Origin of the sequence: Roseomonas alba (assembly GCF_019430885.1) — a bacterium.
GTDB lineage: Bacteria > Pseudomonadota > Alphaproteobacteria > Acetobacterales > Acetobacteraceae > Neoroseomonas > Neoroseomonas alba.
On sequence record NZ_JAHYBZ010000004.1, the window covers coordinates 1 to 55,594 of the forward strand.

Annotated in this window: 53 protein-coding genes, 1 tRNA gene and 2 riboswitches (1 of these 56 cut by a window edge); of the genes, 35 read left to right on the forward strand and 19 right to left on the reverse strand. The window is 70.3% G+C overall.

Going from position 1 to position 55,594, the window contains the following annotated elements; translation table 11 throughout:
- Positions 1–381: 381 nt before the first annotated feature.
- A complete protein-coding gene (locus KPL78_RS11790; RefSeq protein WP_219763167.1) occupies positions 382–819 on the reverse strand; it encodes a c-type cytochrome in 438 nt (145 codons plus the stop codon).
- Positions 820–985: 166 nt separating this feature from the next.
- On the opposite strand from KPL78_RS11790, the gene KPL78_RS11795 reads away from it, so the two are divergent.
- The 3 genes from KPL78_RS11795 (at position 986) to KPL78_RS11805 (ending at position 2,208) form a co-directional block, all read left to right on the forward strand.
- Positions 986–1,062: transfer RNA gene (locus tag KPL78_RS11795), tRNA-Pro, on the forward strand.
- 177 nt (positions 1,063–1,239) lie between these two features.
- Positions 1,240–1,491, forward strand: a complete 252-nt coding sequence (locus KPL78_RS11800; RefSeq protein WP_219763168.1) for a GlsB/YeaQ/YmgE family stress response membrane protein — start codon at positions 1,240–1,242, stop codon at positions 1,489–1,491.
- Positions 1,492–1,695: 204 nt separating this feature from the next.
- Positions 1,696–2,208, forward strand: a complete 513-nt coding sequence (locus KPL78_RS11805) for a DUF6790 family protein (protein ID WP_219763169.1) — start codon at positions 1,696–1,698, stop codon at positions 2,206–2,208.
- 79 nt (positions 2,209–2,287) lie between these two features.
- On the opposite strand, the gene KPL78_RS11810 is transcribed toward KPL78_RS11805, so the two are convergent.
- Positions 2,288–2,488 carry a DUF2842 domain-containing protein gene (locus tag KPL78_RS11810; protein ID WP_219763170.1) on the reverse strand — a complete coding sequence of 67 codons (201 nt, stop codon included), beginning with the start codon at positions 2,486–2,488 and terminating at the stop codon, positions 2,288–2,290.
- Positions 2,489–2,618: 130 nt separating this feature from the next.
- On the opposite strand from KPL78_RS11810, the gene KPL78_RS11815 reads away from it, so the two are divergent.
- The gene (locus KPL78_RS11815) at positions 2,619–3,134 is read left to right on the forward strand and encodes an adenine phosphoribosyltransferase (protein WP_219763684.1); all 516 of its coding nucleotides are present in this window, start codon (positions 2,619–2,621) and stop codon (positions 3,132–3,134) included.
- A 491-nt stretch (positions 3,135–3,625) separates the two neighbouring features.
- On the opposite strand, the gene KPL78_RS11820 is transcribed toward KPL78_RS11815, so the two are convergent.
- Entirely contained in the window at positions 3,626–6,040 is a 2,415-nt protein-coding gene (locus KPL78_RS11820) for a cellulase family glycosylhydrolase (RefSeq protein ID WP_219763171.1), read from the reverse strand.
- A gap of 80 nt (positions 6,041–6,120) precedes the next feature.
- Positions 6,121–7,167, reverse strand: coding sequence for an AbrB family transcriptional regulator (locus KPL78_RS11825; protein ID WP_219763172.1), 1,047 nt, complete (start codon positions 7,165–7,167; stop codon positions 6,121–6,123).
- 101 nt (positions 7,168–7,268) lie between these two features.
- On the opposite strand from KPL78_RS11825, the gene KPL78_RS11830 reads away from it, so the two are divergent.
- Positions 7,269–7,628: a hypothetical protein gene (locus KPL78_RS11830; RefSeq protein WP_219763173.1), complete on the forward strand. Its 360-nt coding sequence runs from the start codon at positions 7,269–7,271 to the stop codon at positions 7,626–7,628.
- 425 nt (positions 7,629–8,053) lie between these two features.
- On the opposite strand, the gene KPL78_RS11835 is transcribed toward KPL78_RS11830, so the two are convergent.
- The 6 genes from KPL78_RS11835 to flgE form a co-directional block, all read right to left on the reverse strand.
- On the reverse strand, positions 8,054–8,392 hold the full coding sequence (locus KPL78_RS11835) for a flagellar biosynthesis regulator FlaF (protein WP_219763174.1): 339 nt from the start codon (positions 8,390–8,392) through the stop codon (positions 8,054–8,056).
- A gap of 5 nt (positions 8,393–8,397) precedes the next feature.
- On the reverse strand, positions 8,398–8,820 hold the full coding sequence (locus KPL78_RS11840; protein WP_219763175.1) for a flagellar biosynthesis repressor FlbT: 423 nt from the start codon (positions 8,818–8,820) through the stop codon (positions 8,398–8,400).
- Between the two features lie 63 nt (positions 8,821–8,883).
- Entirely contained in the window at positions 8,884–9,714 is an 831-nt protein-coding gene (locus tag KPL78_RS11845) for a flagellin (RefSeq protein WP_219763176.1), read from the reverse strand.
- A 244-nt stretch (positions 9,715–9,958) separates the two neighbouring features.
- Positions 9,959–11,023, reverse strand: coding sequence for a flagellin (locus KPL78_RS11850; RefSeq protein WP_219763177.1), 1,065 nt, complete (start codon positions 11,021–11,023; stop codon positions 9,959–9,961).
- A 3-nt stretch (positions 11,024–11,026) separates the two neighbouring features.
- Positions 11,027–12,556, reverse strand: a complete 1,530-nt coding sequence (locus KPL78_RS11855) for a flagellar hook-associated protein FlgK (RefSeq protein ID WP_219763685.1) — start codon at positions 12,554–12,556, stop codon at positions 11,027–11,029.
- Between the two features lie 24 nt (positions 12,557–12,580).
- The gene (flgE, locus tag KPL78_RS11860; protein ID WP_219763178.1) at positions 12,581–13,876 is read right to left on the reverse strand and encodes a flagellar hook protein FlgE; all 1,296 of its coding nucleotides are present in this window, start codon (positions 13,874–13,876) and stop codon (positions 12,581–12,583) included.
- 211 nt (positions 13,877–14,087) lie between these two features.
- Here flgE and KPL78_RS11865 point away from each other — a divergent pair, with 211 nt between their 5' ends.
- From KPL78_RS11865 to KPL78_RS11925, 13 genes are all read left to right on the forward strand, one after another.
- Complete coding sequence (locus KPL78_RS11865; protein WP_219763179.1) at positions 14,088–15,566, forward strand: flagellar hook-length control protein FliK; 1,479 nt, start codon at positions 14,088–14,090, stop codon at positions 15,564–15,566.
- Between the two features lie 16 nt (positions 15,567–15,582).
- Complete coding sequence (locus tag KPL78_RS11870) at positions 15,583–16,242, forward strand: flagellar hook assembly protein FlgD (RefSeq protein WP_219763180.1); 660 nt, start codon at positions 15,583–15,585, stop codon at positions 16,240–16,242.
- A gap of 102 nt (positions 16,243–16,344) precedes the next feature.
- Positions 16,345–18,060, forward strand: coding sequence for a flagellar basal-body MS-ring/collar protein FliF (gene fliF, locus KPL78_RS11875; RefSeq protein WP_369412739.1), 1,716 nt, complete (start codon positions 16,345–16,347; stop codon positions 18,058–18,060).
- A gap of 1 nt (position 18,061) precedes the next feature.
- On the forward strand, positions 18,062–19,060 hold the full coding sequence (gene fliG / locus KPL78_RS11880) for a flagellar motor switch protein FliG (protein ID WP_219763181.1): 999 nt from the start codon (positions 18,062–18,064) through the stop codon (positions 19,058–19,060).
- A gap of 1 nt (position 19,061) precedes the next feature.
- Entirely contained in the window at positions 19,062–19,709 is a 648-nt protein-coding gene (locus KPL78_RS11885) for a hypothetical protein (RefSeq protein WP_219763182.1), read from the forward strand.
- Positions 19,710–19,712: 3 nt separating this feature from the next.
- Positions 19,713–20,036: a flagellar motor switch protein FliN gene (fliN, locus tag KPL78_RS11890; RefSeq protein ID WP_219763183.1), complete on the forward strand. Its 324-nt coding sequence runs from the start codon at positions 19,713–19,715 to the stop codon at positions 20,034–20,036.
- A 2-nt stretch (positions 20,037–20,038) separates the two neighbouring features.
- Positions 20,039–21,418 (forward strand): sigma-54 dependent transcriptional regulator, encoded by a 1,380-nt coding sequence (locus tag KPL78_RS11895; RefSeq protein WP_219763184.1) that lies wholly within the window; start codon positions 20,039–20,041, stop codon positions 21,416–21,418.
- Positions 21,419–21,421: 3 nt separating this feature from the next.
- Complete coding sequence (gene flhA / locus KPL78_RS11900) at positions 21,422–23,485, forward strand: flagellar biosynthesis protein FlhA (RefSeq protein WP_219763185.1); 2,064 nt, start codon at positions 21,422–21,424, stop codon at positions 23,483–23,485.
- 205 nt (positions 23,486–23,690) lie between these two features.
- On the forward strand, positions 23,691–24,617 hold the full coding sequence (locus KPL78_RS11905) for a flagellar biosynthesis protein FlhF (RefSeq protein WP_219763186.1): 927 nt from the start codon (positions 23,691–23,693) through the stop codon (positions 24,615–24,617).
- Positions 24,614–25,387 carry a nucleotide-binding protein gene (locus tag KPL78_RS11910; RefSeq protein ID WP_219763187.1) on the forward strand — a complete coding sequence of 258 codons (774 nt, stop codon included), beginning with the start codon at positions 24,614–24,616 and terminating at the stop codon, positions 25,385–25,387. Before KPL78_RS11905 ends, KPL78_RS11910 begins: the two co-directional genes overlap by 4 nt.
- Before the next feature lie 46 nt (positions 25,388–25,433).
- Positions 25,434–26,591, forward strand: a complete 1,158-nt coding sequence (locus KPL78_RS11915; protein ID WP_219763188.1) for an OpgC family protein — start codon at positions 25,434–25,436, stop codon at positions 26,589–26,591.
- 5 nt (positions 26,592–26,596) lie between these two features.
- Complete coding sequence (locus KPL78_RS11920) at positions 26,597–27,334, forward strand: GDSL-type esterase/lipase family protein (protein WP_219763189.1); 738 nt, start codon at positions 26,597–26,599, stop codon at positions 27,332–27,334.
- A 33-nt stretch (positions 27,335–27,367) separates the two neighbouring features.
- Positions 27,368–27,775 carry a hypothetical protein gene (locus KPL78_RS11925; protein WP_219763190.1) on the forward strand — a complete coding sequence of 136 codons (408 nt, stop codon included), beginning with the start codon at positions 27,368–27,370 and terminating at the stop codon, positions 27,773–27,775.
- A 392-nt stretch (positions 27,776–28,167) separates the two neighbouring features.
- Here KPL78_RS11925 and murA read toward each other — a convergent pair whose 3' ends face one another.
- Both murA and KPL78_RS11935 read right to left on the reverse strand, forming a co-directional pair.
- Positions 28,168–29,469, reverse strand: coding sequence for a UDP-N-acetylglucosamine 1-carboxyvinyltransferase (murA, locus tag KPL78_RS11930; protein WP_219763191.1), 1,302 nt, complete (start codon positions 29,467–29,469; stop codon positions 28,168–28,170).
- Between the two features lie 23 nt (positions 29,470–29,492).
- Positions 29,493–31,163, reverse strand: a complete 1,671-nt coding sequence (locus KPL78_RS11935) for a formate--tetrahydrofolate ligase (RefSeq protein WP_219763192.1) — start codon at positions 31,161–31,163, stop codon at positions 29,493–29,495.
- 183 nt (positions 31,164–31,346) lie between these two features.
- Between KPL78_RS11935 and KPL78_RS11940 the strand changes: the two genes are divergently transcribed.
- Both KPL78_RS11940 and KPL78_RS11945 read left to right on the forward strand, forming a co-directional pair.
- Positions 31,347–32,006 carry an OmpW/AlkL family protein gene (locus tag KPL78_RS11940; protein WP_219763193.1) on the forward strand — a complete coding sequence of 220 codons (660 nt, stop codon included), beginning with the start codon at positions 31,347–31,349 and terminating at the stop codon, positions 32,004–32,006.
- Between the two features lie 241 nt (positions 32,007–32,247).
- Positions 32,248–32,907: an OmpW/AlkL family protein gene (locus KPL78_RS11945; RefSeq protein WP_219763194.1), complete on the forward strand. Its 660-nt coding sequence runs from the start codon at positions 32,248–32,250 to the stop codon at positions 32,905–32,907.
- A 121-nt stretch (positions 32,908–33,028) separates the two neighbouring features.
- Here the strand turns inward: KPL78_RS11945 and KPL78_RS11950 are convergent, their stop codons facing one another.
- Together KPL78_RS11950 and KPL78_RS11955 are read right to left on the reverse strand one after the other, a co-directional pair.
- A complete protein-coding gene (locus KPL78_RS11950) occupies positions 33,029–34,135 on the reverse strand; it encodes a 2-aminoethylphosphonate--pyruvate transaminase (protein ID WP_219763195.1) in 1,107 nt (368 codons plus the stop codon).
- A 63-nt stretch (positions 34,136–34,198) separates the two neighbouring features.
- Positions 34,199–34,492, reverse strand: a complete 294-nt coding sequence (locus tag KPL78_RS11955) for a hypothetical protein (RefSeq protein WP_219763196.1) — start codon at positions 34,490–34,492, stop codon at positions 34,199–34,201.
- A 43-nt stretch (positions 34,493–34,535) separates the two neighbouring features.
- A riboswitch (SAM-I-IV-variant riboswitch) is annotated at positions 34,536–34,644 on the reverse strand.
- Between the two features lie 95 nt (positions 34,645–34,739).
- On the opposite strand from KPL78_RS11955, the gene KPL78_RS11960 reads away from it, so the two are divergent.
- Positions 34,740–34,964: a hypothetical protein gene (locus tag KPL78_RS11960; protein ID WP_219763197.1), complete on the forward strand. Its 225-nt coding sequence runs from the start codon at positions 34,740–34,742 to the stop codon at positions 34,962–34,964.
- A 6-nt stretch (positions 34,965–34,970) separates the two neighbouring features.
- On the opposite strand, the gene KPL78_RS11965 is transcribed toward KPL78_RS11960, so the two are convergent.
- Positions 34,971–35,594: a DUF1194 domain-containing protein gene (locus KPL78_RS11965; RefSeq protein ID WP_219763198.1), complete on the reverse strand. Its 624-nt coding sequence runs from the start codon at positions 35,592–35,594 to the stop codon at positions 34,971–34,973.
- A 79-nt stretch (positions 35,595–35,673) separates the two neighbouring features.
- Between KPL78_RS11965 and KPL78_RS11970 the strand changes: the two genes are divergently transcribed.
- The 7 genes from KPL78_RS11970 (at position 35,674) to KPL78_RS12000 (ending at position 43,054) form a co-directional block, all read left to right on the forward strand.
- The gene (locus tag KPL78_RS11970) at positions 35,674–36,639 is read left to right on the forward strand and encodes a Bug family tripartite tricarboxylate transporter substrate binding protein (protein WP_219763199.1); all 966 of its coding nucleotides are present in this window, start codon (positions 35,674–35,676) and stop codon (positions 36,637–36,639) included.
- Between the two features lie 70 nt (positions 36,640–36,709).
- Positions 36,710–37,462, forward strand: a complete 753-nt coding sequence (locus KPL78_RS11975; protein WP_219763200.1) for a tetratricopeptide repeat protein — start codon at positions 36,710–36,712, stop codon at positions 37,460–37,462.
- A 3-nt stretch (positions 37,463–37,465) separates the two neighbouring features.
- Positions 37,466–39,673 (forward strand): glycosyltransferase, encoded by a 2,208-nt coding sequence (locus KPL78_RS11980; RefSeq protein ID WP_219763201.1) that lies wholly within the window; start codon positions 37,466–37,468, stop codon positions 39,671–39,673.
- Positions 39,673–40,077 (forward strand): hypothetical protein, encoded by a 405-nt coding sequence (locus tag KPL78_RS11985; protein WP_219763202.1) that lies wholly within the window; start codon positions 39,673–39,675, stop codon positions 40,075–40,077. Before KPL78_RS11980 ends, KPL78_RS11985 begins: the two co-directional genes overlap by 1 nt.
- Positions 40,077–40,961 carry an FkbM family methyltransferase gene (locus tag KPL78_RS11990; protein WP_219763203.1) on the forward strand — a complete coding sequence of 295 codons (885 nt, stop codon included), beginning with the start codon at positions 40,077–40,079 and terminating at the stop codon, positions 40,959–40,961. The genes KPL78_RS11985 and KPL78_RS11990 overlap by 1 nt, the downstream gene beginning before the upstream one ends.
- Before the next feature lies 1 nt (position 40,962).
- Positions 40,963–42,450 carry a Stf0 family sulfotransferase gene (locus tag KPL78_RS11995; RefSeq protein ID WP_219763204.1) on the forward strand — a complete coding sequence of 496 codons (1,488 nt, stop codon included), beginning with the start codon at positions 40,963–40,965 and terminating at the stop codon, positions 42,448–42,450.
- 181 nt (positions 42,451–42,631) lie between these two features.
- Positions 42,632–43,054, forward strand: a complete 423-nt coding sequence (locus KPL78_RS12000; RefSeq protein WP_219763205.1) for a CBS domain-containing protein — start codon at positions 42,632–42,634, stop codon at positions 43,052–43,054.
- On the opposite strand, the gene KPL78_RS12005 is transcribed toward KPL78_RS12000, so the two are convergent.
- From KPL78_RS12005 to osmF, 4 genes are read right to left on the reverse strand one after another with little or no spacing between them, the layout of a single operon-like run.
- Positions 43,035–43,754 carry an ABC transporter permease gene (locus tag KPL78_RS12005; protein ID WP_219763206.1) on the reverse strand — a complete coding sequence of 240 codons (720 nt, stop codon included), beginning with the start codon at positions 43,752–43,754 and terminating at the stop codon, positions 43,035–43,037. The genes KPL78_RS12000 and KPL78_RS12005 overlap by 20 nt on opposite strands.
- Positions 43,751–44,683: an ABC transporter ATP-binding protein gene (locus KPL78_RS12010; RefSeq protein WP_219763207.1), complete on the reverse strand. Its 933-nt coding sequence runs from the start codon at positions 44,681–44,683 to the stop codon at positions 43,751–43,753. The genes KPL78_RS12005 and KPL78_RS12010 overlap by 4 nt, the downstream gene beginning before the upstream one ends.
- Positions 44,680–45,801 (reverse strand): ABC transporter permease, encoded by a 1,122-nt coding sequence (locus KPL78_RS12015; RefSeq protein WP_490384262.1) that lies wholly within the window; start codon positions 45,799–45,801, stop codon positions 44,680–44,682. The genes KPL78_RS12010 and KPL78_RS12015 overlap by 4 nt, the downstream gene beginning before the upstream one ends.
- Complete coding sequence (gene osmF, locus KPL78_RS12020; RefSeq protein WP_219763209.1) at positions 45,798–46,721, reverse strand: glycine betaine ABC transporter substrate-binding protein OsmF; 924 nt, start codon at positions 46,719–46,721, stop codon at positions 45,798–45,800. Before osmF ends, KPL78_RS12015 begins: the two co-directional genes overlap by 4 nt.
- A 196-nt stretch (positions 46,722–46,917) precedes the next feature.
- On the opposite strand from osmF, the gene KPL78_RS12025 reads away from it, so the two are divergent.
- From KPL78_RS12025 to rbbA, 7 genes are all read left to right on the forward strand, one after another.
- Positions 46,918–47,343 (forward strand): CBS domain-containing protein, encoded by a 426-nt coding sequence (locus tag KPL78_RS12025; RefSeq protein WP_219763210.1) that lies wholly within the window; start codon positions 46,918–46,920, stop codon positions 47,341–47,343.
- Between the two features lie 69 nt (positions 47,344–47,412).
- Entirely contained in the window at positions 47,413–48,630 is a 1,218-nt protein-coding gene (locus tag KPL78_RS12030; protein ID WP_219763211.1) for a CaiB/BaiF CoA transferase family protein, read from the forward strand.
- A 5-nt stretch (positions 48,631–48,635) separates the two neighbouring features.
- Positions 48,636–49,445 carry an enoyl-CoA hydratase gene (locus KPL78_RS12035; RefSeq protein WP_219763212.1) on the forward strand — a complete coding sequence of 270 codons (810 nt, stop codon included), beginning with the start codon at positions 48,636–48,638 and terminating at the stop codon, positions 49,443–49,445.
- A gap of 207 nt (positions 49,446–49,652) precedes the next feature.
- Positions 49,653–50,342, forward strand: a complete 690-nt coding sequence (locus tag KPL78_RS12040; protein WP_369412740.1) for an exopolysaccharide biosynthesis protein — start codon at positions 49,653–49,655, stop codon at positions 50,340–50,342.
- Between the two features lie 29 nt (positions 50,343–50,371).
- Positions 50,372–50,586: riboswitch (cobalamin riboswitch) on the forward strand.
- A gap of 214 nt (positions 50,587–50,800) precedes the next feature.
- A complete protein-coding gene (locus tag KPL78_RS12045) occupies positions 50,801–52,741 on the forward strand; it encodes a TonB-dependent receptor plug domain-containing protein (RefSeq protein ID WP_219763213.1) in 1,941 nt (646 codons plus the stop codon).
- 473 nt (positions 52,742–53,214) lie between these two features.
- Positions 53,215–54,288, forward strand: coding sequence for an HlyD family secretion protein (locus tag KPL78_RS12050; RefSeq protein WP_219763214.1), 1,074 nt, complete (start codon positions 53,215–53,217; stop codon positions 54,286–54,288).
- Positions 54,285–55,594, forward strand: the 5' portion of a protein-coding gene (rbbA, locus tag KPL78_RS12055) for a ribosome-associated ATPase/putative transporter RbbA (RefSeq protein ID WP_219763215.1). It continues 1,408 nt past the right edge of the window; 1,310 of the gene's 2,718 nt are visible here — the first part of the coding sequence; the start codon lies at positions 54,285–54,287; its stop codon lies off the right edge, out of view. Before KPL78_RS12050 ends, rbbA begins: the two co-directional genes overlap by 4 nt.

Sequence of the window (55,594 nt, forward strand, 5' to 3'; positions counted from 1 at the left end):
AGCGGGCGGGCGGGCGGACGCGGCGGGGGAGGTTCTTTGGCCATGCCAGATTATGGCCCGATTCGCCCTGCCCGTAACAGCCGGGCAGGTATGCGTGGGGCAGGCCGATTTCGCGGCCGTGCGCCGAGGGCCAAAACTCATGTAATGCTCAGGCTCTGAGGGGGCTCTTAGAGGGCGTTGAATGGATATCAAAAAGGGGTCCGGAACCTTGTGACAGAATTTCCGGAACGTTGTGGCTCGCTACAGCCAGGTCAAGGTTTCCGAAGGCCTTGCGGCCTTTGGCGGGGTAGGGTCCGGAGAGGGGCAGAGCCCCTCTCCACCTCCGTCAGCGCCCCATCTTCGCGCGCGCGGGGCAGACTCCGCCCTGACCTGGCCAAGTACTCAGCGCGCTGGCCCGCGATAGGCGCGATGGCAAGCCGCGCAGGCAGCGCCGACCTGGTTGAACGCCGCCTGGGTCGCGGCGACATCGCCCGAGGCGGCCGCCGTGCGCAGGGTACCCAGCGCCGTGACGATGGTGTTCCGCGCGGCCTCGAATCCCGCCGGGTCGGACCAGATGGCCGGCAGAGCGCGGGTCGCGCCGGTGCCTGAACCGGCCGGGTAGAGCGCCTGCAGGTTGCGGTAGAAGCCGGCGATGGTGTCGACGCGCTCGACCAGCGGGCGGGTGTCGCCACGGGCGTCGAGGACCGCCTTGATTGCCTCCATCTGCCGGCCTTCGGTGCGCATGCCCTCGCGGCGCTGCGTGATAACGTCCTGCGCGAGCGCACTGCCCAGCAAGCCGAGCAGGGCCACGGCCACGCCCGCGATCAGTCCAGACTTCATCCCGCATTCCCTTTCGATGCGTCTCTGTCCGGCGTCGTGCCGGCGTCGCAGCATGATGCTGCCTGGGTGGCGAGGCAAAGGCGCGTGACAAAGTCGCGCTCACCCCGTCTTGCGGTGCCGGAGGGAGGCCGCTATACCCCCGGCCTCCGCGGCGGCGACCCGGCGCCGGAGTGTAGCTCAGCCTGGTAGAGCACTGTGTTCGGGACGCAGGGGCCGGAGGTTCGAATCCTCTCACTCCGACCATTCCCCGGTCGCCGCCGCGAGTAGAAGAAGCCGCTGGGCATCCAGCGGCTTTTTCTTTGCCCGGTACAGCCCCGCCGTGCGAGGCGTGGGGGGCGGGGCCGGTGGAGCAACCTTGAGGTGCCGGCGTCGTTTGCCCGGGCGCTGCACGCAGCGCCCACCAGAAGACGGAGCAACCCAATGGACGACAGAAGCATCGGCTGGATCGCTGCGATCATCATCGGCGGCTTTGCCGGCTGGATCGCCTCCGGGCTCATGAAGTCGGATACCGGGATGATCGCCAACATCCTGCTGGGCATCATCGGCGCCGTCGTGGCGAGTTTCCTGTTCGGCCTGCTCGGAGTCTCGTTCGGCGGGTGGATCGGCTATCTGGTGGCTGGTGTCGCCGGGGCCTGCATCCTGATCTGGGGCGTCCGCGCGATCCGTCGCTGATTGCGCGGCGCGGCAACCCGGCGCTGACCGATGGCGGCCTGCCCGCCATGACCCCGGCGCCGGTGAAGCCGCATCTGCGCCGGGTCGCAGGCAGCGCCCGGGCGTCGCAAGGCCCCCCCGAAGCGCAGGGGTGCGGGGCGACACCCTGGAATGCGGCGACGTTATGGGCTGGTATCCGGACGGGATTCGACATGGGGCATCCCGATGATCGCCAGCGCCATCCGCTTCGTCGCCTCCAACTACGCGCTGACCTGCCTCGTCCTGGGGCTGGTCTTTTCGGGGGTGGCGATCCTGCGCGCGCCGGCGCCGCGCAGCACGGCGCTGGTCGTGGAAAAGCTGATCGCCTGGCACGTCTTCTTCGCCATCGGCGTCTGCTTCGCCTGGAACTTCGTCATGCACGGATTCTTCGGCGCCATCGCGGCCCGCTTCATCGGCTGGGAGGACAGCCCCTTCCAATTCGAAGTGGCGACGGCGAGCCTGGGCTTCGCGGTGGTCGGATTCGTCGCGGCATTCCGCAGCTTCGACCTGCGGCTCGCTGCGATCCTGGGGCCGAGCGTCTTCACGCTGGGCGCCGCGGTGGGGCACGTCCGGCAGATGGTGATCGCCCATAACTTCGCGCCGGGCAATGCGGGCGTGATCTTCTGGATGGATATCCTGATCCCGCTGTTCGGCTATTGGCTGCTGTGGATGCAGAAGCGGCACAGGCGGCCGGCATAGGCTGATATGGCTCAGGCGGCTGTGGCGACGCCCTTGCGTGCCGGCACCCCGCCATCCCGCATCGTCGGGGAAGCCTCGGTCACCCGCGCGGGCCCTCGCTGAAGGCCCAGACCATCAGCCGCTTCGCCGGCCAGACCCAGGCGATGCCGGCGACGGCAAAGAAGACCATCTCGATCGTCCAGTGCAGCCCGCGCAGATGGTCGGCGATGGCGAGCACCACCACGACATAGGCGAAGAAGCCGAGCAGACCGATGATGAGGGCGATGACAGGACGGGACATGCCCCGCATCTGCCGCGTCCGGGCGCCGGCGCCAAGCCCCCGGCCTTGACTTGGGGCCCCTCCCCCCGGCCTTGTGCGCGCCTTCCCACCCGACAGCGGCAGAGAGTGAGCGGACGTGACGACCGAGACCCTGGACCTCAAGGACCATATCCGCGGCATCCCGGATTTCCCCAAGCCGGGGATCCTGTTCTACGACATCTCGACCCTGCTGCGGCATGGCCCGGCCTGGAAGGCGGCGATGGCGCGGCTCGCTGCCATCATCAGCCCGCACAAGCCCGACCTGCTGGCCGGGATCGAGAGCCGTGGCTTCCTGGTGGCGGCACCGCTGGCACTCGAGCTCGGCCTCGGCTTCGTCATGCTGCGCAAGCCGCGCAAGCTGCCGGGGCTGACCATCGGGCTGAACTACGCGCTGGAATACGGCACCGACCGGATCGAGATGCAGGCGGATGCGGTGGAGAAAGGGCAGCGGGTCGTGATCCTCGATGACCTGCTGGCGACGGGTGGGACCATGGCCGCGGCGATCAGCCTGCTGCGCCAGGCAGGCGCCGAAGTGCCCTGCGCGGCGGCGCTGATCGAGCTGACCTTCCTGAAGGGCCGGTCGCGGATCGACACGGAGTTCGAGGCGCTGGTGTCCTACGACGAGTGACCGCGCTGGCGCAGGCGAGCGGCCCGCCGATGCCGACGGGTGGGCCGGCGCCGTTGCCGCATCCGGTCCGTCACGGCATCAGGACGGTAGTAGGCCCCGCCTCCCAGCCCTTCTCCCTCATGCAGGCATAGACCGGCGCCAGCCTGGCGGCGGAGAGAAACCAGCCAGACGTCTGGTATGTGCCGCCGTTGTCGAGTTGATGGAGATTGGCGGGATCATGAGATGCGACACAGGCGATCAGGGCAGTCCGCAACATGCTGTCGTATTCTTCCGGCGACGGCACATGCGCCCCCGGAGCCCACGGGCCGCGCGATAGGCGGGCCCAACGGCGTTCCACGGTGTAGAAGCACCCGCTCAACATCATCGCGCCCAGCACGACGCACAACATCCGCACCTGCGACCGCGTCCGCGACGCCACAGAACGTCTCGCCCGACCGGTGCGCATCATGCGCGGATGGCGCTCGCCGTCACATGCCTCGGGAAGACGCGCACTATGTCCACAGATCGGACAAATGCGGCGTCAGCAGGTCGATCTTCGCCTGGATCGGCGTCGTCCAGTCATCGGCGAGGATGCCGCCCGTGTCCCCGGAATCCGGGTTCCACGACCACCACGTATAGCTGATGCCTTCCTGGCCCGCGGCGATGTCGATCGTGCCGTTGGTATCGAGGTCGCCATCCATGTAGGCGAGCAGCTTCTGGAGGTAGGGCAGGTCCTTCGGGTCCTGCAGCTTCGATCCGAACTCGCCGACCAGCACCGGGGCGATGTTCTGTTCGTAGATGTAGCCCCAGAAATTCTCGAAATGGTCCGCCATGTTGTTCGGGTAGGCGGGGTCCGAGAACCAGGATTGCGGGTAGATCGAGTTGCCGTATTCGTGCGGCGAATAGACCACCTTGTTGGCGACGTTCAGCGTCACCTGATCCGCCGCGACGCCTTGCAGGTTGCCGCCCCACCAGGTGCCCTGGCCGCCATAGGTGCTGACGCCCTCGACGACGATCAGCCAGTCGCTGTTCACCGACTGGATGGCATTGCCGGCGCGCTCGGCCGCCGCGGCCCAGTCGTTGGCACCGCCGCCGCCCCACACCGCGCTGTGCGGTTCATTGGCCAAATCCGCGCCGATCACCGTGGGATCGCCGGCATAGCGCGCGGCGAGCATCTTCCAGGTGTCGATCCATTGCTGCTCGGTATAGCCGCCATCGACCCACAGGCCGTTGCCGTTCGGCCCGGGCCCGGCGGCGCTGCGGTGATTGTCGAGGAGCACGCGCATGCCGATCTCGCCGGCATGGTCGATGATCTTGTCCATGATCTGGATTGGCGAGAGGCCGACGAGATCCGGATTCTTCGAGTAGTCGATCCCCGTGGGCATCTTGCCGGCCTGCAGCGCCTCCAGCGAGAACGGCAGGCGGATGGTGTTGAAGCCGAGATCCGCCATCTGATCCATCATCTCGGACCAGTTGCGGTGGTCCAGCCCATGCGGGGCGTAGGTCCCGTCCTCGAAGCCGAACCAGTTCACGCCCGTGATGCGCACGGCATGGCCCTCGGCATCCACGATCTGGTTGCCTGACGTCGAGAGCGCGCTGTGGACCGGCGCCGGCGCATCGTCGTCGAGGATGGTACCGATGCCGGTGCGGTCGGCGATGATCAGGCCGTTCGGCCGGCTCAGCGAGACGAGGAAGGTCTCGTCGCCCTCGATCACGGTGTCCCCCTTCACGGCCACGGCGAAGGTCTTGGTCGTCTCGCCGGGGGCGAAGGTGATGACGGCGCCGCGACCGACGATGTCCTCGCCGCGCAACGCCGTGTCGTCGTTCGGCGTCGCATTCACGCTCACCGCGACATGCCAGGCCTTGTCGAGGGTGAGGGTGAAGAGGGCCATGGCGGTGCCGCTGTCGCCCTCCACCACCGTGGCGTCGGAGATGCGGACCGCGGGCGGCCTGTCATTGTCGCGGATGGTGGCGAGGCCGCTGCCATCGGCGACCGTCGCCCCCGTCACATGCGACAGTTCGAGCGTGAACCGTTCGCTCTGCTCAAAGACACGGTCGCCGACGACGGCTACGGAGACGGTCTTCGTCACCTCGCCCGGCGCGAAGGTCAGGCTGCCCGACTGGGCCAGGAAGTCGCTGCCCGCATGGGCGGTGCCGGCCAGGGTGGCGTAGTCGAAGACCACCGCCTCGCGCCAGGCCTTGGACAGGCGGATGGTGAAGGTCGCGGTGCTCGTGCCGGAATCGCCCTCGGTGACCACGGCGTCGTTGATGCGCAGCGCCGGCGGCGTATCGTCGTCGCGAATGGTGCCGATGCCGGTCCCGTCCGAGATGATCGCGCCCGTCGCGTCGGTCAGAAGCAGGCGGAAGGTCTCGTTCGCTTCCGGCGTCGCGTCGCCGGTGACATTGACGCGCACCAGGCGCTTGGTGACACCCGCGTCGAAGGTGATGGAGCCCGTGGTCGCGACGTAGTCGGACCCCGCCAGCGCGGTGCCGTTCGCCGTCGCGTAGTGCACGACGACGGGGGTGGCCGCGGCTTCGGAGAGTGTGACGGCGAACCAGAAGGCCTTGGCGCCGGACGCGCCCTCGACCGAGGCGACATCGGCGACGGAGATGAGCGGCAGGTCGGAGATGAGCGTACCGTTCAGGGTGAAGCTGTCGGGCTCCGGATCGGTGCCGCCGCTTGCCAGGAAGCCGAAATCGACCGTGCCGTCCGCGGGGGCACTGCCGTTGTAGGCCGCATTCCGCACGACATAGACATCGTCGACATGGCTGACGATCTCGGCGTTCCAGATCTGGGTGATGGTGAAATCCGCGGCGAAAGCGAGCAGCCAGCCCTGGAACCCGCCGGCCCCGGCGGTGAGCGTCACCGCGACGTTGAAGCCGCCGGTCCATTGATCGGTGAGACGGTAGTCGACACCCAACGCCATGACTGTTCCATGCCTTTTCGGTTCGCCGCCCGGACAGATAGGTTAGTTATTCATTCATTGCAGGCATCTCATTGTGAGATTCAGCGCAAAATTCCGACAATCCGACTGAATCGGAACAACGGCATGACGAGCAGATTGCATAGTATGACGCGCACCAGGTGAAATCCGAGCACCAATGGCACGGCCAAGTTGAGCGCCTGCGCCGTAATCGCCATTTCCGGCATGCCGCCCGGCGCCATGCCCAGCACCACGGTGCGTAGCGGCAGCTCCGCCCACAGCGCGATCGCGATGGCCGCCAGCAACAGTAGCAGCGACACCATCGCCGCCGAGGCCATCCCTGCCAGCGCCAGCCGCCGCGGCGCACCTTCCCGGCCCTCCTGGGCCAGTAGCATGCCGAGACTCGCCCCCATGCCGAGCTGCGCCGCATTCACCATCCAGCGGGGGACGCCGGATGGCAGGATCCCATTGGCCGACAGAACCATCGCGAGCAGGCAGGGTGCCAGCATTGCCGCATTGGTCATACGGATGCGCCCGCCCAGCCAGGCGACGACCGCACCGCCCAGCAGCAGCAGGCCGAGCCCGCCCCAGTGCAAGGGCGGCAGCTCGGCGACATAGGCGGCGGACGCCGCGCCGCCATGACCGAACAGCGCCAGCGTCACCGGATAGAGCAGCACCACCAACGCCATGCGGATCGACTGCGCCAGGGTGACAGCGGCAACCGATGCTCCGGCCTCCGCGGCCAGCACCGCCATGGTCACCACACCGCCCGGAATGGCCGCGAAGAAAGCGGTGCGCGCATCCGCCCGGGCAATGCGCCGATGCAGCGGCGCCACCGCGATGCCGGCGCCCATGGCAAGGATGCCCCCCACCACCATGGCCGGCAGCGCGGCCAGCACCGCCTTCAGCACGGGCTCGGTGAACCCCTGGCCGAGTGCGAGACCCAGCACCACCAGCGCCGCAGGGCGCGCCTGCCGCGGCACCGCAGCCGCGCCGCGTAGGCCAAGATAGCCGCTCGCGATCATGGCGCCGATCATCCAGCCGAGCGGCAGGCCGATTGCGGCAAGCGTCCCGCCCGCGATCAGGCTCAGCAGCAGGGTGCGCAGCAGGGCATCGCGGGGCGTGGGCAAGATGCGGTCAGCTTCGCCCGCGGCGGCGCGGGCGTCAAAGCGCAGCCGGTTAAGGACGCGTTCACCAAACGTCTCGCAGTATGACATTGGAGCCACGCGCCATGCCGACCGACCTCACTGTGAGATCCGTTTCCGCCGCCGAACCCGCCCGCACCATCGAGCGGGTGGTGGCGGCCGCGACGGCACCGCTGCCGGAGGTCACGGCGCCCGCAACCCCCAATCCGCGGCTGCGGCTCGACAGCGGGTTGGGCATGGTGGTGCTGGAGTTCCGGGGCACGGCCGGGGAAGTCGCGAACACCATCCCCTCCTCCCGCGCCATCGAGGCTTATCGCGCGGCAGCCCTGACCGATGCGCCCATGCCGCTCGGCGTGCCGCCGCGCATGGCAGCGCCAGCCCTGCCCGAGGCAGCGCCTACGCTGGAGCCCGCGCCGCAGAGCAGCCCGGCGCCGGCCGATGCCTGAACGGCAGAGCGGCAGAGGCTGGTTCCCCACAAGTGGCGCGCGGGGGAGAGGAGCTTTGCCGCTCTCGGAACCTCGTCCAAGCAAAGACCGAAGGGTCTTGCCAATGAGGGCGTCGCTTTCGCTGTCGCAGTCGGAGGGCCGCCGCCCCTCCAAAGCACCCCCGCCAAGTGCTTGGAGTACCTGGAACGCAATCTTCTGGTGAACAGCGTAACGCCCTTGCTACCCCCCAACGCCCTTGATGCGCAAAGGCGGGTCTCGGCGCCATGCCGGCAGCGGCGCCCGACGCCGAGTGGAGGTCTGCAAAGGCCCATCGGCCGATACGGGTTCCCATTCGCGTTGCGACGCACCGTGAATGGGTATCCGTGCTGGGGAAAGCTCGAGAGAGGCAAAGCCCCTCTCGATCCCACAGCCCAGAACAAACGGCCTCAACCGGTGAGGCCGGCGGCGACCTGCTCGTTCACCTCGATCAGGAAGTCGATATCGGGAGAGGGCGTGTCCATCTCCCGCAGCACGGCGCGGCCGAGCGAGACCAGCCCCGCGCGCATCGGCGTCGGCAACTGGTTGGACGGATCCACCAGCGCGGTCTCCATGGCCAGCCACAGCCGGCGATTGTCGGCCACGGCGCGGATGCGGGCCGGGCCGTCATCCTGCAAGGCGCCACGCAGGCCGAAGGTGACGCGGCGGATCACCTCCGCTTCCTGCTCCCGCGGGTCGCGCGCGGCGCGCGCGGCGCCATAGGCGCGGACGAAATCGGCAAGCGTCATCCGGCTCAGTCCTCCGCAACCGCGCCGCCGGCGGGGGCGATGCCGAGGACGACTTCCTCATGCCGCATCACCCGGCGCACCAGCTTCAGCGCCTGGTAGCACTCATCCGCCTCGGCCGAGGCCAGCGCCCGGTCGAGCAGATCGCGCGCCAGCCCGGAGGTGGTCGCGGCCTGGAACTCGGCGATCAGGCGGCGCGCGACGGCGAGGCCGGCCTCGCGCTCATCCTCGTCGCCGATATAGGCGGTCTGCAGGGCGAAATAGATGCGGCGCGCGGGGGTGGACGCCATCTCGGGCGTCATGAGCTGCTTGCCGAAGAGGAAGCGCGCCTTGGCGGTGAGCTCGATGCGCGCGCGATTGCGGAAGCGGATCGGCGCGCCATTGACGACCATGAGGTCGCCCTGTCGGAGTTCTAGAACCAGCGTGGACATCCTGTCCTCCCGGCCTGTGGGGAAAAGGCGCGGCCCCCGCGCTTGCGGGGGCCGCTGCCGGGATCAGCGGAACAGGCTCAGCAGGGTCTGCGGCGCCTGGTTGGCGATGGACAGCGCCTGGGTGCCGAGCTGCTGGCGGATCTGCAGCGATTGCAGCCGCGCGGATTCCTTGGCGAGGTCGGCGTCGATCAGCGCGCCAAGACCCGCTTCGAGCGAATCCGCCTTGTCCTTGTTGTAGGCGATCTGCGAGTCGAGATAGCGGCTGTCCGAGCCGAAGGTGTTCAGCGCGTCGCTGACCGCGCTCTGCACCGTCTCGAAATCGCCCCCCGCGGCGAGCGCCGCCTGGGCCGTGGCCGCATCGGTCGGCGCCGCAGCGATGATCAGCGTGCCCGCACCATCCACTGCCGTCAGCGTATAGGTGGTGCCGGATTCATTGCGGGTCGTCGCGATGTCGCCGCCCTCGGGCGCCGCGGTCGAAAGCAGCGTGCGGCCATTATAGGTCGCATCGGTGATGAAGTTGGTGATCTGCGTGCGCAGTGCCTCGTACTGCGTTTCGTACTGGGCGCGCTGCTCGGCGTTCAGCGTATCGTCGGCGAGGCGCACCAGCGTCGCGCGGACATTCACCATGGTCTCGGAGACCTTGGTGAGGCCTGACAGCGCAGTGTCGAGAATGCCCTTGGTCCCGCCGAGCTGCTCATTGGCAGCGGTGAGGCCGGCCACATCCGCGCGTACCGTCTGCGCCACGGCGAAGGCCGCACCGTCGTCCTTCGCGTCATTGACGCGAAAACCGGTGGAGATGCGCTTCTGCGTGGTGGCGAGATCGGTGTTGGTGCGGTTAAGCGACTGCAGCGCGACCATCGCGCCGGCATTGGTATTGACGGAATTGAGCGACATCGGGGTCTTACCCTGGTTGCGGTGGTCCCTGCATGTCCGACAGGACAGGAACCGGGTTGCACGCCGCTTCTTGCGGTGTCGTTCGGATGATGCGGGAGGGCCAGTTAAGGGAGGCTGAATCCGCGCATCTTTTCGGCGCCCTTCGAAGAGACGCGGCACCGGCCCGCGCCGTCGCCAGCCACCCAACGGCAGATTCCTGGCCGGGTGGGGGTGCTGGCCGGCGCCGCCGCCGAAGGCGCGCCCATCACGCGAGGAAGTTCGTCAGGCTCAGGCTCGAAACCAGGGAAATGGCGCGGTAGGAGGCTTCGAGCTGCGTCCGCGTCGCCTCCATCCGGCTGATCGTCTCGGCCATGTCCACTTCTTCGATGCCGGCGACCTGGTCGGTCAGCGTCACGGTCACATCCTTGTGACGCTGGGAGATGGCCGAGAGCCGCTCCTCGGTCGCGCCGAGCGCGCCCTGTTCCTCCCCCAGCGCGTCGATCGCGCTGCGCAGCCCGTCGCGCACCGTCGCCACCAGGTCGGTGAAGTCGGTGCCGAGCTGCGCCTGGCTGGGATCAAGTGCCGCCAGCGTCGCCAGCCCGCGCAGGATGTCGCGCGACCAGGACCCGGTGGTCTCGCCCTCGCTGGTCGCCGCCGCGTTGCGGTTGGCGGACACGCCGTAGTCGACGCGCTCGCCCTCTGCGGCCGGAACGGCGCGGCGGGGTTCCGTCAGGCCTGTCGCGGGATCGGAGAGGAAGGCCGAGAAAACCGTGGTACCCGTGGCATCCGAACTCGCCGCGGCCAGCGTCGCCGCGGCGACCCCCGCCGCATTGCCCGCCGAGAGCCCCGCCACCGCCGTGGCGATGTCCGTCGCCATGCCGGAACTCGCGATGCCGTCCGCGTCCGGCACCGGCAGGTTGGCGGTGTCGGTGCCGCCGAAGAGGTATTCTCCGGCATATTGCTCGTTCAGCAGATGGCCGAATTCGGTCAGCGCCGCGCGCGCCTCGGCCGCGACCGAGGAGATCAGCGTCCCGCTGGTCCCGTCCATCTTGGTGGCGAGCCCGTAGAAGCGCGTCGCGATGTCGGACATGCGCCCCATCGCATCCTGCGCGACCGAGGTGCGCGCGAGGGTGCGGTCGATCGTGCCCTGCCAGATGTCGCGCCGAGCGATGTCGGCGCGCAGGTCGATGGACCGCCGCGCCTGGGGCGCGATATCGCCATAGCCCGGCCCCACCCGGCCGTCGGAGACCTGGCGCGTGAGGGTATCGAGGCGGATGCGCAGCGCGAGCGATCCGGCATCGAGGCGGGAGAGGCTGCTGACGGCGGTCATGGCTCAGCGCACCGCATTGAGGAGGGTGTCCCACATCGCCTGCACGGTCGACATGACGCGCGCATTGGCGGCGTAGGCATTCTGCAGGGTCACCATGGCGGCCATCTCCGTATCCACATCGACGCCCGATCGCGCGGCGAAGCGGGATTCGAGCCCATCGACCATCGCCTTGCTGCTCTCCGCCGAGGATTTCGCGGCCGCGGCGTCCGAGGTCTGGGTCGCGGTGACCAGCGCGGCATAGCCTTCGAGGGTGGGCGGCGCGCCAAAGGGGCTCGACAGGGTGCCGTCCGGGCCGAGACCGCCGGTCGCGATGGAGGACCAGGCGACACCCGACTGGGCCTGCGAACCGAAGGTGAAGTCGAGCACGCGGTCGATCAGCTCGGTGAAGGAGGCCGGCCCGCCGGCGGGGTTCGGCGTGAAGGCCGAGGCGCCGGCGGGATCACCCGCCACCGCATGGGTGCCGTCGCGCAGCAGCGCCGGGGCCGCGGCGACCACCGCATTCACCTGGATTGCCCCGGCGAAACCGATCTGGCTGCCGCCGGCATAGGGCAGGCTGATGTCCGGCACCGCGCCCGTCGCATCGGTGAACAGGGCGAGGCCCTGCGCGTCGAAGCGCGCGGCCATGGTCGCGGCGGTCAGGTCGATCTCGGCCTGGTAGCGCGGCAGGGTCTGGTCGCGCAGCGCGATGGCCTCGGCGAGCCGGCCGCCGAGCACCGTATCCGTCACGTCCACGCCGTTCATCATGACGCCAGGAATGGTGCCGCCGGCACCGTGGAAGGAAGACGCATCGAGCGTCGCATCGGCCGTCGAGAAGGCATCGCGGTCGGGGTCAAGCGGCAGGACCAGGCCGTTGCGCGCGACCAGCACCAGCCCGCCATCGTCGCGCTTCAGCGCCTTCACCTCGAGCGATTCCGACAGCTTCGCGATGGCGGTGTGGCGTTGGTCCTCGAGCGCGGCGGCATCGCCGGTCAGCGCGATCTGTTCCCTGATGCGGAGCGTCAGGGCGGCGATGTCGCGCAAGCCGGCATTGATGGTGGCGACCTCGGTGACGACCGTGTCCTGCGCGTCCTGCCGCGCGGTGCCGATCGCGTCGGAGATCTCGTTCAGCCGCGTCGCGAGGTCCTGGGCGGATTGCACCAGCGCGCTCTGGCGGGCGGCCTCGGAGGGGTCGGCGCGCAGATCCTCGAAGCCGCTGTGCAGGTCGGCGGTGAGGTCGCCGAGGCTGTTGCCGACCTCGGGGCTGCCATGGATGGTCTCGATGCCGGCGAGGAGATCGCTGCGCAGCTCCGCCGCCGCGGCGGCGGCGCGGCGACTGTCGAGCTCGGTGATCAACGCCTCGTCGACGTCGCGGCTCGGCGCCACGGTGCGCACGCCGACGCCCTGGCCGCCGGCTTCCACCGCGCGCGCCGTGACGGTCTTACGCGTGTAGCCGACGGTATCCGCATTCGCGACATTGTCGGCCGCGGCGGCGAGCGCGCGCTGCGTCGCGAGCAGGCCCGAACGCGCAGTCAGCAGGGCGGTTTCGAGGCTCATGGCGGTGATCCGCTATCCCGGGTGTCAGCGCCGCATGTTGATCGTGTCCTGCAGCATCTCATCCGTCGCGGTCACGATCTTGGTGTTCGCGGTATAGGCGCGCTGGGCGACGATCAGCTTCGAGAATTCCGAGGCGATGTCGACGTTGGATCCCTCGACGGAGCTGGTCGCCAGGCGGCCGGCGCCGTTCGAGGCGGGGTCGGAGGCGCGGGCCTCGCCGCTCTCGACCGTGCGCATGAAGGCCTGGCCGTCCAGGCGTTGCAGCGCGTCGGGGTTGTTGAAGGTGGTGATGGGAATGCGCGCAATGACGCGCGACTGGCCATTGTCGTAGTTGATCGCGATGTCGCCGTTCTCCCGCACCGCCACCGAGGAATAGGCGCCGAGCGGCACGCCGTTCTGCTCACGGTTGCGGACGGTGTATTCCTGTTCGGCATATTGCGTGAGGCCGCGCGCCTCCCCGATGGCGCCGAGGTTCAGGGTCATGGTCTGCGGGCCCTGGCCGAAATCGGCAGCGAAGGTGATGGCCGCCGGATCACCGACCGCAGCACCCACGCCGGCGAAGGTCCCGGTCCCGTTGGCGAAGCCGCCAATGGTGCCGTCCGCGACCGCGGGCGATGCGGCCTGGCCGAACAGCACGTCGATCGTGCCCAGCGAGCCGCCACCGTTCGGAGCGGAGATGTCGAGCGTCCAGGTGTTGGGCGTGGCACCCGGCGTCCAGGTCATCGTCATGCTCTGCAGGGCGCCGAGACTGTCATAGACGTCGATCGGCGTGGTCTGCACCTCCGTGCTGCCGGCGGGCAGGTTTGCCGAGAAGTCGATGGCGCTCGTCGCAATCGGGTTGAAGACCAGGTCGCTGATCCGCACGGGCTGGATCTGCGTGCGGTCGGACGTGCCGCTGGCATCCACCGCCCAGCCCTGCAATGCATAGCCGGCGCCGTTGACGAAGTAGCCGTTGTCGTCGAGCTGGAAATCGCCGGCGCGGGTGTAGAATTGCCGCTCGTCGAAGGTGACCTGGCCGTTGTTCGACCCCGTGGGCAGCGCCACCGAAAAGAAGCCCTGGCCAGAGATCGCCATGGACAGCGGATTGTCCGACTGCGCGATGGGGCCGGCGATGGCGTTGGTGTAGTCGGGGCGCGCGACCACCGAGCCCGGCCGGTGCACCTGCTGGGAGCTTTCGGTCAGGTAGGACACGAAATTGGTGTCGGTGCGCTTGAAGCCGACGGTCTGGCTGTTGGCGACGTTGTCCGACACGTGGCCGAGCGCGCGCGCCTGCGCGTTCAGGCCGGTGATGGCGGTGGTCATGGCACCGAAAAGCGACATCGGGGTCTCCGCGAGGGGCGAGGTGGGCCGCGGCGGGAAGCGCAACCGGCGTGCCAGGGATTCCTGCGGTGCGGCGCGGCGGAGGCTGCCGCGCGGCGGCAAGTCCTGCCGGGACGCCGGCAGGCGCTGCCGCGCCCCGCCGGCATGCGAACTGGCCCGGGGCTTGCGTCGGCGGAGGCTGGCGCATCGCGCGCCGGAAGGTGACGTTCCGATGGATGGACTGGCCGGACTCCTCCTGCCGCAGATCGTGCCAGGTGCGGCGATGCCCGGTGCGCAACCGGGCGCGACGGCGCCGGGGGCCTTTGCGGCACTGCTCGCGCAGGCGGGGGCGGCGCTGAAGGGCGCGGCGCCGGCCGACCCGGCAGCGGCCGGCCTCCCCGTCGAGGTCGCCACACCCGCGATCGGCGGCGTCGTCGCGCTGCCCGAGGGCGGGTTGCCGGCGGCGGCGGCGCAGGCCGCATCGTCCGGTGGCGCCTCCCCGCCGGCCGCCTTGGTGCCGATGGCCGCCGAGGCACGCGCGGCCGCGACCCCCGCGGCCGTGCCGGAGGCGGCCCTGGACGGCACGCTGACGGTGCCCTCCGACGCCACGGCGGACGCGGCCGAGGACACGCCGGCAGGGACGGACATCACCGCGACGGACGGCGCGCCGGCGCTGACGGCCGTCGCCAACGACATCCTTGGTCCCTCGCTGCCGCCGGCGGCGAACATCACGCCGCTCGCCGAGGCTCCGACCGCCCTGCCCGCCTCTCCGGTCGCAACACCGCCGCCCGCCCCGGGAGGCGTGCGCGCGATGTCGCCGGACATCGCGGGCTCTGCTCAGGGTGCGGCCGCACCGGGTGCCACCGACGCGCGGCCCCATCCGGCTGCGGCGCCTGCACACCCCGTCGCGACGCCCGAGACGGCGGCGGTCCCGGATGCCGCGAGTCAGGTCGCCGCCGAGGCACGGCAACGGCGCGCCGTCTCTGGCCGCCAGGAGTCGCCGATGGCGCCTGCACGCGCTGCCGGGAATGTGCGTGCGATGCCGGCCGCCTTCGCCGAGGCCGCCACCGCGGAGGCACCTGCCCCCACCGCCGCACCGCAGCCCGCCGCGATCCCGGCGTCGGTCACGCCCGTCGCGCCAGCGGCCGTCGCAGCGTCGCCGTCGGCGACCTCGCCGCGCCGCGCCGCCATCGAGGCGCCGGGCGTCGCCGATGCCACGTCCGCCGGCTCCCTTGCCCCGCCGCCGATGCTCCGCGCCGTCGAGGCCGGTGCGCCTGCCGCGCCGCCGCCGGCGACCACGCCAGCCCGGCAGATCGCGCCCGTCATCGTCTCCGTCGCCATCGCCGGCGGCACCGCGCGGCTGGCCGTCTCGCTCGAACCGGCGGAACTCGGCCGGGTCGAGATCAGCGTCGAGCGCAAGGGCGACACCGCCGATATCCGCGTCACCGCCGAACGGCCTGAAACCCTCGCCCTGCTGCAACGCGACCAGCGCGAGCTCGACCGCGCCCTGACCCAGGCCGGGATCGGGACGGATGGGCGTAGCCTGTCCTTCTCGCTGTCCGATGGCGGGGGCTTCGCCTCGGGCCGCGATGCGGAAGGGCGCGGGCAGCCGGGGCAAGGACCGCAAGGCGCCAATGCGCCGGGCACCGCGCCTGCCGCCGAGGCCCCGCCACCGCGCCGCCTGCTCTCCCTGATCGACCTTGCCGTCTGACGAAGGACCCCGACCGATGTCCGGAACCGTCTCCTCCACCAACAACGCCTCCGCCGCAGCCGGCACCGCCGCGACGCGGCTCGGCGCGGATCTCAATACCTTCCTGACCATGCTGACGACGCAGTTGCAGAACCAGGACCCGACCAATCCGCTCGACACCAACCAGATGACGAACCAGCTCGTGCAGTTCGCCTCGGTCGAGCAGCAGATCGCGATGAACCAGAATCTCGGCTCGCTGATCTCGTTGCAGCAATCGTCGCAGCTCACCGCCGCGGCGCCGCTGATCGGGCGGCGGATCGAGGTGACCTCCGACCAGGTCGCGCTGCAGAACGGCAGCGCGGAGGTGAGGCTGCCCGCCGCCGGCACGGCGCGCAGCGCGGAGATCGTCGTGACCAACGCCAGCGGCGCCGTCGTGCGGCGGCAGACGGTCACGCTCGGCGGCGACGCGACGAGCTGGACGTGGGACGGGAAGAACACCGCCGGTGCGACGCAGCCGGATGGTGCCTACCGCATCCAGGTCTCGGGACGGGATGCGAACGGCACGGCGGTCGCGGTGTCGCATACCGTGCGCGGCACGCTGACCGGCGCGCAGCGCACCGATGACGGGCTGACGCTGAGCATGGGCGCCCTGTCGCTGGGCTTCGACGCGCTGCGCAGCATCGTGCCGGAAAGCTGAAGCACGGCTTAGAGGCTCCGCACCGCCCCGCGCCCATCCGCCGTTAACCACCCCGAAACCGGCCACCCGGCAAAGTCTGCCGCAGGCGGCAGGAGGCGGCCCGTGGACGCGGCAGACGCAGCAGCTTCGACAGATCAGGCAGGCCGCGGCGCGGCTGCGGCGGGCGGCGGCCTGATCGGGCAGTTGCGCGGGCTCGGCGCCCTGCGACTGGCGATGCTCGGCGGGGCCGGGCTCGCGGTGCTGGGACTGCTCGCCTGGTTCGTGCTGCGCGCGGGGCAGCCGACCATGGCGCTGCTCTATGGGGACCTCGACACGCGCGATGCGGGGCAGGTGGTCGCGGCACTCGACCGCGCGCGCGTGCCCTACCGGATCGAGGGCGGCGGCAGCCGCATTCTGGTGCCGGAGGAGCAGGTGCCGCGGCTGCGCCTGTCCCTGGCGCGCGAGGGCCTGCCGCAGGGCGGGTCGGTCGGCTACGAGATCTTCGACCGCGGCGAATCCCTGACCACCACGCCGTTCCAGCAGGATGTGAACCGGCTGCGCGCGCTGGAAGGCGAACTCGCGCGGTCCATCCGGCAATTGGCCGGGGTGCGCGCGGCGCGGGTGCATCTGGTGCTGCCGCGGCGCGAGGCTTTCTCGCGCGATCGCGGGGATGCGCAGGCCTCCGTGGTGCTGACCATGCAGGGCGCGCAGCGGCTGGACCGCGAGGGCGTGCAGGCCGTGCTGCACCTGGTCGCGACGGCGGTGCCGGGACTGCGGCCGCAGAATGTCTCGATCGTGGACAGCCGCGGAGCGCTGCTGGCGCGAGGCGGGCAGGCGCTGCAAGGGCCGGGGGCAGCGAGTTCGCAGGATGAGGTCCGCCGCGCCCAGGAACTGCGCATCGGCCGCGCGGTGGAGGAGATGCTGGAACGCATCCTCGGCCCTGGCCGCGTGCGGGCCGAGGCGACCGTGGAGATGGATTTCGACCGCATCCAGACCACCGAGGAACGCTTCGATCCCGACAACCAGGTGCCGCGCAGCCAGCAATCCAGCCAGGAATCCTCGCGCGGGTCGGAGGGCGGGACGACCTCCGTGCAGAACAACGTGCCGAACGCCGACCCGAATGGCGGCGCGAGCACGACGCAGGAGACGCGGCAGGAGGAGACCACCAACTTCGAGATCGGCCGCACCACCCGCAACACCCTGCGCGAGCATCCGGTGGTGAAGCGGCAATCCGTCGCCGTGCTGGTCGATGGCGTGTGGGAAGCCCCTTCCGGCGGCGGCACCGCCGTCTTCCGCGAACGCACGGCCGAGGAATTGCAGCGCATCACCACGCTGGTGCAGGGCGCGATCGGCTTCGACGAACGCCGCGGCGACCGCGTCGATGTGGTGTCGCTGCGTTTCGCCGAACCGCCGGCAGGCGATCCCTCCGGGCCTGGCATGTTCGACCTGAACTTCAGCAGCACCACCCTCGCGCGGCTGATCGAGAGCGCGCTCTATGCCCTGGTCGCGCTGGTCGCGATCCTGCTGGTGGGCCGGCCGGTGATGGGGCGGCTGGTGACGCTGGCGGCGAAGCCCGCCGGGGCCATCGCCGCGGGGGCCGCAGGCGCGATCGCGGGTGCTGCCGGCGGGGCCGGGAGTGTCGCCGCCCTGCCCGGCCAGCCGGGCCAGCCCGCGGCCCTGACCGCGGAGAGCGAGGCCGACCAGGCGATGATCTCCCTCGCGATGGTCGAGGGCCAGATGCGCGCCTCTTCCATCGCGCGGCTGCAGGAACTGGTGGATCGTCACCCCGAGGAAGCGCTCGGCGTGGTGCGCCGTTGGATGACGCCGGAGGCCACATGACATGACGACATCGCTGTCCGGCGCGCAGAAGGCCGCGACCTTCATGCTCGCGATCGGGGAGGACCATGCGGCGCGCCTGTTCTCCAAGATGCATGAGGATGAGATCCGCGACATCTCCCAGGCCATGGCGGGGCTGGGCATGGTGCCGGCTTCCGCGGTCGAGGATCTGTGCCGGGAATTCGCCGACAACCTCGGCCAGACCGGCGCGCTGGTCGGGTCGTGGGAAACCACGGAACGCATGCTGCTCAAGACGCTGCCGCGCGAGCGCGTCGCCCAGATCATGGAGGAGATCCGCGGCCCCGCCGGCCGCACCATGTGGGACAAGCTGGGCAATGTGAACGAGGCGGTGCTCGCCAACTACCTCAAGAACGAATACCCGCAGACCGTCGCGGTGGTGCTGACCAAGGTGAAGGCCGATCACGCCGCGCGCGTGCTCTCCCTGCTGCCCGAGGGATTCTCGATGGAGGTCATCATGCGCATGCTGCGCATGGAGACCGTGCAGAAGGAGGCACTGGACGGCGTCGAGAAAACGCTGAAGGCCGAGTTCATGTCGAACCTCGCCCGCGCGCAGCGGCGCGATGCGCATGAGATGATGGCCGAGATCTTCAACAACCTCGACCGCCAGTCCGAAACGCGCATCCTCGCCGCGCTGGAGGAACGCAACCGCGACGCGGCCGAGCGCATCCGTGGGCTGATGTTCACCTTCGACGACCTCGCGCGGCTGGACAGTGCGGGGGTACAGGTGCTGATGCGCGCCGTGCCGCGGGAGCAGTTGACGCTGGCGCTGAAGGGTGCGTCGGAGACGCTGCGCGACCTGTTCCTCAAGAACATGAGCGAGCGCGCGTCGAAGATGCTGAAGGATGACCTCGCCAATCTCGGCCCGGTCAAGCTGCGCGACGTGGACGACGCGCAGGGCGCGATCGTGCTGCAGGCCAAGGACCTCGCCGCCCAGGGGCAGATCCAGCTCCAGGACGGGCGCGAGGACGAGATGGTGTACTGACATGCCCGACAGCTTCATCCCCCAGCGCAGCGAGGCTGTGCCGCGGCAGTTCATGCCGACGGTGCTCATCGCCGCGCTGGATGCCGCGCGGCGGCAGGCAGCGGCCCCGCCGCCACCCGCGCCGCCGGAGGCCGAACCGATCGAGCCTCTGCTCGAGGAAGCGCGGCGCGGCGGGTGGGAGGATGGTCTCGCCGAAGGGCTGCGGCGCGCGGCCGCGACGCAGGAAGCCGAGGCGACACGCGCCGCCGCCATCGCGGTCGAGGCGCTGCGCATGGGCGAGGCCGCGGCGCGGGAAGCGGCGACTACGGTGGCGCAGGATGTCGCGCGGCTGGTGCTGTCGGTGCTGGATGCCGCCCTGCCGGGGCTGGCGGCGGAGCATGCGGCACCGCTCGCCGCCGCCTTCGCGCGGCGCGTTGCACCCGTGCTGGAGGTCGCGCCGGAGGCCTGCCTGCGGGTGCCGGCGGGGCTCGCCGAACCGGTGCGGGCGCTGCTCGGCGCGATGGCCATCACGGTGGAGGAGGATGCCGCGCTGTCCCCGGGCGATGCCCGCGCGATCTGGCGCAGCGGCGGGGCGGCGTTCGACCTCGGCGAGCGGCGGCAGGCGATCCGCCATGTCCTCGAAGCAGCCGGCCTCGGGCCGAAGGAGTAGCGCATGTCCGGAACCCAGGGCTTCGAACCGGTCTCCGCCGCATCGGAGGAGGCGCGGCAGGCGGCCTCCGCCCCGGCGCGGGAGCTGGAGGCGGTCTATGACATCCCCGTGCAGATCAGCGCCGTGCTGGGGCGCGCGACGATGCAGGTGTCCCAACTGCTGAAGCTCGGACGCGGCGCGGTGGTGGAACTCGACCGCAAGCTCGGCGAGGCAGTCGACATCTACGTCAACAACCGGCTCGTCGCGCGCGGGGAGGTGGTGATGGTGGACGACAACCGGCTCGGCGTGACGATGACCGAGATCGTGAAGTCGGACCGGGGCGTCTGACCATGGCGCGCATCTTGATCATCGGGTCGCTGGAGGCGGAACTCGGCACGGCGGCGCGGATCGCAGCGGCGCGCGGGGCGCGGCTCGCGGTCGCGGAGGGCGCGGCGGCGGGTCTCGAACGGCTGCGCGGCGAAGGGGCGGACCTGGTCCTGTGCGACGTGATGCATGACGTCGCCTGGTTGATCGACCAGATGGCGGCGGAACGCATGGCGTGCCCGGTGGTCGCCTGCGGCCGGCCGGACGATGCCGATGGCGCGGTGCGGGCGATCCGTGCCGGGGCGAAGGATTTCCTGCCGCTGCCGCCTGATCCGGACCTGATCGCGGCCATGTTGCAGGCCGTAGCGGGCGATCCCGAACGGCCGGTGGTGCGCGACCAGGCCATGGCATCCCTGCTGGCGCGTGCCGAGCAGGTGGCGCGCGCGGAGGCCTCCGTGCTGATCATGGGGGAGAGCGGCACGGGCAAGGAGGTGCTGGCGCGGCACATCCATGCCGCGTCGCGCCGCGCGCGGGGGCCCTTCGTCGCGCTGAACTGCGCGGCGCTGCCGGAAGCCCTGCTGGAATCCGAGCTGTTCGGACATGAAAAGGGTGCCTTCTCCGGCGCCGTCGCGTCGCGGCGCGGCAAGTTCGAACAGGCCGAGGGCGGCACGCTGCTGCTCGACGAAATCGGCGAAATGGACCCGCGCTTGCAGGCGAAGATCCTGCGCGCCATCCAGGAACGGGAGATCGACCGGCTCGGCGGATCGGCCCCGGTGAAGGTCGATGTGCGCATCCTGGCGGCGACGCATCGCGACCTGGCGAGCGAGGTCGCGCGTGGCCGGTTCCGCGAGGATCTGTATTTCCGCCTGGCCGTGGTGCGGCTGCGCATCCCGGCGCTGCGGGAACGGCCGGGGGACATCCTGCCGCTCGCGCGGCATTTCGCGAAGCGCTATGCGCGCGCCAACGGGCTGCCGCAGCGCGGGCTGGCCCCGGCGGCGGAAGCCGTGCTGATGGCCCATCCCTGGCCGGGCAATGTGCGCGAGCTGGAGAACACGCTGCACCGCGCCGTGCTGCTCGCCGAAGGCAGCAGCATCGGGCCCGAGGCCATCGACATGCTGGAGCATTTGCCCGCCATCGCTCCCGATGCTGTGCCGCTGCCGGTCGCCCTGCCCGTCGCCCCGCCGGCGAAGCCGGTCTCGGCCCTGGTCGGGCGGCGGATGGAGGAGGTCGAGCGCGACCTGATCCTCGAAACCTTGTCGCATTGCCTCGGCAACCGCACGCGGGCGGCGGAGATGCTGGGGATTTCCATCCGCACGCTGCGCAACAAGCTGCATGAATACCGCGCGGCCGGCGTGACCGTGCCGCCCATTCCCGGCCAGCCGCCCTTCGCCCTGCCGGTGGGATAACGGATGGCGGCGATCGCCCTTCCAGGCTGGCTGCGCAAGGCGCAGCCGGGCAACGACATGGCGCTCGCGCTCGGCGTCGCGGCGCTGCTGGTCGTGCTGGTGGTGCCGCTGCCCACCGTGCTGCTGGATGCGTCGCTGGCGATTTCCATCACCGTCTCGGTGCTGGTGCTGATGGTGGCGCTGTTCCTGCGGCGGCCGCTCGACTTCACCTCCTTCCCCACCCTGCTGCTGCTGACGACGCTGCTGCGCCTGTCGCTGAACGTCGCGACCACGCGCACCATCCTGACCCATGGGCATGAGGGCGAAGGCGCGGCGGGGCATGTCGTCTCGGCCTTTGGTGGGTTCCTCATGGGCGGCGATGTCGTCGTCGGGCTGATCGTCTTCGCGATCCTGCTGGTGGTGAACTTCATGGTCATCACCAAGGGGTCGGGGCGCATCGCGGAAGTCGCCGCGCGCTTCAGCCTCGATGCGCTGCCGGGCAAGCAGATGGCGATCGACGCCGACCTGTCCGCCGGCCTGATCAACGAGACCGAGGCGCGCAAGCGGCGGCGCGAGCTGGAGGAGGAGACCGGCTTCTACGGCGCGATGGATGGCGCGGCGAAATTCGTCCGCGGGGACGCCATCGCGGGGCTGATCATCACCTTCATCAACCTGCTCGGCGGCATGGCGATCGGCATCGCGCGCTATGGGCTGTCGGCGTCCGAGGCCGCGCAGACCTTCTCCGTGCTCACGGTCGGCGACGGGCTGGTCAGCCAGATCCCGGCGCTGCTGGTCTCGGTCGCCGCCGGCATCGTGGTGACCAAGGGCAGCACGGAAGGCACGGCGGATGAGGTGATGCTGGGGCAGCTCGGCGCCGGGCCGAAGCCGCTCGCCATCGCGGCGGGGGCCGCGGCGGTGATGGCGCTGCTGCCGGGCATGCCGATGCTGCCCTTCTTCGCGCTGGCGGGCGCGGCGGGGGCCAGGGCCTGGGCGGCCCATCGCCGCGCCTTGGTGCCCGAGGAGGATATCGTCGGCCCGGCCGCCAGCGCCGCCGAGGTGCCGATTGCCGAGACGCTGCGCATCGACATGCTGCGGTTGGAACTCGGTTATGGGCTGCTGTCGCTCGCCGCCGGCGAGGCGCCGCGCCTGACCGAGCAGATCAAGGGCCTGCGCCGGACCATCGCGCAGGAGATGGGCTTCGTGCTGCCTTCTGTGCGCATCCAGGACAACCTCGCTTTGCCGCCCGACACCTATGCCATCCGGGTGAAGGAGATCGAGGCGGGGCGCGGACGGCTGCGCCCGCCGCTGCTGCTCGCCATCGACCCCACCGGCAATGTCCCGAACCTGCCGGGCGAGCGCTGCCAGGAACCGACCTTCGGCCTGCCCGCCATCTGGATCGAGGAAGCCCAGCGGGAGGAGGCGCTCGCGCGCAACTGCACCGTGGTCGATGCCGCCGGCGTGGTGGCGACGCATCTGACCGAGCTCGTGCGGGAGAACATGGCCGAGCTGCTCTCCTTCGCCGAGACGCAGAAGCTGGTGGACGAATTGCCGTCCGAGCATCGCAAGCTGGTGTCGGACCTGGTGCCCGCGCAGATCGGCATGGGCGGCATCCAGCGTGTGCTGCAGGCGCTGCTCGCCGAGCGCGTGTCGATCCGCGACCTGCCGACGATCCTGGAAGGCATCCAGGAGGCCTGCGCGGCGGGCGCGCGGTCAGTGCCGGGCATCCTCGCCATCGTGCGGGCACGGCTCGCGCGGCAGCTTTCGGATTCGGCGCGCGGGCCACAGGGCTATGTGCCGATGATCACGCTCTCCGCCGACTGGGAAGTCGCCTTCACCGAGGCGCTGGTCGGCCCGCCTGAGGAACGCCAACTCGCCATGGCGCCGTCCCGCCTGTCGGAATTCATGGAGCGGCTGCGCGCGGCCTTCGATGCCGCGACGGCGGCGGGGGAACATGCGGCGCTGGTGTGCTCGGCGCCGATCCGGCCGCATGTGCGGGCGATCGTGGAACGCTTCAGGCCGGCGACGATGGTGCTGGCGCATACCGAAATCCATCCGCGGGCGCGGATCCGTACGGTGGGGTCGCTGTGATGGCGGGATGCGGGCAGGTCGGGGCGTACAGCGCGGGGCGACGCCGTGGCCTAAGTGATTCCGTCAGGAAGGACGCGGACAGGCGCCGCGCCGTGGACGCGAGGATAAAGGGACGGCTGGCCGGGGAAGGGCTTTGCCCCTCTCCATGTCCCTCGGCCTCGAGGCTTCCGTTGCCCCTGGAGCATCCCCCCTCCGAGCCGCCCGCATGCGCCTGAAGACCTTCCGCGCCACCCGCATGGCCGAGGCGATGGCGCTGCTGCGCGAGGAGCTCGGCGCCGAGGCGGTGATCCTCAGCACGCGGCGCACCGCGCAGGGCGTCGAGATCACCGCCGCGCTGGAACCCGAGGAACCGGTGCTGATCCCGCCGGCGGGCAGCGTCGCGCCCGCCATGCCGGTGCAGGGGCCGCTCGCCTTCCATAATCCGCCGGCCGCGCTGGCCGCGGCGCTGGGGCAGGCGCCGCTCGACCAGGCGCTTGGCCGCGCGCTGGGTTTCGGGCCGCTGCCGGATGCGCGCGACCGGCCGCTGATGCTGGTCGGGCCGCCCGGGGCGGGAAAGACGCTGACCTGTGCGAAGCTCGCGGCGCGACTGGTGCTGGCGGGCTCGCCGCCGGTCGTCGCGACGACGGATGGGCAGCGCGCGGGGGCGACGGCGCAGCTTGCCGCCTTCACGGGCGTGCTGGGACTGACGCTGGCGGTCGCGCAATCCGCGGCGGCGCTGTCCAAGGCGCTGGCCCGCCGCGCGCCGGGGCAGCAGGCGCTGATCGACACCGCCGGCTGCGATCCCTTCGACCCCAACCAGGCCGTCCTGCTGCACGCGCTGGCCTCTGCCGTGCAGGCGGAACTCGTGCTGGTGCTGCCAGCCGGCCTGGATACCGCGGAGGCCGCGGACCTGGCGCGGGCCTTCGCGGCCCTCGGCGCGCGGCACCTCGTGCCGACGCGGCTCGATGCGGCGCGGCGGCTAGGCGCCGTGCTCGCGGCGGCCGAGGCCGGGCCGCTGCTGCTCACCGAAGGCGGCACCAGCCCCGAGGTGGTGGACGGCCTCGAACCCCTCTCGCCCGCGCGGTTGGCCGCGCGGCTTGTCGCCGCCCCCCGCCGCGGCATCCCGATCGAGGCCGAGGAGGCCCTGCGATGAACCATGCTGCCACGAGGCCCGTGCCCGCCCAGGGGCGCATCCTCGCCATCGCCTCGGGCAAGGGGGGCGTGGGGAAGACCTGGTTCGCCATTACCCTGTCCCAGGCGCTGGCGCGGCTGGGGCGACGCGTGCTGCTGGTCGATGCCGATCTCGGCCTCGCCAATATCGACGTGCAGCTCGGCTTCCAGCCGGCGCGCGACATCTCCGCCGTCATCGCGGGACAGGTGGGGGTGGAGGAGGCGGCGATCTCCCATCCTGCGGGCTTCGACATCATCGCCGGACGGTCCGGGTCGGGGACGCTCGCCATGCTGGACGGGGCGGCGTTGGCCTCGGTGATCGCGCTGCTGCCGCGGGCGGCGTCGCGCTGGGATGTGGTGGTGGTGGATCTCGGCGCCGGGCTGGAAGCACCGCAGCGCCGGATCGCGGCGGCGGCGGATACGCTGCTGGTGCTGGCCACTGAGGAACCGACCAGCCTGACCGATGCCTATGCCGTGCTGAAGCTGCATGGGCGCGACCGGCCAGGGGGCGATGCCCGGATCGTGGTGAACCTCGCGACCGATGCCGCCGGCGGCGCACGGACCCACGCGGCGCTGGCGCGGGCCGCGACGACATTCCTCAAACGGGAGGTGCCGCTCGCCGGCGTGGTGCGGCGCGACGCGAAGGTGCGGGACGCGATCCGCCACCAGGCGCCGCTGCTGACCCGGCACCCGGCCAGCCCGGCCGCGACGGATGTCGAGGCCATCGCCCGGGGGCTGATGACCGTGCCGTAACATCGTGTCGCTTGCGGTTCGGCGCAGTCCGGTGTTCACGGGCGCCATGACTTCGCTTGTCCGCCTCGACCGGGACCTGCGCGTGGACCTCGTGCGCGGCTTCGCGCTCTGGGTGATCTTCGTGAACCACACGCCGGGGAACTGGCTCGGCTATATCACGCCGCGCAACTACACCCTCTCCGACGCAACCGAAGCCTTCGTCATGCTGGCCGGCTATGCGGCGGGCATCGCCTATGGCGCGGCGATGGACCGGCAGGGGTGGTTCTTCGCGGCGACGCGCGTCATGGGGCGGGTCTTCACGCTCTATGTCGCGCACATCTTCCTGCTGGTGGTCTTCACGGCGCAGGTGGGGCTGTCCGCCGCGCGGCTCGATTCGGCGGCCTATCTGGACGAGTTGCACCTCGATCCCTTCGCGACCGACCCCTATCGCGCGCTCCTCGAGGCGCTGCTGCTGCGCTACCAGCCGTCCTTCCTCAACATCCTGCCGCTCTACATCACCATCCTCGCCATGTTCGCGGTGGCGATGCCGCTGATGCGGTATCCACGGCTGATGCTGGCGCTGTCGGCAGGGCTGTGGGCGGCGGCGCGGGTCTTCGACATCACCCTGCCCTCCTGGCGCGGCGAGGACTGGTTCTTCAATCCGCTGGCCTGGCAGGTGCTGTTCTTCATCGGCTGCGCGCTGTCCTACCGGCCGCCGGGCGGGGCGCCGCTGTCGGTGCCCTGGCGGCGCTGGGCGGGGGTGCTGTGCGGCGCCTTCCTCGGCGCGGGGGCGGTGCTGACGGTGATGATCTGGTTCCATTGGGACTACACCGAGGCGACGCTGCCGGCCTTCGCGCCCTATCTCGCGGCGATCGACAAGGCATCGCTGCATCCGCTGCGCCTGCTGACCATGCTGGCGCTGACCTACCTCATCGCCCATCTGCTGCCGCGCGACGCGGCCTGGCTGCGCAGCCTGCCCGGCCGGGTCTTCGCGCTGATGGGGCAGCAGGCACTTCCGGTGTTCTGCGCGGGGATCGCGCTGTCCTTCCTGGCCCGTGTGGGGCTGGAGGCGGAGGACACCTGGTGGATGCAGATCGTGGTGAACCTGGTCGGCGCGATGGCGCTGGTGGGCCTCGCAATGCTCACCGCCTGGTATGGGGCGGAAAAGCGTGGTGCCCCGCGCACGCCGCGCTTGCCCAGTCCGCCGCAGCCCGATAGGAATTAAGGCCGATGCGCCGCATCCTCGCCCTGCTGATCGGATTGGGGCTGTCGCTGCCAGCCCTGGCGGCGCAGGGGCCGGGCTGCGGGGCGCCCACGGAATGGCTGCAATCGCCGCCACTGCGCGCGGTAGCCGCCGGGCTGACGGCGGGGCACCTGTCGATCCTCGCGGTCGGCACGGCGTCCATCACCGGCGCTGGGGCATCGAGCCCCGCCGCCGCCTGGCCGGCGCGGCTGGAGGCCCTGCTGCGCGACCGCCGTCCCGACCTGCAATTGCGCGTCGAGGTGCGCGGCACCCGCGGCAGCACCGCCACCGACCAGTGGCACGAGATCCAGGACGCCCTGCGCGGCAGCCCGCCGCCCACCCTGGTGATCTGGCAGGCCGGCACGACCGAGGCGCTGCGCAGCCTGCCCATGGATGACATGGCGACGACGCTCGGCGAAGGCCTGGAGAGCTTGCACGCGCGCGACATCGACGCGGTCGTGATGGGCATCCAGTTCAGCCGTTTCCTGCGCGCCAACGTCGATGTCGATCCGTATCGCGACGCTCTGCGGGTGGTCGCGGCCGCGAACCATGCCGGGTTCTTCTCCCGCTACGACATCATGCGCGCCTGGGCCGAGGCCGGGACGGTGGATGTGGAACGCGCCTCGCGGGAACACCGCACGGCGGAGATCGACAAGCTGAACGACTGCCTGGCGCGGGCGCTGGCCGCCTTCATTCGGGATGGGGTGGAGGAGGCGCGGCGGTAATCGCGTAGGCGCGAAGAAGGGGAAGGACGAACGATGGCGGGATGGATTGACGGCGCGCCGAGCTGGTCGCACGGCATTTATGATTTCGGCCTGCTCTACAACGAGCAGACGGGATGGCAGCGCGTGCTGCAATGCCACATCACCGTGTGTAAGCAGGACTCGCGCAGCGGCGCGAATGTCCACATCTCGATGTACAATACGCAGGGTGCAGAGATCAGCGTCTATCGGCCGAATACGGCCTGGGCGAAGCTCTACTACTATCCGGACCAGAACGGCGCGCTGTTCGACAATGGTGGGCCGCGCAGCGGCTTCATCCGGAACATGCCGTGCTTCGACGTGATCAAGCCGAAGGCATTCGAGTGCTTCTACGAGAAGTATCCGAACCTGCGGCCGCAGGCGCCGCTTGCGCTGGGGGACGAGTCGCAGTGGCCTTCGCTGTAGGGGCGGCGCGGCGGCACGGAAGATTGGAGGGGCGCTGCCCCTCCTAGAGCATTTCCGGCGAACTTCCGTTCACCTGCAATGCTCTAGGTGTTTGTTTTTACGAGCATCTTCACCTGTCCGGATGAGTTCATCCAGACAGGATCTGCTCTAGCCACCCCGCCAAAGACCGAGAGGCCTCTGGACACCTTGAGTTGGTACCGGGCACGGCGGTTCGGCCAGGATCATGCCGGGCGGCATGGGCACCGCCTGGGGGAAATTCCTGCGCTGCGCGCAGAGCGCCCGCGAACACTGCGACGGCCCGCCGGGCCAAACGCCATGTGACGGTTTCCAAAGGCCTCGGGCCTTTGGCGGGGTGAGTCCGAGAGGGGCAGAGCCCCTCTCGGTTCCACAGTTCAGCGGCGTTCGACCCCCGCACCACAGGCTTGCAGCCGTTCCACCATCGCTTCGTGGCCACGATCAAGGTGATCGAGCCCCCGCAATTCCGTCACGCCCTGCGCGCCGAGACCCGCCAGCAGCAGCGCGGCCGCCGCGCGGACGTCGGTGCCGGCGACCGGCGCACCGGACAGGTGCGGCACGCCGCGCAGCCAGGCGGTGGTGCCGCGCAGGCTGATGTCGGCGCCCATGCGGCGGAGTTCGTCCACATGGCGGAAGCGCTGTTCGAAGATGGTCTCGGTGATGGCGCTGGCGCCAGGAGCCACGGCGAGCAGAGCCATGAGCGGAGACTGCAGGTCGGTCGCCACGCCGGGGAAAGGCGCGGTGCGGAAATCGACGCCGCGCAGACCGCCAGGGGCACGGCACGCGCGCAGGCCGCCGGGCGCCACGTCCAACGCAACGCCGGCCTCGGCCAGCAGGGGCGCGGCGGCGCCGAGCAGGGCGGCGTCCGCACCTTCCAGCACGAGGTCGCCATCCGTCAGGGCGGCGGCGCAGGCCATGGTGCCCATCTCGATGCGGTCGGGCAGGACGGCATGCTGCGCGCCGAGGAGCGGGCGATCGCCCTGCACGGTCAGCACGGGGCTGCCGGCGCCCTCGATGGTGGCGCCCATGGCCGCCAGGCATCGGGCGAGGTCGGTGATCTCCGGCTCGCGCGCCGCGTTGCGGATGATGGTAGTGCCGCGCGCCAGGACGGCGGCGATCAGCAGGTTCTCGGTCGCACCGACCGAGGGCATGGGCAGGTCGATCGCCGCACCGTGCAGGCCGTGCGGGGCGCGGGCGTCGATGACGCCGCCGGCGACCTCGATGGTCGCACCCATCGCGCGCAGGCCGGCGAGGTGGAAATCCACGCCGCGCAGCCCGATGGCGTCGCCGCCCGGCATGGGCAGGCGTGCCTGCCCGCAGCGCGCCAGCAGCGCGCCGAGCAGCAGGACGGAGGCGCGCATGCGGGCGACGAGTTCGGCATCGACATCGGCCGGGTGCAGCGTGTCGGCGGCGATGGTCAGCGTCAGGCCGGCCGCGTCGCGCGACCAGGACAGGCCGGCGCCGAGGCGCCGCAGCAGCCCCGCCAGCACCGCGACATCCAGGATCGCCGGGACGCGGCGCAACGTGACCAGGTGCGGCGTCAGAAGGGCGGCGACCATCAGCGGCAGGACGGCGTTCTTGGCGCCGCCGAGGCGCCAGCGTCCGGTCAGCACCCGCCCGCCCTCGATGCGCAGCACCGCGCCGGGATCGGGACGCCACCAGGGGGCGGCGTCGCGCATCCGCGCCTCGACCGGCGCCACGGTCAGAACAGCCCCTCGATGCGGCCTTCCGCGTCGAGGTGGATAGCCTCCGCCGCCGGCACGCGCGGCAGGCCGGGCATGGTCATGATGTCCCCGCAGACCGCAACGACGAAGCCGGCGCCGGCCGACAGGCGGACCTCCCGCACCGGCAGGACGTGGCCTTCGGGGGCACCAAGCTTGGTCGGGTCCGCGCTGAAGGAATACTGCGTCTTGGCGATGCAGACCGGCAGGTCGCCGAAGCCGTCCTGTTCGTAGCGCTTCAGCTTCGCCGCGACCGGCGCGGGGATGGAGACGGAGGCGGCGCGGTAGATCTCGCGCGCGATGGTCTCGATCTTGCCGGTCAGCGAGAGGTGGTCGGAATAGAGCGGTTCGAAGCGCGCCGTTCCGGCCTCGATGCGCGCCCTTACCGCCATGGCGAGGTCGACCGCGCCCTTCGCGCCATCGCCCCAATGGGTGCAGAGGATCGCCTCGGTGCCGAGGGCCCTCATCGCCTCCTGCACCGCGGCGATCTCGGCCTCGGTGTCGGAGGTGAAGCGGTTGAGGCCGACCACCACGGGAATGCCGAACTTGCCGACATTCTCGACATGGCGGGCGAGGTTCACCACGCCGCGCTTCACCGCGGCGACATCCTCCCGCCCCAGGTCGGATTTCGCAACGCCACCATGCATCTTCAGCGCGCGCACGGTTGCGACGACGACACAGGCGGCGGGCTTCAAGCCGGCCTGGCGGCACTTGATGTCGAGGAACTTCTCCGCGCCGAGATCGGCGCCGAAGCCCGCTTCCGTCACCACGACATCGGCGAGCTTCAGCGCCAGGCGCGTCGCCATCACCGAGTTGCAGCCATGGGCGATGTTCGCGAAGGGACCGCCATGAACCAGGGCGGGCGAACCCTCGATGGTCTGCACGAGGTTGGGCGCGAAGGCATCGCGCAGCAGCACCGCCATGGCGCCATCGGCCTTGAGGTCGCGCGCGGTGATGTTCTTCCCGTCCCGCGTCTGGCCGACGACCATGCGGCCAAGGCGTGCCTGCAGGTCCGCAAGATCCTTCGCCAGGCAGAACACCGCCATGACTTCCGAGGCGACGGTGATGTCGAAGCCGTCCTCCCGCGGGAAGCCGTTCGCGACGCCGCCCAGCGAGGAGACGATGCCGCGCAGCGCGCGGTCGTTCATGTCGAGCGAACGCCGCCAGGACACGCGCCGCGCATCGAGCCCCGACCCGTTGCCCCAATACAGATGGTTGTCCACCATCGCCGCGAGCAGGTTGTTCGCGCAGGTGATGGCGTGGAAGTCGCCGGTGAAGTGGAGGTTGATGTCCTCCATCGGCAGCACCTGGGCATAGCCGCCGCCCGTCGCGCCGCCCTTCACCCCGAAGCAAGGACCGAGCGAGGGCTCGCGCAGCGCGATCATGGTCTTCGTGCCGATGGCGTTCAGCGCATCGCCCAGGCCGACGGTCGTCGTCGTCTTGCCCTCGCCCGCCGGCGTCGGGCTGATGCCGGTGACAAGCACCAGCGCGCCGTCCGGGCGGTCCTGCTGCTCGGCGATGAAGTCGAGCCCGACCTTGGCCTTGTACTTGCCGTAGGGCTCCAGCGCGTCGTCGGGAATGCCGGCCTTTTCCGCGATGGCGCGGATCGGCTTCAGCGTTGCGGCGCGAGCGATCTCAAGATCCGTGGCCATCCCCTCATCCCCCCGGCAAGACCCAACCCGGCGCGCTTACGACCCGCGCCGCACCCAGGCAAGAGCATGGGGGCGATTCGGCGTTCTTGCCGAGCATCATGAAAACGGTTGCGTTGCATCAAGGAGACGAAAGCGCTTCAGGCCTAGTCAGCATCCTGTCGGAGAAGACAGGGGAAGCCGACCATGACACGCACTTCGATTCTGCTCGCCGGGGCTGCTGCTCTTGGCCTGCTCGCCCAGCCCGCCCTTGCCCAGGACACGCCTGTCCGCGGCAAGCAGGCCGGCGATTTCATGATCGGCCTCAGCGTCATCGGCGTCGTGCCGGTGAACGGTGGCGACGTGGATCTGATCGGCGGCACGCCGGACGTCTCGAACTCGGTCACCGGCCAGCTCGACTTTACCTACTTCTTCACGCCGAACTTCTCGGTGAACCTGATCGCCGCCACCACGCGCCATGATGCCGAGGTGTCGAACAGCGCGATCGGCCTGGTCGATCTCGGCCATGTCTGGGCACTGCCGCCGACACTGACGGTGCAGTACCACCCGCTGCCGGCGGAGCGCTTCAGCCCCTATGCCGGCGTCGGCGTGAACTACACGATGTTCTACGGCGAGGGCGGCGGCTACTCCCCGCCGGTCACGAGCGTCGACGTGCGCAACTCCTTCGGCTTTGCGCTCAATGCCGGCCTTGATGTCGAGCTCGCGCCGAACTGGCTGCTGAACTTCGACGTGAAGTGGATCTACATGCGGCCCGACGTCGCGGTCGACACCACGGTGGGGCGCATCAACGCGACGGCCAACATCGACCCCTTCGTCTTCGGCGTCGGCGTCCGCTACCGCTTCTGAAGCGTCGCCAGCGGGGGAATTTCGGGGGCTTTCCCCCGCACACGGAGGACGGCGGGCGCGCGCGGCACAGGCCCCGGCAAGAGGGCTCCTGGCCGCGTGGCCCGCCGTCCGTCGTTCCGGATCGCCTTGAGCAATGTGGCCCAGGCGGCACGCGTTACTAAAATGGTGGGGTTGCGACAAAGGCGTCGCAATGCCCGGCATCGTAGATGCCCCTTGGAGTGGACCGAGGGGGAAGTCGACCATGATCCGTATGTCCAGCCTGCTCGCGGGCGCGGTGGCGCTTGGCCTGCTGGCGGCGCGCCCCGCCGCCGCACAGAACGGAATCCGCGGCAACGAGACGGGCGATGTCATGATCGGCCTCAGCGTCATCGGCATCGTGCCGGTGAATGGCGGCAGCGTGAACGGCATCGGCGGCACGCCGGAAGCGTCCAATGCGGTGACCGGCCAGATCGACTTCACCTATTTCATGACGCCGAACTTCTCGGTCAACCTGATCGCGGCGACCGCGCGGCATGACTTGCAGATCTCGGACAGCCGGCTCGGCACGCTGGATCTGGGCCATGTCTGGTCACTGCCGCCCACCCTGACCGTGCAGTACCATCCGCTGCTGACCTCGCGCTTCAGCCCCTATCTCGGCGTCGGCGTGAACTACACGGTATTCTACGGGGAGGGCGGCAGCTATTCCCGCCCGGTGACCAAGGTCGATGTGCAGAACGCGCTTGGCTTCGCGCTCAATGGCGGGCTCGACATCGAGCTGTCGCCACATTGGCTGCTGAACTTCGACGTGAAATGGATCTACATGACCCCCGACGTCACGGTGCAGGCCGGGTCCCGGCGCATCCACGCCACGGCCGACGTCGATCCCTTCGTCTTCGGGGCGGGTCTTCGCTACCGCTTCTGAAAGACCATTTGCCCGGATGATTCCGGAGGGGAATGCCGGAGGGGCTCTGCCCCTCCAACTCTTCAACGGAACTCACAGGTAGTCAGGAGACCGTTCGAAAAGTCCTGCTCTGGCGCCGCGTTCAGGCCGCCCTGGGCAGCACCTCCCGCAGCGCCGCGCCGATCGCCGCGACCGCGCAGCGCATGTCGTCCGGCGTGATCGCCCCGATCGCCCCGATGCGCATGGTCGGCGCGGCGGTGTTGTAGAAATTGCTGATCAGCACGCCGTGGCGCTTCAGCGCCTCGACGAAGGTCATCAGGTCGAAGCGCGGATCGGCGGGCTGGTGGATGGTGACGATCACCGGGCCCTGCTGCTCGCGCGCCAGATACGGCCTCAGGCCGAGGGCGACGGTCCCGTCGTAGAGGATGTCGGTATTCGCCTGGTATCGCGCGCGACGGGCCGCCTGACCGCCCTCGGCGTCATAGAGGTCGAGCGCCACGTCGAAGGCCGCGATCGCCTGGACCGGCGGGGTGAAGCGGATCGACCCCCAGCCCGAACGCCGCGCATGGGCCAGCACGTCCGACAGATCGAAGGACCAGGACCCGGCATTGCCGGCGCAGGCCTCGGCCCGGTCGATGCGGCAGACGGCAAAGCCCATCCCCGGCATGCCTTCCAGGCACTTGCCCGAGGTGAAGACCAGCGCATCGCATTCCGGATGCTCGGCCAGCGGAAAGGGCAGCACGCCAAAGGCCGAGACGGCGTCGAGGATCAGCCGCGTGCCCCGCGCACGCAGCGCGGCGCCGATGCCGGGCGCATCGTTCACGATGCCGGACCCGGTCTCGTTGAACACCATGGCGACAGTGCCAATCGAGGGATCGGCATCCAGCGCCGGCAGGATGTCGGCGGCGGTCGCCCCTTGCGTGTCGGGCAGCGGCAGCGCGACCACCTCGCGCCCGGCTTCCCGGGCCAGGCGTGCCATGCGTTGGGCATAGGCGCCGTTCATCGGGATCAGCACCTTGGCCCCGGGGGCCACGAAGGTGCGCAGCGCGGCTTCTGAGACGAAGTGGCCGGCACCCTGGATCGGCAGGGTCGCGTGCTCGCCGAGGCGTCCGCCGGCGACGGCGACGATGCGCTCCCGCACCCGGGCATAGACCTTCTGGAAGTCACGATCCCAGGGTGCGATGTCCTGGGCCATGGCGGCCTTGACCTCGGGACGCGTCTGTACCGGACCGGGAATGAGGAGAAGCATGGCATCGCCGCTGCGTTGGGAAGCTGTGGTTCTGCCCCCCGCGCGGGGGTGGCGCAACCCGGCTCAGCGGCGGTCGTCGACCAAGGTCGCGTGATCGCGCAGCCAGGCGCGCAGGGCGCCGCGCCGATCGCCCGGCTCGGCGCGTTCCAGATAGATGGCGAGATGCCCCGGCCGGCGGTCCGGGACGACGCGATAGGCATGGGTCCAATCCCCGTGCCGACGGTGCAGGACCACGTAGAGCCAGGAGGTCTCGGCCCGCCCGGTCCGCGTGGTCCAGCGACAGAGGGCCACGAATTCCGCCTGGTCGCCCGGGGCGAGCAGGAGATGGAGATCAGGGGCAGGCGTCACGTCCAGCATGGGGTCTTCTCCGTCGGAGCAGGAACCGGACCCAATGCGGCAGCGCATCCCGTTTGGTTGCCGGAGCGGCCACATCCCCCCTCGCGGAGGCGCCACCTTGCCCGGGAAGGCAGGTTGGCGTTGGGCGCCGGGCCCAACTCTTGATGCTGAGCGGAGATAAGCCATGGGCAGGCGCGGTTGGCAAGGGCGGCCTTGCGGCGCCGCGTCGGCCCTGTTGTGATAGCCGCGCAATCGGCGGCAGGCGACGATGACCGAAGACGGCACGAAGACCGCTTATGCGCGGATCGGCTTGTGGTTCAATGCCGAGACTGGCCACATTCACCTCAGCCTGCCGGGCCAGGGCCTGTCCACGGTGATTGACACCGCGACGAGCAAGCGCGGCCATCCCCACCTGTTCAACAAGCTTGCGAAGATGCTTCGTGACGCCGGCAAGCCTCACCCCGCGATCGTCGAGGACTGGAAGGCGAGGTAACGACGCTCACGCCACCATTGCCCCGCCGCGAATCTCCCGCAGCAGCTTGCGCAGGATCGCCTCCGCGAAGGCGGCGTAATCCGGTGTGTGCATGGCGAAGGCGCCGGGGCCGCCGATCACCTCGGCCTGGTAGTGGTCCAGCAGGTCCGGTTCCTCGTTGAGCACGGCGAGGGCGTTGATGGTCACGCCGGCGGCGACGCCGATGTCGCGCACCGGCCCCGGCGGCCGACCCTGATTGTGTCGGCCATCGCCCGAGACATCCATCGTCAGCCGCCTCGCTTCCGCCGGGCAGGCGGCGAGCAGGGCAAGGCCGGCGGCCATCCCCTCCCCCAGCGCCGTCGCGCCGCCGGGTACCAGCCGGGGGGAATTCTCCACCTCCCCGGCGAAGACGGCGGCGGCTTCGGCGCCATCGATCCGCGTCCAAGGCACCGCCACGGCCTGGGCGCCACGGCCCGACCACAACAGCATCACGACAGCGATGGCCCGGCGCGATCCGGCGGTGATGGCGGCGGCCACCGAGTCGTCCCGGAAGGCGGCGGCATACCCCCCAAGCATGAGGGCGAACTCGTCATAGTCGACCGAGGAAGAGGCATCCACGGCGAGACACAAAGCGAGATCGACCTTCTCCATGCCCGCATCTTGCATGCTTCCCCGTAGGCCGCACCTGTCGCGACGGGCAAGCTGGCCGCAGCAGACAGGAGACTTCGCGATGCGACGGAGAGTTCTGATCGCCGGTGGTGCCGGCCTCGTTCTGGCACGGCCCGGCCTGGCGCAGGGGACATGGCCGAACCGGCCGATCCGGATGGTGGTGCCCTATACCCCTGGCGGGGCAACCGATGCCATGGCGCGGCTCGCCGCGCAGAAGCTGCAGGAAAAGCTCGGCGCGACGGTCGTCGTCGAGAACCGCGCCGGGGCGAATGGCGCGATCGGCAGCCAGGCGGTGCTGCAGGCGCCGGCGGATGGCTACACCATCCTGGCCTCGGCCTCGATCCATCCGATGGCGCGCTATGTCATGAAGAACGCGCCCTATGATCCGGTGACCGACTTCATCGCCGTGGCGCGCACCGCGCGTGGGCCGCTGATCCTGGTGAACAACCCGCGGCTGCCGCAGGCCACCATTCCCGAGATCGTGGCGGCGGCGAAGCGCGACCCGGACAAATGGTCCTTCGCCACCTCCTCGCTCGGCTCCGCGGGGCATCTCGCTGCGCTGGAATTCAACCGCATGACGGGGTCGGCCATCGAGATCGTCGGCTACCGGGGCACCTCGCCGGCGCTCAGCGACATCGCCGCGGGCAATGTGCAGCTCATGTTCGACCCGGTGCTGTCGACCATCCAGCTCATCCGCGGCGGGCAGATCCGCGGCGTCGGCATCGCGACGGCCGAACGCTCGCCGCTCGCGCCGGAGCTGCCCACGGTGGCCGAGGCCGGCCTGCCTGGCTTCGAGTTCTATTCCTGGTATGGCGTCTGGGCCGCGCGCGCCACGCCGCGGGAGCTGGTGGACCGGATGAACGCGGCGCTGGCCGAGGGCATGCGTGAAGCGGCAGTGGTCGAACGGCTGAACGGCCTTGGTTTCGAGCCGGTGACGCAGGGGGTGGATGAACTCGAGCGGTTCATCGCCGAGGATGTGGCGCGCAACGCCGCGCTGCTGCGCGCCGCGAATTTCCAGCCGGAATGACCATCCGTAAATTAACTATTACGATCTCTCGTAAGGAGTTCATCAATCAATTTGATGCATGATGCGGGACATGACGGATCATGCATCCGAGTTGACGGAACGGAACGCGCTGGACGAGGCGGAGGCCTTCCCCGCGACCGACCACCGCGCCGAAGCCCCCGCCACCGCGACGCCCGTCATGGCCGGCCTGGCCCGAGCCGCGGTATGGCTCGCGGCCGGCAAGGTCGCCTCCGCCCTGCGCATCCTGCGCGCGCTGCCCACGCTGGCGGCCACCCGTGCCGAGGCGGTGACCGCGAGCATCCGCGCCGCCAGCCATGATCCCGAGTTCCGGGAGCTTGTCCTGGCAGCCGATGCGGCGCGCGATGGCAGGGACTTCGCGCGCGGGGAATTCCTGTACTGGCGCTGCCTCGGCCTCTACCCGCTCCATCACGGCTACATGACCCAGTATGGGCATTGCCTGAAGGAACAGGGGAGGCTGGTCGATGCGGAGCTCGTCTATCGCTCCGCCCTCGCCCTGGGCGGACAGGCCGAGGATCTGCACCGGCACATCACCGCCGTCGCCGGCCTGCGCGGTGCGGCGCCCAACCTGCCCGCCCCGCAGCCGCAGGGGGTCGACCCGATCGACGAGCCGCCCACGGCGCGCGATGTGACGCGGCTCTTCGCATTGCTGCTGAACGGTGGGGAACCGGCGAACAGCGTCGATGTGCTGGACCTGCTGATTGCCTGTCCGCGGCGGCGCGACGTCGTCCTCGCCCTGCTGGCGCGCCCGGCCTTTCCCCTCGCCAACCATCGCCTGATGGCCCTGCTCGCCGAGGCCGACTGACCCGTGCCGCCGCTCAGCGTCTCCGTCGTCGTCAACACCTGTGACCGCGCCTCGGTGCTCGAGGACGCGCTGCGCGGCATTACCGCGCTTCGGTACGCACCGCTGGAAATCGTCGTGGTCAACGGCCCCTCGCTGGACGGCACGAAGGCGGTGCTCGACCGCTGGGCGGGGCGGATCAAGCGGCGCGACTGCGCGGAGCGCAACCTGTCAGTGTCGCGCAACATCGGCATCGCGGCGGCGGCGGGAGATGTCGTGGCCTTCCTCGACGACGACGCGGTGCCGCATCCTGACTGGCTGTCGCGGCTGCTGCGACACTATGACGACCCGGCGGTGGCCGCGGTCGGCGGCTTCACCATCGACAATACCGGTCGCATCTTCCAGGCGCGCAAGACGCTCTGCGACCGCTTCGGCCGGGCCTTCCACGTCTCGGACTTCTTCGACGAACGGCCGCTGAACCGCCCTGGCTCGCCGCTGTACCCGAGCCTGCTCGGCACCAATTCTACCTTCCGCCGCGCCGCGCTGCGCGCCATCGGCGGCTTCGACCACAGCTTCTCCTATCTGCTGGACGAGACGGATGTCTGCCTGCGCCTGGTCGATGCTGGGCATCGCGTGGTCTATGAACCGACTGCGCTGGTCTTCCACCAATTCGCCCCGAGCCACATCCGCGACGAGCGGCGGATCGCGCGCACCATCTACCCGTCCGCGGTCAGCAAGGCCTATTTCGTGATGCGACATGGGGCGCCGGCCAGCGTCACCCGCGCTGCCGAGGCGCTCGACGAATACCGCGGCGAGCTGCTGGCCTCGAACCTCTGGCACCAGACGGAACAGCTCATCCTGCCCGAGCATCGCGCCTCGCTCGACCAGGACCTGGAGAATGGCATCGCAGAGGGCGAAGATCGGGCGCGGCAGCGGGGTGCCGCCCCTGGCGGCGACCTCGTCGAGGAAGCGGAGGCCGAACCCTTCCGCGCCGCGGAGCGCCTCGCCGATCGCCTCTGCATTTGCCTGGTGAGCCAGGGCTGGCCACCCCGGGCCGAGGCCGGCATCGCGCGCTGGACCGAGTCGCTGGCGACAGGCCTCGCCGCGCGCGGCCATCAGGTGCATGTGGTCACCAGGGCGGAAACGGCGGAAACGCTGCGCTTCACCGACGGCCTGTGGATCCATGCCGTACTGCCGGAGGCGCATGGCGCCGAGGCGATGATGCTCGCCCACGACCTGCCGCCCAACATCGCCGCCTGGACCCGCCGCGTCTGGCGGGAGGTGCAGGCGATCAAGGCCTTCGGCCTCGACCTCCTCTCCTTCCCCATCTGGGATCTCGAAGGGTTGGCCTGCCTCGATGATCCCGACATCGCGGTGGTGATGTCGCTGCACACGACCTATGCGCTGGCGCGGCCGCACAAGCCGGAATGGCTGGCCCGGCCGCTCTACGACCATTTCATGGTCCGCCGGATGATCGCAGCCGAGCGCCGGGCGCTGCTCGCCGCGCCGACGCTGCTCGCCAATTCGCGCGCGATCGTCGCGGATATCGAGGACACCTATGGCATCCGCCTGACGCGGGACCGCATCGCCCTCGCCCCGCATGGCACGGCGGATCTGCTGGCCGATGCGCCGGCGCCGCGGCGGCGGCCGGGTTTCCGCATCCTCTTCGTCGGGCGCTACGAGCCGCGCAAGGGGTTCGACCTCGCCCTCGCCGCCGCGGCCGCCGTGCTGCGCGAGGAGGCCACAGTCGAGTTCCGCTTCGCCGGCGGAGAGATCGACGAGGAAGCGCGGGCCGTGATGGAGGCCACCGGCACATCGGCGCTGCAGGACGACCCGCGTGTCCGCTTCCTGGGCGTGCTGCCGCGCACGGATCTGGAACAGGCGTATCGGGAGGCCGATGTGGTACTGGCGCCGAGCCGCTACGAATCCTTCGGCCTCGTCGCGATCGAGGCGATGGCCGCGGGGCGGCCGGTCGTCGCCGTCGCCGCCGGAGGATTGGCCGAGGTCGTCTCCGACGGGATCGATGGCCGGCTGGTGCCGGACGGGCCGGGCGCCGCGGAGGGCATCGCCGTGGCGCTGCTCGGCCTGGCGCGCGACCGCGAGGGCTGCGAAAGGCTCGCCGCCGGTGCGCGGCGAAGTTTCGAGGAGAAATACGACATGCCGCGCATGTTGGACGTCGTGGAGGCGGCCTATCGCGCCGCGGTCGCGAAGCGCCGCATCGGGCAGGCCGCGTGATGGCCGCACCCTTCGACGCCGAGGCCGTGCGCGAGGCGCTGGACATCTTCGAGGGGCCGCAGCCGAGCGCGGAGCGGCTCGTCGCGCTGGTCGGGTCCTGGGACGAATTGCTGGCCCATCTGCTGCTGGTGCGCGGGGCATTGCCGGAGGATGTGGATGCCGCGATCCGCGCGGCGACGCAGGGTCGTCGCGGCGCGGCCTCGCCGCGGCCGCCGGGTCCGGATGCGCGGCGGCTGCGGGAGACGGAGGAGGCGCTTGCGGCGGCGATGACGGCATTGACCGCGGCGGAGGCGGCAGCGCGCGCGGCCGCCGATGCGGCGAGCGCGGCACTCGGGGCCTATGTCGCGGAACGGCCGGTGGCCTCCTTCGACCTGCATCTGCGCATCGGGCCGGGTGGCGGCTGATGGACGCGCTCTCGCCCGATCCCATCGCGGCGCGGCTGGCGGCGCTGGAGCAGCGCCTGGCCGGGATGGAGCGCGTGCTGCGCGAGATCCGACAACTCGTCGGCCCCTTCGCGGTCCCGATGGGACCCGACGCCCTGCTGGTGCAGACCATCCATGGCGTGAAGTACATGGTGCCGACGCATGACATGGTCATGACCCCGCAGCTCGTCGTGTACCGACAATGGGAAGCGCAACTCTCGGCCTTGCTGCCGCGGCTCTGCCCGCAGGGCGGCGTGTTCGTGGATGTCGGGGCGAATTTCGGCTACTTCACCTGCCTTCTCGCCGCACGCATGGGGCGCTCCGGCGGCGGGCGCATCATCGCGATCGAGCCCAACCCCGAACTGCTCGACCTGCTGCGCACCAATATCGGCATCAACTGGTCGGGCGCGCCGGTGCGCGTCGAGCCCGTGGCCGTGGCCGAGACGCCGGGGGAGATGATGCTGACCATTCCCGACGGGCGTTTCGCGAATGGCACGCTCGCACCGCTGGAGGCCGAGGGCCGCGAACTGCGCGCGCACAGGGTCAGCGTGACGCGGCTCGACGATCTGCTGCGGCAGGAACCGCGCATCGACCTGATCAAGATCGATGTCGAGGGCTTCGAACCCGCCGTCCTGCGCGGCGGGGCTGAGACGCTGGCGCGCGACGGCCTGAAGCTGGTGCTGGAATGGTCGGTCCCGCAACTGCGCGAGGCCGGGTTCGATCCCATGGAAACGCCCAGGCTGCTGGAAGCGGCGGGCTACAGGCTCTTCGATGCGGAGGCCGGCACCGACCCGGCATCGGGCAAACCCTTGACCGCGGCCGATTTCACCGCGCGATCCTACTGCAACCTCCTCGCGGTACGCTGACATGGACATGATCGAGGCTTCCGCCCTGGCGAACCCCTGGAACGAGAAGGGGCTGGCGCTCGATCGCCTCGATGCGCTGCCACAACTGCCCTATCGCTATCCCGACGGCTGGATGTCGCCGCTTGAGTTGCGCATCCTCTACACGCTCGCGCGGCGCAGCGCCGGGCCGGCGCTGGAGATCGGGCCCTGGATCGGGCGGTCCACCAGCGCCATCGCGGCCGGGCTGCGTGATGGCGGCCGGTCTCCCGCGCCGATCTTCGACGTGGTGGATTTCGGGCCTGCCTCAGCCGAGGAGTGGAAGCAGCGCTTCGGCCTGCCCATGCCCTTCGACCCGCCGATGATCCCCGCTTCGGTGTTCCATCCAGGCGGCTCCCTCGCCGTGCTCATCGACAATCTGCGGCGTAACGGGCTGCTCGGACAGGTCAACGGCATCCTGCGCGGCGACCTGCTGGAACTCCCGATCGGACGCCGCTACGCCTTCATCTTCTGCGACGCGGTGCATGGGAAGGCCGAGGCAGCGCGCACCATGCCGCGGCTCGCCGAACTCGTCGCCGATGAGGCTGTGCTCGTCTTCGACGACGTGGTGAGCGAGGCGTTCGCCGACGCGATCTGCGCCCACCTCAACCCGGTCCGGCGCTTCCTGCTCGCGCCGAACAACGATGGCCGCGGCAAGCTGCTGGTCGTGCAGCACCGCGCCGCACCGAGCACGAAAATGGTCCAGCCGCGGCCCGCCGAAGCCGCAGAGGCCCTGGCCGCGCGCCGGGTGGCCGCCAGCGCGATCTGGCGGCGGGAATTGGCGGCGCAGGGCATCGAGCGCAGCGTGCTGATCACCAGCACCTTCCGCTCCGGCAGCACCTTCGTCTCCTCCCTGCTCAGCCAGGCCGGGCTGCGCGGGCTGAACCTCGAACGGTTCGCCGAGGCCTGGCGGTACACGCTCCAGCCCCCAGGCGAGGAGTTCGCCGCATTCCTGCGTGGCATCTTCGCCGAGGCCGCAGAGGGTCGTTTCGCCGCCAAGCTCATGTGGCCGCATTTCGCCCGGCTGGCGGAGGCCACCGGGCATGAGCGCGGCGACATCGCGGAGCTCGCCGCGCTGTTCGCGCCGGCACACTGGATCCAGGTGCGCCGCGCCGACAAGTTCGACCAGGCCATTTCCTTCTGGCGGGCGAAGAGTTCCGGACGCTGGCATGTCTTCGAGGAGGAGGAAGAGCCGGAGCTTCCATACGATTTCCGCGGCATCCTCGAATCGCTGCATGAGATCGAGTTGCACGACCGGATGTGGGACGATGTCTTCGCGATGGCCGGAATCACGCCCATCCGTCTGATCTACGAGGAGGTCGAGGCCGATACCACGGGAGCCATGGCCGCGACCTTCGACATGCTCGGCCTGCCGGGCGCCGCGGCGCCCGGGACGCTGGGGCTGCGTCGGCAGCGCGACGACCACTCGATGAGGCTTCGCGAGATGTTCGTCCGGGATCTCTACCGGGCCTGACCGCGCCTTCGTGTGCCCCGCCGCCCGATGTTGGGGGGGTCGCGGCGGTTCGGCAGATGAACAGCGGGCGGACCAGCCGCCCTGTGCAGCCCGCCGAACCGGCCCTCCCCGATTGCGCTGCCTCAAGGGTTGCCCCGCCGGGGGCAGCTATGGGAGCCTGCAAAGTCGGAGGAACGCGAAAATGCCTCAACGCACCCTGGGCGAGATCGTTCGCGACCAGGATCCGCTGATCCTCGCCCCGACGGCGACGGTGTCCGAAGCCTGCGCAGCCATGTATCGCCGCCACGTCGGCGCGGTGCTCATCGCCAATGCGGATCGCCAGCTCCAGGGCATCTTCACCGGGCGGGATGCCGTGCGGCTGCTGGCCGAGGGCCTTGACGCCAAGGCGACGGCCGTCTCCGCCGTGATGACGCGCAATCCCACGACGCTCGGCCGCAAGGCCACGGCGATGGATGCGCTGCTGCTGCTCAACGATTGCGGCTTCCGCCATGTGCCCATCGTCGATCACGGACAGGTAGTGGGCATCGTCTCGCGCTATGATTTCCGGGCCAGGGAACAGGCGCGGATGGATGACGAAAGCGGCTTCATGGAGGTGATGCGCTGACCGGCGCCAGCGCGCCGAGCAGCCCATCCACCGCGAACGCCATCAGCCCGGTCAGCAGCGCGCCCTGGAGGACCCAGGCGGGGTTGCCGTTGACCAGCCCGGCGATGATCGGCGTGCCGAGGCAGGTCGCCCCCGCCACCGCGCCCACCGCCGCCGTGGCCACGGCGAGCACCGCGGCGACGCGCAGCCCGACGAGGATTGGCGTCGCGGCGAGCGGCAATTCGACCTGCCACAGGATCTGGCGCGGCGTCATGCCCGCGCCGCGCGCGGCGTCCAGCACCTCCGGCGGCACGGTGGCGAGCGCGCCGGTCGTCCCGCGCAGCACGGGCAGCGTCGCGTAGCAGACCAGCGCCAGCAGCGCCGGGGCAGCCCCGAAGCCGAGCACCGGCACGGCGATGGTGATGACCGCGACGGGCGGCACCGCCTGGGCGAAGCCGACCAGCGCGTCGGCGACGGCACGGACCTCCCGCGCGCCGGGGCGCGTGGCGGCGATGCCGAGGCCGATGCCGATCGCCGCGGCTGGCAGCAGCGACGCCAGGACGAGCCCCGCATGGGCCAACGCCAGCGTGCCGAAAGCCTCCCGCCGATACAGGGGTTCCGCGACATCCGGGAACAGCGCGGCGAAGCCGGGACCGAGCAGCGGCAGCGCCAGCAGACCGGCCGCGAACAGCAGCACGGGCAGCAAAGCGCCCCACCTCATGCCCGTAGCAGGTCCTTGAGCGCGACCAGGCCGGCATCCGCGCCGTCGGAGCCGACCAGCACGGCCGCTTCCGTGCGCGCGGCGAGCATGGCTTCCAGCGCCTCCCGCCCCGTCGCGCCGGCGGGGATGCGGGGCAGTGTCGCGGGCGCCTCGGCGGACGGTGCCGCCAGATCGGCGGCGGAGACCAGGGCGAGCCGCCGCATGCCGATCGCGCCGCCATCCAACAGGTCCCGCACACGCGGATCGGCCGGCGCATCGAGCAACTCGCGCGGCGTGCCGGCCTGGAGCAGACGGCCCTCGGCCATGACGCAGAGCTGCGTGGCGAGGCTGAACGCCTCATCGACGTCATGCGTCACCAGCAGGATGGTCTTGCCGGTCGCGGCATGCAGGCGGGCCATTTCCTGCTGCATCGCCTGGCGGGTGATGGCGTCGAGCGCGCCGAAGGGCTCGTCCATCAGCAGGATGTCGGGACCGGCGGCGAGCGCTCGCGCGACGCCGATACGCTGCGCCTGGCCGCCGGAAAGCTGCGCCGGCATGCGGTCGCGATAGGCGCTGGGATCGAGCCGCAAGAGGGCGAGCAGCTCATCCACCCGCGCGGCGATGCGCCGGTCTTCCCAGCCGAGCAGGCGAGGCACGGCGCCGATGTTGCGCGCGACCGTCCAGTGCGGGAACAGGCCGATACCCTGGATCACGTAGCCGATGCGGCGGCGCAGCGTGGGAGCTTCCTCCTGCGCCACATCGCGGCCCCGCAGCAGCACGCGGCCGGCATCAGGGTCGATCAGGCGGTTCACGGTGCGCAGCGCGGTGGATTTTCCGGCTCCGGATCCGCCCAGCAGCACGGCGAAGGCGCCTTCGGGGACCTCCAGATCCAGCCCGTCCAGCGCGCGCGTCGCGCCGAAGGTCTTGCGCACCCCTTCGAAGCGGATCATGCGCGCACCAGCCCATCCTCGACCGCACGCAGCGCGGCATCGAGCACCAGTGCCAGCGCCGCGACCGGCAGCGCGCCGAGCAGGATCAGGTCCGGCGCGAATTGCCCGAGGCCCTGGAACATCAGCACGCCGAAGCCCCCGGCCCCGACCAGCGCGCCGAGCGTCACCAGCCCGACCGCCTGCACCGAGGCCGTGCGCAACCCGCCCAGGAACACCGGCGCACCGAGCGGCAGCCGCACCCGCAGCAGAAGCTGCGCCGGCGCGAAGCCGAGGCCGCGCGCCGCATCCACCGCGGCGGCCGGCGCCGATCCGAGGGCCGCCCGCGTCGCCGCGGCCACCGGCAGCAGCAGATAGAGAAACACGCCGATCACGGCGGGCGCGCCGCCGATGCCACGCAGCCCAGCCTCCCGCAGCAGTGGCATCGCGCGGCCCAGGGCGGCGAGCGGTTCGATCAGCAGCGCGAACAGCGCGATGGCCGGGATGACCTGCAAGGCGGCCAGAATCCCCATCGTCATCGGCGCGGCCCGCGGTGCGGCGAAGGACAGTGCGCCGAGGGCCGCCCCGATCGCGAGTGCAGGCAGCAGCGCCGCCGCGACCAGCGCGAGATGACCCGACAGCGCGGCGCGCAGTTCCGGACCACGTGCAGCGGCCTCGCGGACCAGGCCGAGATCGTCGATCAGGCCAAGGACCAGCATGGCCCACAGCGCCGCGACCAGAAGCAGAGCGGCGATCGCGCGCGCGGCCGTGCCGCTGCCCGCGCGCCCCATGGCGAGCCGCATGGCCAGCAGAAGGGCGCCGATCGCGACCCAGGATCCGGCGGCCGGGCCGAGGCGCCCCGCCGGGTTCACCCCGGTCAGCAACGTCGCGGCTGCCCCGAGGCCGCCGAGCAGACCGCATAGCGCAAGCCCATAGGCCAGGGCCGCACCCCGCCCCGGCAACAGGGCCGCGGCCATGGCGGCGAACGCCGCCGGCGCCAGGAAGGTCCACACCGGCACATCGCCGACACCGATACCGCGCGGCGGCACGATGCGGTTCGGCGCCAGCACCGCGAAGCCGATCAGCAGCGGTGCCGCGAGGGCGAGGATCAGCAGCGCCGCTTCGATCCGCCCCGCCTTCAGCGGAGCAGCCCCGCCGCGACGAGATGCGCGCGCGCCACCTCCCGCGCCGGCTGGCCTTCCACGGCGATGCGCGCATTCAGCTTCTGCAGCGTGGTGAGGTCGAGCGTGCGGAAGGCTGGCGCCAGCACCTCGGCGATCTTCGGATTGGCGCGCAGCACGACGCCACGCACGATCGGTGCCGGCGCATAGACCGGCTGCACGCCCTTGGTGTCTTCCAGCACCACCAGGTCGAGCGCGGCGATGCCGCCATCGGTGCCATAGACCATCGCGGCGTTCACGCCATTCAACTGCTGCGCCGCGGCGCGGATCGTCACTGCCGTGTCGCCGCCCGGAAGGACCAACAGGCGATCGGGCGGCAGGGTGAAGCCATAGGCGCGTTGGAAGGCCGGCAGGGCTGCGGGGCTCTCCACGAATTCGGCCGAGCCGGCGAGCTTGAACGGCCGGCCCGCGGCGATGAGCGGGCCGATATCCTCAAGCGTGCGGAGATTGAATTGCCGCGCGAGATCGGCGCGCACCGCGATCGCCCAGGTGTTGTTCGCCGGCGCTGGCTGCAGCCAGACGATGTCATTGCGCTGCGCGTCGAGCTCGCGGACCTTCTCGTAGCCCGCCTGCGCATTCTTCCAGGCCGGATCGGATTCCATCTGGAAGAAGAAGGCGCCGTTGCCGGTGTATTCGGGATAGAGGTCGATCTCGCCGGCGAGGATCGCCGACCGCACGATGCGCGTCGGGCCGAGCGGCACGCGGTTCTCGACGCGCATGCCGTTCGCCTCGAGCAGCAGCGCGATCATCTGGCCGAGCAGCCCGCCTTCCGTGTCGATCTTGCTGGCCACGACGATCGGTCGCGATTGCGCGATCGCGGGCGCCGCCATGAGGGTTGTGCCGCCGAGCAGCACGGCGCGGCGGTCGATGATGCGGACCATGGCGTTCCTCCCTGGTGCCGGACAGGCGCCGAGACTGCCATGCGTGCGATGCATCGCGCCACCCGCGAGGCAGGATGGCGACGAATTCCACCACCGCGGAGGCGGCGGAGCGGATATACTGAGACTCGGCACGGCGAAAGCCGGGCCCGCTCGGTTGCCCGTGCCGCACGAAATTGGGTCACGCCGGAGCACCCCCATGAAGGATCGCCCCCTGATCGAGGTGGCGCCGCATCGCGACGTCGTCTGCCTGCTTCCCACCACCACCGTGCAGGATGCCTGTGCCCGCATGCGCGGCTGCGGAACAAGTGCGGCGCTGGTGACCGACGAGGAAGGCCATCTCCTCGGCATCTTCACCGGCCGCGACGCGATCTGCCGCGTCATGGCCGAGGCGCGCGATGCCGCGACCACGCCGATCGGCGAGGTCATGACCGCGATGGTCGAATCCCTCGGCCCACGGGACCGCGCCATCGATGCGCTGCACCTGATGCATGACGGCGGCTTCCGTCACGTTCCCGTGGTCGAGAACGGCCGGGTCCGGAGCCTTGTGCTGCGCAGCGATTTCCGCGCCATCGAACGCGCCCGGATCGAGTATGAGGAGGAGATCTTCGAAGATCTCCGATAGCCGCCCGTCCGATACCCCCCTGGGCACTCCCCCTCACCCGCCCTAGTCTCGCGGCCGAGGAGGACAACCATGCCGGAAAGCCCTATCGACCCGAAGCTCGCCCAGGAGGCGACGCTGCCGCTCGCGGGCATCCGCGTTCTGGATCTGACGCTGGCCCGTGCCGGCCCCACCTGCGTCCGCCACCTGGCGGATTGGGGCGCCGAAGTGATCCGCATCGAACCGCCCGCCCATAATGACGGGCTCGGCGGATCGCGCGAGGGCTACGACTTCCAGAACCTGCACCGCAACAAGCGGTCCATCGCGCTCGACCTGAAGACCGAGGAGGGCAAGAAGGCCTTCTTCGAACTGGCCAAGACCGCCGATGTGCTGGTCGAGAACATGCGCGTTCGGGTGAAGCATCGCCTCGGCATCGCTCCGGAGCAGGTGCATGCAGTCAATCCGCGCCTCGTCTATGCCTCGATCTCCGGCTTCGGCCAGACCGGGCCCTATTCCGAACGCGCCGGCGTCGACCAGATCGCCCAGGGCATGGGCGGCATGATGACCATCACCGGCGAGAAGGGCCGCGGCCCGATGCGCGCGGGCATCCCCTTCGTCGATCTCACCGCGGGCAACCTGCTCGCCCTCGCGGTGATGGTGGCGCTGTGGGAACGACAGAAGACGGGCAAGGGGCGCTGGGTGCACACCTCGCTGCTCGAAGCCATGGTCTTCATGCTCGACCTGCAGGCCGCACGCTACCTGATGGATGGCGAAGTGCCGGGCCAGGCGGGCAACGACCATCCGGTGAACATCCCGATGGGCGCCTTCCCCACCGCGGACAAGCCGGTGAACATCGCGGCCTCCAGTGCCAAGATGTGGGCCCAGTTCGCCGAGGCGGTCGGCCATCCCGAATGGCTCGAGGTCGAGAAGTGGAAAACGCTGAAGGGCCGCAGCGACGACCGCGCCGCCGTCAACGCCGCGATCGCCGAGGTGTTCAAGGAAAAGCCCTCGGAATACTGGATCGACCTGCTGGAACGCATCGGCATCCCCTGCGGGCCGATCAACAAGGTGGATGAGGTCTTCGCCGACCCGCAGGTGCAACATCTGCGCATGGCGATGCCGATCGTGCATCCGACGCGCGGGGACACGCATCTCGTCTCTTCCGCCATCAACATCGAGGGGCATGAGAGCGAGGTGCGCCGCGTGCCGCCGCGCCTCGGCGAACACTCGGCCGAGATCCTGCGGGAGACCGGCTACACCGAAGACGACATCGCCCGGCTGAAGGGCCTCGGCGTCATCATGGAGAGCTGAGGACCATGGAATCCAAGACTCTGGAATTCGCCGAGGGCAAGATCCTGGCCGGGATCAAGGACGGCGTCGGCCGCATCACCTTCAACCAGCCCGAAAAGCGCAACGCCATGTCGGTGACGATGTGGGGCGGCATGGGCGAGGCGCTCGACATCTTCGAGAAGGACGAGACGGTCCGCTGCGTCGTGCTGACGGGCGCGGGCGACATGGCTTTCGTGTCCGGCGCCGACATCAGCCAGTTCGACAAGCTGCGGTCGAGTGCCGATGCGCAGCGCGAATACAGCAAGCAGACGGCGAGCGGGCGATTGAAGCTCGCCACCTTCCCCAAGCCGGTGATCGCGGAGATCCGGGGCTTCTGCATGGGCGGCGGGCTCGGCATTGCCATGTCCTGCGACATCCGCATCGCCGCCGAGGGCAGCCAGTTCGGCATCCCGGCGGCGAAGCTCGGCATCGCCTATGGCTTCGACATGGTGCGCCACCTGGTGGACCTGGTCGGGCCGGCCCATGCCCACATGATCCTGATGACCGGTGAACGCTTCGGCGCCGAGGAAGCCCAGCGCGTCGGGCTGATCAACAAGGTGGTGCCGGCGGCAGCCCTGTCCGAGGAAATCGGCACGCTTACCGCGACCCTGGCGCGCAATGCGCCGCTGTCGCTCTATGCCAACAAGCGCACGGTGCAGGCCGTGCTGCAGGACCGGGCGGATCGCGACATGACGGCGCTGAACGCGGCCATGGCCGCCTGCTTCGACAGTGCGGACTACCAGGAGGGGCGGCGAGCCTTCATGGAGAAGCGCAAGCCCGCCTTCCAGGGCCGCTAGGGCGGCTCGCTTCCGGAGGGAAACCCCCGGATGCGTGACGATCCCGTGGGCATGAGGCTTGGGCGGGCGGCGTGCGTGCCGCCCGCGCCGACGTCGCCTTGCCGAAAAGACATCCTCGCTAAAGTTCCGCCGCCCCGACCCGGTGTGCTACGCCTGCGCCCGCCGGGCGGCCCGTTGCCGTCTCTAGAGTTGGAGCGGAACGCGAGCGTGGACGGATCTCACGACGGGCAGGCTGTGGTGCTGGTTGATACCAAGGACTGCGGCGGGCCCGAGACCTTCGCCGAGGCCCATGCCACCGCACCCATTACCCGCCTGGTGGCAGAGGTCGCCACGCAATGCCCCGGTGAACGCATCACCCTGGGCGAGATGGGCGAGGCCTTCGGGGACCGCGCCTTCGGCCTGCTGATCCTGCTGCTGTGCCTGCCGGGCCTGTTGCCGGGCATGGCCTCGGTCTTCGGCTTGCCGATGCTGATCCTCGGCATCCAGATGGGCCTTGGGTTCCACAAGCCGAAATTGCCGGCCTTCATCGCCCGGCAGTCGCTGAAGCGGTCCGACCTGCTGCGCCTGACGCCGGGGTCCACCACCCGCGTCTCGCGGGCCATTGCGAAGATCGAACGGTGGGTGCGGCCACGCCCCGGCGTCTTCACGGGTGCCCTCGCCGACAAGGCGGTGGGCTGGCTGACCGCCTATGCCGCGGTGATGCTGATCCTGCCCGGGCCTGGTACCAACGGGCCACCGGCCTTCGGCGTCATCGTCATGGCTCTCGGCGTGGTGGAGAATGACAGCAAGGTGGTCGGCATCGGCATGCTGCTGACCCTGCTGGGGAACCTCTTCGCCACAGGGGTGCTGGTCGCCCTCGCCTGGTTCGGCATGGAAGCCCTCGGCTACGTCATGTAACGGATGGACGCGACGCGGGCGGCCGGACTAGGGTCCGCCCATGCGCCGGTGGCCCGAAAGGGCTGAAACGGGAATGCGCGACGCGGTGACCACCGCCAATCCGCAGCTGCCCCCGCAACTGTAGGCGACGGAGACGGCCCCATGTGCCATTGCGCCCCCTTCGGGCGCGAGAAGGCGGGGCCGGACAGCGGGCTGACCCCCGCCCGTCGCGAGCCAGGAGACCGGCCGGCGCAGATGTTGTCTCGCGCGTGCCGGGCGGGGAGCACCGGCGCAACGGACCCAGGTCTGTACCGGTATCCGGTGCCTACCTCCGTCATGCGAGCACGACGCAAGCCCGCCCCGGCCGCTTCGCGGCGCCGGGGCAGAACGCGGACCGTGCAACGGAGGGACACCGGATGAAATCCCGGATCCTCGCCTTGATCGCCCTTGCCCCATGCAGCCCCCTTTGGGCCCCCGCCATGGCCCAGGAGGTGCAGACCACCACCGCCCTGCCCGACATGGTCGTGACCGCAACGCGCGTCCCGACCCCGCGGGACCGGATACCGGCCCCGGTCACCGTCATCGACCGGCAGATGATCCAGGAGAATGGCTACGTCACCCTGGCCGATGCGCTGGCCACCGTGCCGGGCTTCCGGCTGGTGCAGTCGGGCGGGCTCGGCCAGATCGCCTCGGGCTTCGCGCGCGGGGCCAATGCGCGCCAGGTCCTGGTGCTGATGAATGGGGTGCCGGTGAACGACCCCTCCGACCCCAACGGCGCGTTCAATTTCGGCAATGAATTGCTCGGCGACATCGAGCGCATCGAGGTGGTGCGCGGGCCGGTGTCGTCGCTGTACGGGTCCGCGGCGATCGGCGGCGTGGTGAACCTCATCACCCGCTCCGCCCCGGCGGACCGTGTCGCCGCGCCGTATTTCGAGGCCGCCGGCGGGTCGAATTCCACCGTGCGCGGCTTTGCCGGGATCGGCGGGACCATCGGCATGGTGGACTACCAGATCACCGGCCAGGGCCTGTCCACCCGCGGGTCCAACGCCATGGCGCCGCGCTTCTACCAGAATGGCGGCGAACTCGACGGGCTGCGGTCGGCCATCGTCACCGCGCGGCTGGGCCTGACGGTGGGCGAGACCAATCCGGGCGAGATCTTCGGCCGCACCCGCGTCGAGGGCCTGATCCGCGGCCGCCAGAACACGGTCGGGCTGGACGACGTGCCGAATGACGACCCGAACTACACGGGCAACGACGATTCCTGGTTCGGCTACGTGCGGACGGCAACCGACCTGTTCGGCGGGGCCTGGACGACGGGCGTCACCATCTCCGGCACCCACAACCGGCGGCGCTACACGAACTTCCCCGATCCGGGGAATCCGTATTCCAGCGCCGACGACCTCTATCGTGCCAATCGCCGGGCCGCGTCATGGGACAACACGTTGCGCCTGCCCGACGCCGGCGTGCTGACGGACGTGGTCATGCTGTTCGGCGGCCAGTGGGACAAGGAGACCGCCGACAGCGCCAGCGGGTCCGAGTTCTTCCGCACCACGGTCGATGCTTCGCAACGGTCCGGCGCCGGCTATGCCTCGATCCAGGGGCGCTTGTTCGACCGGCTCGATCTGACCGGCGGCGTCCGTTACGACGGGCCGCAAGGCTTCGATGGCTTCACGAGCTGGCGCCTGGGCGCGGTGCTGGCGTTGCCGGAAATCTCCTCCCGCCTGCGGGCTGCGGCCGGCACGTCGTTCAAGGCGCCGTCGCTGTTCCAGCGCTTCGGCGTCATCACCGGCTTCTTCCAGGGCAACCCGAACCTCCGGCCGGAGGACGCCTTCGCCTGGGAAGCCGGGATCGAGACCGACATCGGGTCCTGGATGACCGTCTCGGCGGTGTATTTCGACAGCCGGATCAACAACCTCATCAACTACGACCAGACCTTCACCACGCTGATCAACGTGGACAGCGCGCGCATCCGCGGCGGCGAATTCGCCCTGACGCTGCGGCCGACGGACTGGTTCTCGATGACCGGGGCCTGGACGGTGCAGGAAGCGCAGGACCGGACCACCGACCAGCCCCTGCCGCGCCGGCCACGCAACGTCGCCAGCCTGACCATGCGCTTCGCCGCGCCGCTGCCCTGGGACGGGCCGGCCAATGCGCGCATCGTGGTGGTGCCGGAGGTGCTCTACACCGGCGCATCGCCGGAAGGCGCCTTCGCCCGGTACAACGACGACGGGACCTCGATCCCCGTCGCCGGCAAGAACGACGCCGGCACGGTGGTGAACCTGACGGCGACGGTGCCGATCCTGGAACAGCTCGCGGGCTTCGTGGAGTTCCGGAACCTCGGCAATTCGCGCTTCGAACCGGCGAACGGGTTCGTGATCCCGGGGCGCACCGCGGTGGCGGGGCTGCGCGGGACGTTCTGAGGGCGTTCGGGGGAGTTGCCCCATGAGCGCAGGCATAGCGCAGTGGGGGTGTCGGGAAGGCGTTTGCCCCTCCCCCCCTGCCTTGGCGGCAGTGCCGCCAAGCCCACCAAGGCCGAAAGGCCTTAGGAAACCTCGGCTTGGCACCGGGCATCGCGGGCAGAAAGCGCGCCCAAATCCGCAATTGCGCACAAAGCGCGATGCGAGGGATGCAGCATGCCTCCCCTGCCCGGCGCCAGCTATCCGGCTTTCCGAATGATCCATCATATGGCGGAACGGAATCGGAGGGACAGACCCCTCCGATTCCGTCCCGGGGCCATGACCATCGCAGGTTTCCGCCACTGCCGGGCTTGGCCGCACGATCGCCCGGATCCGCGACGGCGCGTCCGGCGGGCGCCATCGCATCCTCTTGCACTGCCGCAAAGCGCCCACTGATGCGATAGCTATGAGATGCTGCGCCACAGCCAGGCACCGAGATGACACGACCTTCCACGCGTACGATCCTTCTTCTGCTGCTGCTCCTGATCGCCGGGGGCGGCGCCTGGGCCGCTTGGCAGGCCTTCCGGCCGGCCGGGCTGCCGCTGGGCTTCGCCCGCGGCAATGGCCGGATCGAGGGGGTGGAGCTCGATGTCTCCACCAAGATCGCCGGGCGCATCGCCGATATCCTGGTGAATGAGGGCGACCTGGTCGCCGCCGGCCAAGTGGTGGCGCATATGGACACCGCCACGCTGGAAGCGCAGCTGCGCGAGGCCCAGGCCCAGTTGCGGCGCGCCGAGATCGCCATCGAAACGGCCAATGCCCTGGTCACCCAGCGTCAGGCGGAACATACCGCTGCCGAGGCGGTTGTCGCCCAGCGCGACGCGCAGCTCATCGCCGCCCAGCGCCGGCTGGCGCGCACCGAGGAGCTCGCCTCGCGCGGCAACGCCCCGATCCAGACCCTGGACGATGACCGCGCCAGCTATGAAGGCACGCGCGCCGCGCAAAGCGCCGCTCGCGCCCAGGTCGCCGCGGCCGATGCGGCGATCGGGTCCGCCCGGTCGCAGGTGGTCAGCGCCCAGGCGGCCGCCGAGGCCGCGCGCGCGACCATCCAGCGCATCCAGGTCGATATCGACGACAGCGCGCTGAAGGCCCCGCGCGCCGGTCGCGTGCAATTCCGCATCGCCCAGCCCGGCGAGGTGGTCGCGGCCGGCGGGCGCGTGCTGAACCTGGTGGACCTCACCGACGTCTACATGACCTTCTTCCTGCCGACCGTGGACGCCGGCCGCGTCGCGCTGGGATCGGACGCCCGGATCATCCTCGACGCCGCGCCGCAATACGTCATCCCGGCGACGATCTCGCTGGTCTCCGACGTCGCGCAATTCACCCCGCGCACGGTGGAGACCGAGCAGGAACGGCTGAAGCTGGTCTTTCGCATCCGCGCGCGCATCGATCCGGCGCTGCTGCGCGAGCATGTCAGCCAGGTGAAGACCGGCCTGCCGGGCATGGCTTATGTCCGGCTCGACCGCGATGCGGAATGGCCCGCCAACCTGCAGGTGCGGCTGCCGCAATGACCGCGCCGATCGCGCGGCTGGAAGGCGTCGGGCTGCGCTATGGCCGGACGGTCGCGCTGGATGACGTGGCGCTCGACATCCCCGCCGGCGTCATGGCGGGGCTGATCGGGCCGGATGGGGTGGGGAAGTCGTCCCTTCTCGCGCTCGTCTCTGGCGCGCGGGCGGTGCAGGCGGGCCGCGTCACGGTGCTGGGCGGCAGCATGGCTGATGCGCGGCATCGCGACGCGGTCGGGCCGCGCATCGCCTATATGCCGCAGGGCTTGGGGAAGAACCTTTATCCGACGCTGTCGGTCTTCGAGAATATCGACTTCTTCGGGCGCCTGTTCAGCCAGGATCGCGCGGAACGTGAGCAGCGCATCGCCGATCTGGTCGCAGCAACCGGGCTGGCGCCCTTCGTGGATCGCCCGGCGGGCAAGCTGTCGGGCGGCATGAAGCAGAAGCTCAGCCTGTGCTGCGCGCTGATCCATGACCCGGAACTGCTGATCCTCGACGAGCCGACGACCGGCGTCGATCCATTGTCGCGCCGGCAATTCTGGGAACTGATCGGCCGCATCCGCGCCGAGCGTCCGGGCATGAGCGTGCTGGTCGCCACCGCCTACATGGAGGAAGCGGCACGCTTCGACTGGCTCGCCGCCATGGATGGCGGGCGGGTCCTCGCGACCGGCGCGCCGACGGAATTGTTGGCGCAGACCGGCACCGAGACACTGGAGGCCGCCTTCATCGCCCTGCTACCCGAGGCGAAGCGCGCCGGCCACGAAGCAGTGCACCGCCCCCCCTTCGCTTCCCCGGATGGCGAGGCACCGGCGATCGAGGCGCGCGGGTTGACCATGCGCTTCGGCGACTTCACCGCGGTCGATCATGTCAGCTTCCGTATCCGCCGCGGCGAGATCTTCGGCTTCCTCGGGTCCAATGGCTGCGGCAAGACAACGACGATGAAGATGCTCACCGGCCTGCTGCCGGCGAGCGAGGGCGAAGCCTTCCTCTTCGGCGCGCCGGTCGATGCCACCAATCTCGATACGCGGCGGCGCGTCGGCTACATGTCACAGGCCTTCTCGCTCTACACCGAGCTGACGGTGCGGCAGAACCTGGTGCTGCATGCGAAGCTGTTCGGCCTGCCGGCCTCGGCCATCCCGGACCGCGTGCAGGCCATGGCGGATCGCTTCGGCCTCAGCGCCATCATGGACACGCTGCCGGATGCGCTGCCGCTCGGGCAACGGCAGCGGCTTTCGCTGGCCGTCGCCATGATCCACGGGCCGGAGATGCTGATCCTCGACGAGCCGACCTCGGGCGTCGATCCGATCGCGCG

What these genes read in the sequence shown, in the direction of transcription:
- KPL78_RS11790 (WP_219763167.1), bottom strand. Translation starts at nt 819, where the DNA reads ATGAAGTCTGGACTGATCGCGGGCGTGGCCGTGGCCCTGCTCGGCTTG.
- KPL78_RS11800 (WP_219763168.1), top strand. Translation starts at nt 1,240, where the DNA reads ATGGACGACAGAAGCATCGGCTGGATCGCTGCGATCATCATCGGCGGC.
- KPL78_RS11805 (WP_219763169.1), top strand. Translation starts at nt 1,696, where the DNA reads ATGATCGCCAGCGCCATCCGCTTCGTCGCCTCCAACTACGCGCTGACC.
- KPL78_RS11810 (WP_219763170.1), bottom strand. Translation starts at nt 2,488, where the DNA reads ATGTCCCGTCCTGTCATCGCCCTCATCATCGGTCTGCTCGGCTTCTTC.
- KPL78_RS11820 (WP_219763171.1), bottom strand. Translation starts at nt 6,040, where the DNA reads ATGGCGTTGGGTGTCGACTACCGTCTCACCGATCAATGGACCGGCGGC.
- KPL78_RS11830 (WP_219763173.1), top strand. Translation starts at nt 7,269, where the DNA reads ATGCCGACCGACCTCACTGTGAGATCCGTTTCCGCCGCCGAACCCGCC.
- KPL78_RS11835 (WP_219763174.1), bottom strand. Translation starts at nt 8,392, where the DNA reads ATGACGCTTGCCGATTTCGTCCGCGCCTATGGCGCCGCGCGCGCCGCG.
- KPL78_RS11840 (WP_219763175.1), bottom strand. Translation starts at nt 8,820, where the DNA reads ATGTCCACGCTGGTTCTAGAACTCCGACAGGGCGACCTCATGGTCGTC.
- KPL78_RS11845 (WP_219763176.1), bottom strand. Translation starts at nt 9,714, where the DNA reads ATGTCGCTCAATTCCGTCAATACCAATGCCGGCGCGATGGTCGCGCTG.
- KPL78_RS11850 (WP_219763177.1), bottom strand. Translation starts at nt 11,023, where the DNA reads ATGACCGCCGTCAGCAGCCTCTCCCGCCTCGATGCCGGATCGCTCGCG.
- KPL78_RS11855 (WP_219763685.1), bottom strand. Translation starts at nt 12,556, where the DNA reads ATGAGCCTCGAAACCGCCCTGCTGACTGCGCGTTCGGGCCTGCTCGCG.
- flgE (WP_219763178.1), bottom strand. Translation starts at nt 13,876, where the DNA reads ATGTCGCTTTTCGGTGCCATGACCACCGCCATCACCGGCCTGAACGCG.
- KPL78_RS11865 (WP_219763179.1), top strand. Translation starts at nt 14,088, where the DNA reads ATGGATGGACTGGCCGGACTCCTCCTGCCGCAGATCGTGCCAGGTGCG.
- KPL78_RS11870 (WP_219763180.1), top strand. Translation starts at nt 15,583, where the DNA reads ATGTCCGGAACCGTCTCCTCCACCAACAACGCCTCCGCCGCAGCCGGC.
- fliG (WP_219763181.1), top strand. Translation starts at nt 18,062, where the DNA reads ATGACGACATCGCTGTCCGGCGCGCAGAAGGCCGCGACCTTCATGCTC.
- KPL78_RS11885 (WP_219763182.1), top strand. Translation starts at nt 19,062, where the DNA reads ATGCCCGACAGCTTCATCCCCCAGCGCAGCGAGGCTGTGCCGCGGCAG.
- fliN (WP_219763183.1), top strand. Translation starts at nt 19,713, where the DNA reads ATGTCCGGAACCCAGGGCTTCGAACCGGTCTCCGCCGCATCGGAGGAG.
- KPL78_RS11895 (WP_219763184.1), top strand. Translation starts at nt 20,039, where the DNA reads ATGGCGCGCATCTTGATCATCGGGTCGCTGGAGGCGGAACTCGGCACG.
- flhA (WP_219763185.1), top strand. Translation starts at nt 21,422, where the DNA reads ATGGCGGCGATCGCCCTTCCAGGCTGGCTGCGCAAGGCGCAGCCGGGC.
- KPL78_RS11905 (WP_219763186.1), top strand. Translation starts at nt 23,691, where the DNA reads ATGCGCCTGAAGACCTTCCGCGCCACCCGCATGGCCGAGGCGATGGCG.
- KPL78_RS11910 (WP_219763187.1), top strand. Translation starts at nt 24,614, where the DNA reads ATGAACCATGCTGCCACGAGGCCCGTGCCCGCCCAGGGGCGCATCCTC.
- KPL78_RS11915 (WP_219763188.1), top strand. Translation starts at nt 25,434, where the DNA reads ATGACTTCGCTTGTCCGCCTCGACCGGGACCTGCGCGTGGACCTCGTG.
- KPL78_RS11920 (WP_219763189.1), top strand. Translation starts at nt 26,597, where the DNA reads ATGCGCCGCATCCTCGCCCTGCTGATCGGATTGGGGCTGTCGCTGCCA.
- KPL78_RS11925 (WP_219763190.1), top strand. Translation starts at nt 27,368, where the DNA reads ATGGCGGGATGGATTGACGGCGCGCCGAGCTGGTCGCACGGCATTTAT.
- murA (WP_219763191.1), bottom strand. Translation starts at nt 29,469, where the DNA reads ATGCGCGACGCCGCCCCCTGGTGGCGTCCCGATCCCGGCGCGGTGCTG.
- KPL78_RS11935 (WP_219763192.1), bottom strand. Translation starts at nt 31,163, where the DNA reads ATGGCCACGGATCTTGAGATCGCTCGCGCCGCAACGCTGAAGCCGATC.
- KPL78_RS11940 (WP_219763193.1), top strand. Translation starts at nt 31,347, where the DNA reads ATGACACGCACTTCGATTCTGCTCGCCGGGGCTGCTGCTCTTGGCCTG.
- KPL78_RS11945 (WP_219763194.1), top strand. Translation starts at nt 32,248, where the DNA reads ATGATCCGTATGTCCAGCCTGCTCGCGGGCGCGGTGGCGCTTGGCCTG.
- KPL78_RS11950 (WP_219763195.1), bottom strand. Translation starts at nt 34,135, where the DNA reads ATGCTTCTCCTCATTCCCGGTCCGGTACAGACGCGTCCCGAGGTCAAG.
- KPL78_RS11955 (WP_219763196.1), bottom strand. Translation starts at nt 34,492, where the DNA reads ATGCTGGACGTGACGCCTGCCCCTGATCTCCATCTCCTGCTCGCCCCG.
- KPL78_RS11960 (WP_219763197.1), top strand. Translation starts at nt 34,740, where the DNA reads ATGACCGAAGACGGCACGAAGACCGCTTATGCGCGGATCGGCTTGTGG.
- KPL78_RS11965 (WP_219763198.1), bottom strand. Translation starts at nt 35,594, where the DNA reads ATGGAGAAGGTCGATCTCGCTTTGTGTCTCGCCGTGGATGCCTCTTCC.
- KPL78_RS11970 (WP_219763199.1), top strand. Translation starts at nt 35,674, where the DNA reads ATGCGACGGAGAGTTCTGATCGCCGGTGGTGCCGGCCTCGTTCTGGCA.
- KPL78_RS11975 (WP_219763200.1), top strand. Translation starts at nt 36,710, where the DNA reads ATGACGGATCATGCATCCGAGTTGACGGAACGGAACGCGCTGGACGAG.
- KPL78_RS11985 (WP_219763202.1), top strand. Translation starts at nt 39,673, where the DNA reads ATGGCCGCACCCTTCGACGCCGAGGCCGTGCGCGAGGCGCTGGACATC.
- KPL78_RS11990 (WP_219763203.1), top strand. Translation starts at nt 40,077, where the DNA reads ATGGACGCGCTCTCGCCCGATCCCATCGCGGCGCGGCTGGCGGCGCTG.
- KPL78_RS11995 (WP_219763204.1), top strand. Translation starts at nt 40,963, where the DNA reads ATGGACATGATCGAGGCTTCCGCCCTGGCGAACCCCTGGAACGAGAAG.
- KPL78_RS12000 (WP_219763205.1), top strand. Translation starts at nt 42,632, where the DNA reads ATGCCTCAACGCACCCTGGGCGAGATCGTTCGCGACCAGGATCCGCTG.
- KPL78_RS12005 (WP_219763206.1), bottom strand. Translation starts at nt 43,754, where the DNA reads ATGAGGTGGGGCGCTTTGCTGCCCGTGCTGCTGTTCGCGGCCGGTCTG.
- KPL78_RS12010 (WP_219763207.1), bottom strand. Translation starts at nt 44,683, where the DNA reads ATGATCCGCTTCGAAGGGGTGCGCAAGACCTTCGGCGCGACGCGCGCG.
- osmF (WP_219763209.1), bottom strand. Translation starts at nt 46,721, where the DNA reads ATGGTCCGCATCATCGACCGCCGCGCCGTGCTGCTCGGCGGCACAACC.
- KPL78_RS12025 (WP_219763210.1), top strand. Translation starts at nt 46,918, where the DNA reads ATGAAGGATCGCCCCCTGATCGAGGTGGCGCCGCATCGCGACGTCGTC.
- KPL78_RS12030 (WP_219763211.1), top strand. Translation starts at nt 47,413, where the DNA reads ATGCCGGAAAGCCCTATCGACCCGAAGCTCGCCCAGGAGGCGACGCTG.
- KPL78_RS12035 (WP_219763212.1), top strand. Translation starts at nt 48,636, where the DNA reads ATGGAATCCAAGACTCTGGAATTCGCCGAGGGCAAGATCCTGGCCGGG.
- KPL78_RS12045 (WP_219763213.1), top strand. Translation starts at nt 50,801, where the DNA reads ATGGCCCAGGAGGTGCAGACCACCACCGCCCTGCCCGACATGGTCGTG.
- KPL78_RS12050 (WP_219763214.1), top strand. Translation starts at nt 53,215, where the DNA reads ATGACACGACCTTCCACGCGTACGATCCTTCTTCTGCTGCTGCTCCTG.